At 71.2% G+C, this 56,949-nt stretch carries 51 protein-coding genes (2 of these 51 running past the window's edge); 35 read left to right on the top strand and 16 right to left on the bottom strand.

Annotated features, from left to right (window positions below):
- Positions 1–762: the 5' portion of a hypothetical protein gene (locus K8638_RS00215; protein ID WP_223752325.1), read on the bottom strand. The gene continues 42 nt to the left of window position 1, outside the view; 762 of the gene's 804 nt are visible here — the first part of the coding sequence; the start codon lies at positions 760–762; its stop codon lies beyond the left edge, outside the window.
- Positions 763–821: 59 nt separating this feature from the next.
- Here K8638_RS00215 and K8638_RS00220 point away from each other — a divergent pair, with 59 nt between their 5' ends.
- The 5 genes from K8638_RS00220 (at position 822) to K8638_RS00240 (ending at position 3,716) form a co-directional block, all read left to right on the top strand.
- Complete coding sequence (locus K8638_RS00220) at positions 822–1,433, top strand: RNA polymerase sigma factor (protein WP_370643902.1); 612 nt, start codon at positions 822–824, stop codon at positions 1,431–1,433.
- Entirely contained in the window at positions 1,430–1,906 is a 477-nt protein-coding gene (locus K8638_RS00225; protein WP_223752327.1) for an anti-sigma factor, read from the top strand. Before K8638_RS00220 ends, K8638_RS00225 begins: the two co-directional genes overlap by 4 nt.
- Positions 1,903–2,397 carry a DUF3106 domain-containing protein gene (locus K8638_RS00230; RefSeq protein ID WP_223752328.1) on the top strand — a complete coding sequence of 165 codons (495 nt, stop codon included), beginning with the start codon at positions 1,903–1,905 and terminating at the stop codon, positions 2,395–2,397. The genes K8638_RS00225 and K8638_RS00230 overlap by 4 nt, the downstream gene beginning before the upstream one ends.
- Positions 2,394–2,645 (top strand): hypothetical protein, encoded by a 252-nt coding sequence (locus K8638_RS00235; RefSeq protein ID WP_223752329.1) that lies wholly within the window; start codon positions 2,394–2,396, stop codon positions 2,643–2,645. The genes K8638_RS00230 and K8638_RS00235 overlap by 4 nt, the downstream gene beginning before the upstream one ends.
- 135 nt (positions 2,646–2,780) lie before the next feature.
- A complete protein-coding gene (locus K8638_RS00240; RefSeq protein ID WP_223752330.1) occupies positions 2,781–3,716 on the top strand; it encodes a serine/threonine-protein kinase in 936 nt (311 codons plus the stop codon).
- A gap of 75 nt (positions 3,717–3,791) precedes the next feature.
- Here K8638_RS00240 and glmS read toward each other — a convergent pair whose 3' ends face one another.
- Positions 3,792–5,627, bottom strand: a complete 1,836-nt coding sequence (gene glmS / locus K8638_RS00245) for a glutamine--fructose-6-phosphate transaminase (isomerizing) (RefSeq protein ID WP_223752331.1) — start codon at positions 5,625–5,627, stop codon at positions 3,792–3,794.
- A gap of 107 nt (positions 5,628–5,734) precedes the next feature.
- Positions 5,735–7,150, bottom strand: a complete 1,416-nt coding sequence (gene glmU, locus K8638_RS00250) for a bifunctional UDP-N-acetylglucosamine diphosphorylase/glucosamine-1-phosphate N-acetyltransferase GlmU (RefSeq protein WP_370643903.1) — start codon at positions 7,148–7,150, stop codon at positions 5,735–5,737.
- Positions 7,151–7,654: 504 nt separating this feature from the next.
- Here glmU and ggt point away from each other — a divergent pair.
- The 3 genes from ggt to K8638_RS00265 all read left to right on the top strand — a co-directional run bounded on the left by ggt (position 7,655) and on the right by K8638_RS00265 (position 12,403).
- Positions 7,655–9,409 carry a gamma-glutamyltransferase gene (gene ggt, locus K8638_RS00255; RefSeq protein ID WP_223752922.1) on the top strand — a complete coding sequence of 585 codons (1,755 nt, stop codon included), beginning with the start codon at positions 7,655–7,657 and terminating at the stop codon, positions 9,407–9,409.
- 3 nt (positions 9,410–9,412) lie between these two features.
- Positions 9,413–10,192: a TatD family hydrolase gene (locus K8638_RS00260; protein ID WP_223752333.1), complete on the top strand. Its 780-nt coding sequence runs from the start codon at positions 9,413–9,415 to the stop codon at positions 10,190–10,192.
- Positions 10,193–10,363: 171 nt separating this feature from the next.
- On the top strand, positions 10,364–12,403 hold the full coding sequence (locus tag K8638_RS00265) for a M3 family metallopeptidase (protein ID WP_223752334.1): 2,040 nt from the start codon (positions 10,364–10,366) through the stop codon (positions 12,401–12,403).
- Positions 12,404–12,514: 111 nt separating this feature from the next.
- Here K8638_RS00265 and K8638_RS00270 read toward each other — a convergent pair whose 3' ends face one another.
- Positions 12,515–12,793, bottom strand: coding sequence for a hypothetical protein (locus K8638_RS00270; RefSeq protein ID WP_223752335.1), 279 nt, complete (start codon positions 12,791–12,793; stop codon positions 12,515–12,517).
- A 322-nt stretch (positions 12,794–13,115) separates the two neighbouring features.
- Between K8638_RS00270 and K8638_RS00275 the strand changes: the two genes are divergently transcribed.
- The 5 genes from K8638_RS00275 (at position 13,116) to K8638_RS00295 (ending at position 17,410) form a co-directional block, all read left to right on the top strand.
- Positions 13,116–13,346, top strand: a complete 231-nt coding sequence (locus K8638_RS00275) for a hypothetical protein (RefSeq protein ID WP_223752336.1) — start codon at positions 13,116–13,118, stop codon at positions 13,344–13,346.
- A gap of 14 nt (positions 13,347–13,360) precedes the next feature.
- On the top strand, positions 13,361–14,314 hold the full coding sequence (locus K8638_RS00280; protein WP_223752923.1) for an amidohydrolase family protein: 954 nt from the start codon (positions 13,361–13,363) through the stop codon (positions 14,312–14,314).
- 164 nt (positions 14,315–14,478) lie between these two features.
- Complete coding sequence (locus tag K8638_RS00285; RefSeq protein ID WP_163996180.1) at positions 14,479–14,856, top strand: response regulator; 378 nt, start codon at positions 14,479–14,481, stop codon at positions 14,854–14,856.
- 80 nt (positions 14,857–14,936) lie between these two features.
- Complete coding sequence (locus tag K8638_RS00290; protein ID WP_223752337.1) at positions 14,937–15,758, top strand: ABC transporter ATP-binding protein; 822 nt, start codon at positions 14,937–14,939, stop codon at positions 15,756–15,758.
- Positions 15,755–17,410 (top strand): hypothetical protein, encoded by a 1,656-nt coding sequence (locus K8638_RS00295; RefSeq protein ID WP_223752338.1) that lies wholly within the window; start codon positions 15,755–15,757, stop codon positions 17,408–17,410. The genes K8638_RS00290 and K8638_RS00295 overlap by 4 nt, the downstream gene beginning before the upstream one ends.
- A gap of 242 nt (positions 17,411–17,652) precedes the next feature.
- Here K8638_RS00295 and K8638_RS00300 read toward each other — a convergent pair whose 3' ends face one another.
- Positions 17,653–18,918, bottom strand: coding sequence for a VWA domain-containing protein (locus K8638_RS00300; RefSeq protein WP_223752339.1), 1,266 nt, complete (start codon positions 18,916–18,918; stop codon positions 17,653–17,655).
- 293 nt (positions 18,919–19,211) lie between these two features.
- On the opposite strand from K8638_RS00300, the gene K8638_RS00305 reads away from it, so the two are divergent.
- On the top strand, positions 19,212–19,919 hold the full coding sequence (locus K8638_RS00305; protein WP_223752340.1) for a hypothetical protein: 708 nt from the start codon (positions 19,212–19,214) through the stop codon (positions 19,917–19,919).
- 52 nt (positions 19,920–19,971) lie between these two features.
- On the opposite strand, the gene K8638_RS00310 is transcribed toward K8638_RS00305, so the two are convergent.
- Positions 19,972–20,520: a YceI family protein gene (locus K8638_RS00310; protein ID WP_223752341.1), complete on the bottom strand. Its 549-nt coding sequence runs from the start codon at positions 20,518–20,520 to the stop codon at positions 19,972–19,974.
- A gap of 255 nt (positions 20,521–20,775) precedes the next feature.
- Between K8638_RS00310 and K8638_RS00315 the strand changes: the two genes are divergently transcribed.
- The 8 genes from K8638_RS00315 to K8638_RS00350 all read left to right on the top strand — a co-directional run bounded on the left by K8638_RS00315 (position 20,776) and on the right by K8638_RS00350 (position 29,796).
- Entirely contained in the window at positions 20,776–21,153 is a 378-nt protein-coding gene (locus tag K8638_RS00315; RefSeq protein ID WP_223752342.1) for a peptide chain release factor-like protein, read from the top strand.
- 268 nt (positions 21,154–21,421) lie between these two features.
- Positions 21,422–21,808, top strand: coding sequence for a pilus assembly protein N-terminal domain-containing protein (locus K8638_RS00320; RefSeq protein ID WP_223752343.1), 387 nt, complete (start codon positions 21,422–21,424; stop codon positions 21,806–21,808).
- Positions 21,805–22,512 carry a GspH/FimT family pseudopilin gene (locus tag K8638_RS00325; protein ID WP_223752344.1) on the top strand — a complete coding sequence of 236 codons (708 nt, stop codon included), beginning with the start codon at positions 21,805–21,807 and terminating at the stop codon, positions 22,510–22,512. Before K8638_RS00320 ends, K8638_RS00325 begins: the two co-directional genes overlap by 4 nt.
- The gene (locus K8638_RS00330) at positions 22,512–23,075 is read left to right on the top strand and encodes a type II secretion system protein (RefSeq protein ID WP_223752345.1); all 564 of its coding nucleotides are present in this window, start codon (positions 22,512–22,514) and stop codon (positions 23,073–23,075) included. The genes K8638_RS00325 and K8638_RS00330 overlap by 1 nt, the downstream gene beginning before the upstream one ends.
- Positions 23,072–24,247: a PilW family protein gene (locus K8638_RS45070; protein ID WP_223752346.1), complete on the top strand. Its 1,176-nt coding sequence runs from the start codon at positions 23,072–23,074 to the stop codon at positions 24,245–24,247. Before K8638_RS00330 ends, K8638_RS45070 begins: the two co-directional genes overlap by 4 nt.
- Positions 24,248–24,252: 5 nt before the next feature.
- Positions 24,253–24,753: a hypothetical protein gene (locus tag K8638_RS00340; protein ID WP_223752347.1), complete on the top strand. Its 501-nt coding sequence runs from the start codon at positions 24,253–24,255 to the stop codon at positions 24,751–24,753.
- Positions 24,754–24,785: 32 nt separating this feature from the next.
- Positions 24,786–29,258, top strand: coding sequence for a PilC/PilY family type IV pilus protein (locus tag K8638_RS00345; protein ID WP_223752348.1), 4,473 nt, complete (start codon positions 24,786–24,788; stop codon positions 29,256–29,258).
- A gap of 115 nt (positions 29,259–29,373) precedes the next feature.
- A complete protein-coding gene (locus K8638_RS00350; protein ID WP_223752349.1) occupies positions 29,374–29,796 on the top strand; it encodes an HD domain-containing protein in 423 nt (140 codons plus the stop codon).
- Between the two features lie 68 nt (positions 29,797–29,864).
- Here K8638_RS00350 and acnA read toward each other — a convergent pair whose 3' ends face one another.
- The 5 genes from acnA to K8638_RS00375 all read right to left on the bottom strand — a co-directional run bounded on the left by acnA (position 29,865) and on the right by K8638_RS00375 (position 37,773).
- On the bottom strand, positions 29,865–32,597 hold the full coding sequence (acnA, locus tag K8638_RS00355; RefSeq protein WP_223752350.1) for an aconitate hydratase AcnA: 2,733 nt from the start codon (positions 32,595–32,597) through the stop codon (positions 29,865–29,867).
- 236 nt (positions 32,598–32,833) lie between these two features.
- Entirely contained in the window at positions 32,834–34,093 is a 1,260-nt protein-coding gene (locus K8638_RS00360; RefSeq protein ID WP_223752351.1) for a phosphatidylserine/phosphatidylglycerophosphate/cardiolipin synthase family protein, read from the bottom strand.
- A 135-nt stretch (positions 34,094–34,228) separates the two neighbouring features.
- A complete protein-coding gene (locus tag K8638_RS00365; RefSeq protein WP_223752352.1) occupies positions 34,229–35,818 on the bottom strand; it encodes an FHA domain-containing protein in 1,590 nt (529 codons plus the stop codon).
- Positions 35,819–35,824: 6 nt separating this feature from the next.
- Positions 35,825–36,754 (bottom strand): WYL domain-containing protein, encoded by a 930-nt coding sequence (locus K8638_RS00370; protein ID WP_223752353.1) that lies wholly within the window; start codon positions 36,752–36,754, stop codon positions 35,825–35,827.
- The gene (locus K8638_RS00375) at positions 36,751–37,773 is read right to left on the bottom strand and encodes a YafY family protein (protein WP_223752354.1); all 1,023 of its coding nucleotides are present in this window, start codon (positions 37,771–37,773) and stop codon (positions 36,751–36,753) included. The genes K8638_RS00370 and K8638_RS00375 overlap by 4 nt, the downstream gene beginning before the upstream one ends.
- A 312-nt stretch (positions 37,774–38,085) precedes the next feature.
- On the opposite strand from K8638_RS00375, the gene K8638_RS00380 reads away from it, so the two are divergent.
- A complete protein-coding gene (locus K8638_RS00380; protein ID WP_223752355.1) occupies positions 38,086–38,556 on the top strand; it encodes a hypothetical protein in 471 nt (156 codons plus the stop codon).
- 34 nt (positions 38,557–38,590) lie between these two features.
- On the opposite strand, the gene proB is transcribed toward K8638_RS00380, so the two are convergent.
- Positions 38,591–39,724: a glutamate 5-kinase gene (gene proB / locus K8638_RS00385; RefSeq protein WP_223752356.1), complete on the bottom strand. Its 1,134-nt coding sequence runs from the start codon at positions 39,722–39,724 to the stop codon at positions 38,591–38,593.
- 138 nt (positions 39,725–39,862) lie between these two features.
- Here proB and hflX point away from each other — a divergent pair, with 138 nt between their 5' ends.
- Complete coding sequence (gene hflX / locus K8638_RS00390; RefSeq protein ID WP_223752357.1) at positions 39,863–41,515, top strand: GTPase HflX; 1,653 nt, start codon at positions 39,863–39,865, stop codon at positions 41,513–41,515.
- A 70-nt stretch (positions 41,516–41,585) separates the two neighbouring features.
- Positions 41,586–42,023 carry a hypothetical protein gene (locus K8638_RS00395; protein ID WP_223752924.1) on the top strand — a complete coding sequence of 146 codons (438 nt, stop codon included), beginning with the start codon at positions 41,586–41,588 and terminating at the stop codon, positions 42,021–42,023.
- Between the two features lie 12 nt (positions 42,024–42,035).
- On the opposite strand, the gene K8638_RS00400 is transcribed toward K8638_RS00395, so the two are convergent.
- The 3 genes from K8638_RS00400 to K8638_RS00415 form a co-directional block, all read right to left on the bottom strand.
- Positions 42,036–46,097, bottom strand: coding sequence for a non-ribosomal peptide synthetase (locus tag K8638_RS00400; protein WP_305071132.1), 4,062 nt, complete (start codon positions 46,095–46,097; stop codon positions 42,036–42,038).
- A gap of 80 nt (positions 46,098–46,177) precedes the next feature.
- On the bottom strand, positions 46,178–46,441 hold the full coding sequence (locus tag K8638_RS00410; protein ID WP_223752358.1) for a phosphopantetheine-binding protein: 264 nt from the start codon (positions 46,439–46,441) through the stop codon (positions 46,178–46,180).
- Positions 46,438–48,105 carry an AMP-binding protein gene (locus K8638_RS00415; protein WP_223752359.1) on the bottom strand — a complete coding sequence of 556 codons (1,668 nt, stop codon included), beginning with the start codon at positions 48,103–48,105 and terminating at the stop codon, positions 46,438–46,440. Before K8638_RS00415 ends, K8638_RS00410 begins: the two co-directional genes overlap by 4 nt.
- A gap of 215 nt (positions 48,106–48,320) precedes the next feature.
- Here K8638_RS00415 and K8638_RS00420 point away from each other — a divergent pair, with 215 nt between their 5' ends.
- The 10 genes from K8638_RS00420 to K8638_RS00465 are packed head-to-tail and all read left to right on the top strand — an operon-like array spanning position 48,321 to position 56,797.
- Positions 48,321–49,130, top strand: a complete 810-nt coding sequence (locus K8638_RS00420; protein ID WP_223752360.1) for a transketolase — start codon at positions 48,321–48,323, stop codon at positions 49,128–49,130.
- Positions 49,127–50,164, top strand: a complete 1,038-nt coding sequence (locus K8638_RS00425) for a transketolase C-terminal domain-containing protein (protein WP_223752361.1) — start codon at positions 49,127–49,129, stop codon at positions 50,162–50,164. Before K8638_RS00420 ends, K8638_RS00425 begins: the two co-directional genes overlap by 4 nt.
- Positions 50,165–50,359, top strand: coding sequence for a lysine biosynthesis protein LysW (gene lysW / locus K8638_RS00430; RefSeq protein ID WP_223752362.1), 195 nt, complete (start codon positions 50,165–50,167; stop codon positions 50,357–50,359).
- A gap of 7 nt (positions 50,360–50,366) precedes the next feature.
- On the top strand, positions 50,367–51,209 hold the full coding sequence (locus tag K8638_RS00435) for a RimK family alpha-L-glutamate ligase (RefSeq protein ID WP_223752363.1): 843 nt from the start codon (positions 50,367–50,369) through the stop codon (positions 51,207–51,209).
- Complete coding sequence (gene argC, locus K8638_RS00440) at positions 51,206–52,243, top strand: N-acetyl-gamma-glutamyl-phosphate reductase (protein ID WP_223752364.1); 1,038 nt, start codon at positions 51,206–51,208, stop codon at positions 52,241–52,243. The genes K8638_RS00435 and argC overlap by 4 nt, the downstream gene beginning before the upstream one ends.
- Positions 52,244–52,264: 21 nt before the next feature.
- Complete coding sequence (locus tag K8638_RS00445) at positions 52,265–53,125, top strand: family 3 encapsulin nanocompartment shell protein (RefSeq protein WP_223752365.1); 861 nt, start codon at positions 52,265–52,267, stop codon at positions 53,123–53,125.
- Between the two features lie 2 nt (positions 53,126–53,127).
- Entirely contained in the window at positions 53,128–54,126 is a 999-nt protein-coding gene (locus K8638_RS00450) for a sulfotransferase (protein WP_223752366.1), read from the top strand.
- Entirely contained in the window at positions 54,104–54,874 is a 771-nt protein-coding gene (locus tag K8638_RS00455) for an SDR family oxidoreductase (RefSeq protein ID WP_223752367.1), read from the top strand. Before K8638_RS00450 ends, K8638_RS00455 begins: the two co-directional genes overlap by 23 nt.
- Positions 54,871–55,740 (top strand): [LysW]-aminoadipate kinase, encoded by an 870-nt coding sequence (locus K8638_RS00460; RefSeq protein WP_223752368.1) that lies wholly within the window; start codon positions 54,871–54,873, stop codon positions 55,738–55,740. Before K8638_RS00455 ends, K8638_RS00460 begins: the two co-directional genes overlap by 4 nt.
- A complete protein-coding gene (locus K8638_RS00465) occupies positions 55,727–56,797 on the top strand; it encodes a M20/M25/M40 family metallo-hydrolase (protein WP_223752369.1) in 1,071 nt (356 codons plus the stop codon). Before K8638_RS00460 ends, K8638_RS00465 begins: the two co-directional genes overlap by 14 nt.
- Before the next feature lie 96 nt (positions 56,798–56,893).
- Here K8638_RS00465 and K8638_RS00470 read toward each other — a convergent pair whose 3' ends face one another.
- Positions 56,894–56,949, bottom strand: partial view of an MFS transporter gene (locus tag K8638_RS00470; RefSeq protein WP_223752370.1) — the 3' portion only. It continues 1,183 nt past the right edge of the window; the window shows 56 of its 1,239 coding nt (coding positions 1,184–1,239); its start codon lies off the right edge, out of view — the gene reads right to left on this strand; its stop codon occupies positions 56,894–56,896.

A 56,949-nucleotide genomic window follows, 5' to 3' on the forward strand; every position in this document is an offset into this window, starting at 1 on the left:
GGCCACTCCAGCCCACATCCCCGCCGGGGTGTCCACCACGAGGGGAAGCCCCAGGGCGAGGGCGGAGACGAGGGCCAGCAGCGCGAGGCCCAAGCGGTATACGGGGGAGCGCGGCGGAGCAAGCCACAAGGCCATCAGGGCCAGCACCGCCAGACCTACCTGGGTGGTGACCAGGCTGTCGGGCCCGCCCGGCCTCGTCAGCTCCTGGACGATTTGCGCGCCCAGGCCCGCGAGCAGCACCCCGGAGGGGATGAGGGGGCCCCGGAGCCCCGTGCGCGGCAGGCCCCGGCCGGCGGAGCGCAGGTGCTCCAGGTCCTCCGGCCGCACCTCCAGCGCATAGGGGTAGCCCAGGGACAGCAGCGCCTCCACCGCCACCGCGCGGCAGGAGCGGCCCCGGGCATCCACCAGCCCCTCCAGCTTCCCGGTCTCCAGCAGCCGGTGGAAGGTGTCCGCCACGTGGCGGTCCCCGGCCCCCTCCGCCATCTGCTCCAGGAGGGCATTCAGCCGCGACGCCAGCTCCGGGCGCTCCGCCTCCGGCACGCGCCGGGCCTGCTCCGTCAGCACCAGCACCGGCAGCGGCAGGTCCAGCGGAGGGGTGGGCCTGCCCGTCAGCGGGGGCTGGGGCCGCGTCCGGAGGGCCTCGGCCTCCGGAGGGCTCCAGGGGGCCACGTCCGGGAATCGTGTCTCTCCGGCCTCCTCGTCGAGCCTCGGCGTGGGCGGATGTGGGCGGGTGGAGTCCGGCACGGAGGAAACTGTACCCACGGCCCCCTTCGGGGTTCAAAGCGGCGGTGGCCCGCAACTTCCGGCGGGCAACGGGGTTGATGTCGGACGTGGACGTGGATTCGGACGCGCAGGCGATGCTGAAGGTGGCCGCGGGAGACCGGCAGGCGTTTGCCTGGCTGTTCGACCGCTACCACGGGAGCGTGGCGCGCTTCGCGTTCCGCTTCGTGGGGGACCGGGAGCGGGCGGAGGAGCTGACGCAGGACATCTTCGTGAAGCTCTACCGGAACGCGAAGGCCTACAAGCCGACGGCCCGGTTCAAGACCTTCCTCTTCCGGGTGGCCACCAACCACTGCCTCAACGAGGTGAGGCGGGGCGAGTACCGGGTGTCCCACACGTCCTCGGAGACGCCGGAGGGGGAGGAGACAGGAGCGGTGGAGATGGCCGGACCGGACGGAGACATGCCGGACCAGGCGCTGGCGGGACGGGAGCTGGAGCGGGCGGTGGGCGAGGCGCTGCGGAACATGAGCGACCGCGAGCGCGCGGCCTTCACCATGTGCCGCTTCGAGGGCATGGCATACCGGGACATCGCGGAGGCGCTCGAGGCGAGCGAGGCCGCCGTGAAGAGCCTCATCCACCGCGCCACGCTGGCGGTGGCGCGAAGGATTGAAGAGCTGCAGGCGGGCACCGCGCCCGCGAGGAGCAGGGCATGAGCTGTTTTTTCGAAGAGGACCTGACGGCGTACGTGGACGGGGAGCTCCCCCCGGCCCGGCGCGCGCAGGTGGAGGCCCACCTGGGCACCTGCGCCGGCTGCCGCGCCACGCACGCGCTCCTGAGCAACGCGGTGACGCGGCTGACGGAGCTGCCGGCCTTCGAGCCCTCCCCGGCCACCCGCCGCGCGGTGCTGGCGAAGCTGGACGCGCTGCCGGAGCCCTGGTGGGAGCGGCTGAAGCGGCTGCTGCGCCCGTCGGTGCTGGTGCCGTCGGTGGGCCTGGCCGCGGCGGTGGCCGTGGCGCTGCTGGTGGTGAGCCCCGGCCCCGACGCTCCGCCCGAGCTGGCGGACCCGGCGGTGATGGAGCTGGCCGCCAACCTGGAAGTGGCCGAGGACTACGAGCTGCTGGGGCTCGACAGCGCAGAGGATTTGGAGGTCGTCGCGAACCTCCACGAGCTGGAGGTGGCGCAATGAGACGCGTGGGCCTGATGGCGCTGGCGCTGGGGATGACGCTGCTGGTGGGCGTCCCCGCGCGCGCGGAGACCGGACAGCCCCGCACGGCGGCCGAGCGCTTCGAGCGGATGACGCCGGAGCAGAAGGAGGCGCTGCGCGCGAAGCTGCGCGAGTTCAAGGCGCTGCCCAGGGACGAGCAGGAGCGCATCCGCGCCAACCTGGAGCGCTGGCGCCAGCTCCCGCCCGAGGAGCGCGAGCGCGTCCGCGCCAACCTGCGCGAGCTGAAGCGGCTCACCCCCGCCGAGCGCCAGGCGCTGCGCGAGCGGGCCCGCGAGCTGAGGAAGCTGGACCCCGAGCGGCGCGCGGAGATGCGCCAGCGCATGCGGCAGTACCTGCGTGAGAACCCCGACAAGCGCGAGCAGATTCTGGAGAACATGCGCCGCTGGCGGCAGATGACACCCGAGCAGCGCCAGGAGGTGCGCGAGCGCCTGCGCGAGAGGCGGCGCCGGTGAGCCGCGCCCTGCCCCTGCTCCTGCTCGCCTCGGTGACGCTGGCCGCGCTCCCCGCCGCCGCGCAGGAGCCCCCGGCACCACCGCCCTCCTCCGTCCCGGCGGAACCTCCCCCCGCGCGCGAAGTGCCCCGCGCCCAGCCCTCGCTGTCCGAGGAGGACCTCGAGGTGGTGCAGAACCTGGAGCTGCTGGAGAGCCTGGACGCAACCGAGGACCTGGAGCTCCTCATCGAGCTGAGCCAGGAGGAATGAGCCGCCCACCTTCACCGTCCACGCCAACTGGAAACCTGTAACTGAATTGCGCGCGGTGATGGCCGGCGGCCCCGGCGCGCATTCTGGAGGGGCCCGTGGCGTGTGACGCGGGGGCTCGCGCGGTACACTGCGGCCATGCACGTCGCGGTCCCCCGTCCCGTCGAGGTGCCGTCCCGCCGCTTCGGCCGCTACCTGCTGCGCACGCGCCTCGGCTCGGGAGGCATGGCGGAGGTGTTCCTCGCGGACGCGGTGGACCTGCGAGGCCAGCCCTTCAGCGTGGCGCTCAAGCTGATGCGCAAGGACGTGCCCGCGGAGGTCTTCGCCGACGAGGCGGACCTGATGGGCCTGTTGGAGCACCCCAACCTCGTGCAGCTGCTGGAGGTGGGCGAGGCCTTCGGGCGGCCCTTCATCGCCATGGAGCTGCTGGTGGGCGGGGACCTGGGCGGGCTGATGCGCGCGCTATGCGAGCAGCGCCGGCCCTTCCCGCCCGACATGGCCGTGCACGTCTGCCTCGAGGTCCTTCGTGGACTGGCCTACTTCCACCGGGCGCGCACGCGCAGCGGCCGGCCGCTGGGGCTGGTGCACGGCGACGTCAACCCCGCCAACGTCTTCTTCTCCGGCGGCGGCGAGGTGAAGCTCGGCGACTTCGGCGTGGCCCGGGCGCGCAGCGTGGACATCGGCCCGGCGGATGGCGTGGCCGCGGGCAAGCTGCACTACCTCTCCCCGGAGCAGACGCGCGGCGAGCCCCTCACGCCCGCCTCGGACGTGTTCGCCGTGGGCATCGTGCTCCACGAGCTGCTCCTGGGCCGGCACCCCTTCCGGCGCGAGGAGACGGACCCGGACGTGGTGATGACCGCCATCCGCGGCGCGCGGCTCAGCCTGCCGGACACGCTGGACCGGACGCTGGCCGCCATCCTCCGCAGGGCCCTGGCACCGGACGTGGTCAGCCGCTACCACACCGCGGGCGAGCTGGCCGGCGCGCTCCTCACCTGGTCCCTCGACACCGGAAACAGCCCCACGCGGGAGGACGTGCGGCACTGGCTGGCGGACGTGCTGGGCCTCATCGGCTGAGCTGGAACGAAGAAGCCCGGGCCTCCCATGAAAGGGAACCCGGGCTCCAGGCACTCCGCGCGAAGCGGCCGGCGGCTACTCCACCGTCACGCTCTTGGCGAGGTTGCGCGGCTGGTCCACGTCATTCCCGCGCATCTCCGCCACGTGGTAGGCGAGCAGCTGCAGCGGAATCGTGGCCACCACCGGCGCCAGCAGCGCGCTGGCGGCGGGAATCCGGATGACGTGGTCGGCGAGGCCCGCCACGTGCGCGTCGTCCTCGTCGATGACGGCGATGACCTTGCCGCCGCGCGCGCGGACCTCCTCGATGTTGCCGATGATTTTCTCGTAGGCCACGTGCGGCTGCTTCGGGGCAATCACCACCACCGGCATCTTCTCGTCGATGAGGGCGATGGGGCCGTGCTTCATCTCACCGCCCGCGTAGCCCTCCGCGTGGATGTACGAGATTTCCTTCAGCTTGAGCGCGCCCTCCAGCGCCACCGGGTGCATGGGGCCGCGTCCGAGGAAGAGGAAGTCCTGCGCGCTCATGAACTCACGCGCGACCTTCTTCACCTGCGGCTCGCACTTGAGCACGTCCTCAATCATCTTCGGAATCTGCGCCAGGTGCGTCAGGTGCTCCTGCGCCGCCTGCACCGTGAGGGTGCCGCGCATCCGGCCCAGCTTCACCGCCAGCAGGTACAGGGCGACGAGCTGCGTGGTGAACGCCTTGGTGGACGCCACGCCAATCTCCGGGCCCGCGTTGGTGAGCACGGAGAACTCGGCCTCGCGAGTCATCGCGCTGCCGATGACGTTGCAGATGGCCATGGCCGTGGCGCCGCGCGCCTTGGCCTCCTTGAAGGCCGCCAGCGTGTCCGCCGTCTCACCGGACTGGCTGATGGCGATGGCCAGGTGCGTCCCGTCGACGATGGGGTCGCGGTAGCGGAACTCGCTCGCCAGCTCCACCTCCACCGGCAGGCGCGCCAGCGACTCAATCATGTGCTTGCCGGCGATGCCGGAGTGCCACGACGTGCCGCACGCCAGGATGGTGATTTTCGTCAGCGAGCGCACCTTCTCCGGGGTCAGGTTCCAGCCCTCGAAGTGGACGTCGCCCTCGGACAGGAGCATCCGGCCGCGCAGCGTGTCGCCGACGGCGCGAGGCTGCTCCCATATCTCCTTGTGCATGAAGTGCTTGTGGCCGCCCTTCTCCGCCATCATCGGCGTCCAGTCGATGCGGCGGGTGGGCCGGTTCACCCGCTGGCCCTGGCGGTTGAAGATGTCGACCTTCGAGGCGGTGACGACGGCGAGGTCACCCTCCTCCATGTAGACGATGTCGCGGGTGTGCTCGAGCACCGCCGGCACGTCGCTGGCGATGAAGTTCTGCCCCTGGCCCAGCCCCAGCACCATGGGCGAGGCGTTCTTGGTGCAGACGATGCGGTTCGGGTCGTTGGCCGTCACCACCGCCAGCGCGTAGGTGCCCTGCACCTGGTTGATGGCCGCGCGCACCGCGTCCGGCAGCTCCAGGCCGCGCTCCAGCTCGTCCGAGATGAGGTGCGCGAACACCTCCGTGTCCGTCTCCGAGGAGAAGACGTGCCCGCGCGCGCGCAGCTGCTCCTTGAGCTTCAGGTGGTTCTCGATGATGCCGTTGTGGACCACCGCCACGTTCTTGTACGTGTGCGGGTGGGCGTTCTCGTCCGAGGGACGCCCGTGCGTCGCCCAGCGCGTGTGGCCGATGCCGATGGTGCCCTGCGGCTGGTCCGCCACCACCCGGTTCTCCAGGTTGCGCAGCTTGCCCGTGGCACGCACCACGTTGAGCTGGTTGCGGCTCACCACCGCCACGCCCGCCGAGTCGTAGCCCCGGTACTCGAGCTTCTTCAGCCCGGACACCAGGATGGGGGCAGATTCCTTGTCACCGACATAACCAACGATTCCGCACATATTGCGACCTCTCTCTCACGCCCACGCCCGCCAGAGCAATCCGGGCCATTCCCCTACAGTCAGCGAGGGCAGTCGTCCGACTGCCCCCCAAGCAAGAGCCGCGCCGGCTACCCCGCCTGGGTCTTCCCCGCTCTGCGCGCCTTCTTCGCGGCCACCCAGCCCTCCTTGGTGGTCTGTGGCGTCCGTGACACAGCGAGGCTGCCAGGAGGCACATTTTTCGTCACCGTGGTGCCCGCGCCGACATACGCGCCGTCCCCCACCTTCACAGGCGCCACGAGCTGGGTGTCCGAGCCGATGAAGACGCCATCCCCCAGCTCCGTGACGTGCTTGTTCACCCCGTCATAGTTACAGGTGATGGTGCCCGCCCCCACGTTGCACCCGGCGCCGATGTTCGCGTCGCCCAGGTACGTCAGGTGGTTGGCCTTGGAGCCCTTGCCGATTCTCGCCTTCTTCGTTTCCACGAAGTTGCCCAGATGCACGTCCTCTGCCAGCTCCGTGCCTGGACGCAGGCGGGAGAACGGGCCGATGACGTTCCGCTCGCCCACCTTCGCCTCCTCCAGCACGGAGTAGGGCTTGATGACGGTGCCGTCCGCCACGGTGGAGGCCGTCAGCACGCTGCCCTGGCCGAGGGTGACGCCCCTGCCCACCACGGTGCCCGCGGCCAGCGTCACCATGGGGCCCACCTCGGTGTCCGGGCCGATGACGACGCCTTCCTCGATGTAGGCGGTGGCCGGGTCCTGGATGGACACACCCGCGCGCATGTGCGCCTCGTTGATGCGCTGCTGGAGCACCCGGGCCCGCGCCGCCAGCTCCACCCGGTCATTCACCCCGGCCGTCTCCGTGGCGTCCGCCTCCACCGTGCCCACCGGGCCCAGCTTCGCGGCCATCTCCACCAGGTCCGTGAGGTAGTACTCGCCCTGCGCGTTCTGCGGCTTGATTCCGGCCAGCGCCTTCCAGAGGAAGGCCGCGTCCACCGAGTAGATGCCGGCGTTGCTCTCGCGCACCGCGCGCTGCTCCGGGGTGCAGTCCTTGTGCTCCACGATGCGCGCCACCCTGCCGCCCTCGCGGATGACACGGCCGTAGCCCGTGGGGTCCTCCAGCGTGGTGGACACCAGCGCCAGGGGCCCGCCCGTCCTGTCGTGCTCGGCGAGCAGCGCCTCCAGCGTCTCGCGGCGCAGGAGCGGCACGTCGCCATAGAGGATGAGGACGCGGCCGGAGTACCCCTTCAGGGCCTCCTCCGCCGAGCGCACCGCGTCCGCGGTGCCGCGCTGCTCACGCTGCACGGCGAAGCGCAGCGGGGCGTCCGGGAAGAGGGCGCGCACCGTCTTCTCCACCGCCTCCGCCTGATGCCCCACCACCGGCACCACATGGGAGGCGCCCAGTTCGAGGGCCCGCTTGAGGGGATACGCGCAGAGGGGCCGCCCGAGGATGGGGTGAAGGACCTTGGCCTTCTCCGACTTCATCCGCGTGCCCTTGCCCGCACACAGCACCACCGCCGCCAGAGCTGTCATGCGGCGGAGAATTAGGGACAGGGAATCGACTCGTCAACCGCGCGAGGCGACGAAGGCTCCCGGCTGTCCACCGGTTGTGCGCCCGCGCTGACGGCCACCCCCAGGGTGTTTCTCTGGATGGTGATGCCGAAGCAGGGCTTCAGGAAGACCGTCACCTGGCCCGCGGGCGGCACGGACCCGGGCGGTGTCTTTTTCTCGGGCGTAGCAGGCGTGCTCATACGCTTCCCCGATTCCGACTCAAGATGAGCCAAAGGATGCACGCTCTCCACTAACAATCCAAGAGGAAAAATGCTGCTCTGCTGAAATCCTGGTTATGGGAGGACAGTTCGTGCATACCGGGAGTCCTGTAGTCCGTCAGGCGCTCCGGAGTCCCGACCCTGAAGGGTGGGTGTTCTGTCCCCTGGGTAACACATCACCCGGGACAGAGACCAGGGCAGGGAAACTAATGGGCGCGAGGAGGCTGGACCGGTGAAGGACACGAGCTCCAGGAGTGAAGCGTCGCGCCGGAGCACGCGCATGGGCGCGGCGGCGGTGCGGGGTCTGGCGGTGGTGGCGCTGCTGCTGGCGTGCGTGGCCCACGCGGCGCGCCCCTACCGCGGCGGCGCGGTGGCCACGGCCTACCCGCAGGCGAGCGCCGCGGCGCTGGAGATGCTGGAGAAGGGCGGCAACGCGACGGACGCGGCGGTGGCGGCGGCCTTCGTGGCGGGGGTGGTGGGCCCCTACCACTCGGGCATCGGCGGCGGCGGCTTCGCGCTGGTGCACGACGGCGGGAGCGGCGAGACGAAGGTGCTGGACTTCCGCGAGGTGGCGCCGAAGGCGGCCACTCGGGACATGTACGTGAAGGACGGCAAGGTGGTGCCGGGCCTGTCCACGGACGGCCCGCTGGCGGTGGCGGTGCCGGGCGCGGTGGCGGGCTACCTGCAGCTGCTCAAGGAGCACGGGAAGCTGCCGCCCTCGGTGGTGCTGGCCCCGGCCATCTCCGCGGCGCGCAAGGGCATCTGGGTGACGCCGCGCTACCACACCATGGCCAACGGGCGGCTGGAGTGCCTGCGCCGGGACGAGGAGGCCTCGCGCATCTTCCTGGTGAAGAGCGCGGAGGGCACGCTGGAGCTGCCCCCGGTGGGGCACGTGCTGAAGCAGCCGGACCTGGCGCGCACGCTGGAGGGGCTGGCGAAGGGCGGCGCCCGGGCCTTCTATTCGGGCCGGGTGGCGAAGGCCATCGCCGGCACGGTGCGGGCGGGCGGCGGCGTGCTGACGGTGGAGGACCTGGCCTCGTACAAGACGCGCCCCCGGCAGCCGCTGGAGGGCAGCTACCGCGGCCACCGCATCCTCACCATGCCGCCGCCGAGCGCGGGCGGCGTGGCCGTGCTCCAGGTGCTTGGCACCCTGGAGAAGCTGCGCCCGCAAGGCTTCACCTTCAAGGACCCGGAGGCGCTGCACCTCTACGTGGAGGCGGTGCGCAGGGCGTACGTGGACCGGGCGAAGTACCTGGGTGACCCGGACTTCTCGGACGTGCCCACGGCGCGGCTGGTGTCCTCCGGCCACCTCGCGGACCTGGCCGGCTCCATCGACCCGAAGAAGGCCACCCTCAGCACCTCGCTGCTGCCGCAGGCGGCGGGCGTCCAGGGCTCCACGCTGACGGACAAGCCCGCGGTGCTGACGCCGGAGCCGGAGCGGAAGAACACCACGCACATCTCCGTCATCGACAAGGACGGCAACGCGGTGGCCCTGACGACGACGGTGAACTACGGCTTCGGCTCGTGCGTGGTGGCGAAGGGCACGGGCGTGCTGCTCAACGACGAGATGGACGACTTCGCGGCCCAGCCCGGCGTGCCCAACGCGTACGGCCTCGTCACGGGCGAGCCCAACGCGATTCAGCCCGGCAAGGTGCCCCAGTCCTCCATGTCCCCCACGCTGGTGTTCAGCAGGGAGGACCCGAAGCGCGTCATGCTGGCGGTGGGCAGCCCCGGCGGCTCCACCATCCCCACCACCGTCATCCAGGTCATCAGCCACGTGGTGGACAGCGGCATGGACGTGGCGCGCGCGGTGAACGAGGGCCGCGTGCACCACCAGTACCTGCCGGACGAGCTGTGGGTGGACAGGTGGGGCCTGGAGCCGGCCACGCTGACCGCCCTGGAGGCCAGGGGACACAAGATTCGCCGGGTGGAACAGTGGGGTGACGCGGAGGCGGTGTTCGTCGACCCGAAGACGGGCCTGCGCTACTCCGCGAGCGACCCACGCAACGAGGGCATGGCCCTGGGGCAGGATTGAGCGGTGCCCGAACCCGTTCCCATCTTCGACGCGCACCTGCACCCCGAGGGCCTGAGCGACCAGGACCTGGAGTCCATGCGCTTCTTCGGGGTGGAGCGGGTGCTGGTGGTGGCGCACCACTTCCCGGAGCCCACGCCCAAGGCGCTGCTGCGCCACTTCGATGACCTGGTGGAACGCCAGCTCCCCCGGTTCGAGAAGGTGGGCATCCACGCGTACGCCGCGCTGGGCGTGCACCCGCGCTGCATCCCCCGGCGCGGGCTGTCCGAGGTGCTGTCCGCCCTGCCGGACTACTTCCAGGGCGGCCGCGTGGTGGCCCTGGGCGAGACGGGGCTGCACGCAGGCGGCGAGGAGGAGGAGGAGGCCTTCCTGGAGCAGCTCGCGCTGGCCCGGAGCCTCAAGCTGCGGGTGGTGGTGCACACGCCCACCGTCGACAAGGAGCGCCACACGCGGCGCATCCTCACGCTGCTGCGGCAGTCCGGCGTGCTGCCCTCGCGCGTGCTGGTGGACCACGCCAACGCGCGCACGGTGCGCACCATCCTCGAGGTGGGCCACTGGGCGGGGCTGACGCTGCACCCGGAGGCGCTCAAGGCCGAGCGAGCGGTGGCGCTGGTGCGGCGGCTGGGCAGCGAGCGGCTGGTGCTGAACTCGGACGCGGGTGATGGCGCGGGCGACATCCTCGGGCTGGCACGCATGGCCAACCTCCTGGCCAAGGCCAACCTCTCCGAGCGCATCGTCCGCCGCATCGCCCGGGAGAACGCCGCCCGCTTCTTCCAGGTGGGCTGAAGCCGCGCGGCTCCACCTTCTCACACCCGGAGAGCCGACCCGGGTCCCCGGGTGCCCAACGCACATTCTTGCGACGAAACGGCGCGCTCGCCGTCATCTCAGGAAGGAGCACGCAGCGGAAGGAGGCCGGCCCGCCGCTCGTTGCCCCACACCCCGCTCGAGGGAGGGCACTTGCACCGCACGCTCGCCATCATCGTCACCTGCGCCCTGGCGGGGTGCGCCGGCCCCTCCCCCCTCCCCGCCTCCCCGCCCGGCGGTGCCGCGCGGCTGGAGCCCGACGCGGGGCGCCACCTCGCCACCACGCCCGAGCGCTTCCTGACGGCCTGCCTGGAGGACCTCCAGCGGGCGCGCACGCGGGTGGCGTGGCTGGTGGCCCCGCGCGCACCGGGGGACACCGAGGCGGCCCTCACCCTGTATGACGACGCGATTGCCCTGCTGGACGACGCCGTCGGGCGCGCGGGCATCGCCGCCAACGGACACCCGAGCGTGGCCTTCCGCGCGGCGGCGAGCACGTGCGAGCAGCAGGCGGAGGCGGCGCGCACGGACATCGCCCTGGACCCGCGGGTGTACACGGCGCTGGCCTCGCTGAAGCTGGAGGACCAGGACGCGGCCACCCGGCGCTGGGTGGCGCGGGTGCTGCGCGACTTCCGCCGGGCCGGCGTGGACCGGGACACGGCCACGCGAGAGCGGGTGCGGCACCTGCACGAGCAGCTCACCCGGCTGGGCCAGGAGTTCGGCCGCCACATCCACGAGGACGTGCGCTCCGTGGCGCTGGCGCCGGAGGAGCTGGAGGGCCTGCCGGAGGACTACGTGCGAGCCCATCCGCCCGGGCCGGATGGACGGGTGAGCATCACCACCGAGACGCCGGACTACCTGCCCTTCATGGCCTACGCGCGAAGCGGCCGGGCCCGCGAGGACCTCTGGCGCGCCAACCGGCGGCGGGGCCACCCGGCCAACCTGGACACGCTGGCGCGGCTGCTCCAGGCACGCCATGAGCTGGCCACGCTGCTGGGCTACCCGAGCTGGGCCGCCTACACCGCCGAGGACAAGATGGTCCGCCACCCGCGGACCGCCGCGGACTTCATCGAGCGGCTGGCGGATGCCACCGCCGGCCGTGCGCACGACGACTACGGCGCGCTGCTGGAGCGCAAGCGGCGGGACACGCCGGACGCCACCCGCGTGGACCCGTGGGAGCAGGCCTTCCTGGAGGACCGCGTGCGCGCCGAGCAGTACCGCTTCGACTCGCGCGAGGTGCGGCCCTACTTCGAGTACACCCGCGTGAAGCAGGGGCTCCTCGACATCACCTCGCGCCTCTTCGGACTCACCTACCGCCGCGTCCCGGACGCCCCCGTGTGGCACCCGGAGGTGGAGGCCTGGGACGTGTACGAGGGCGGCACGCGCCTGGGGCGTTTCTACCTGGACATGCACCCGCGCCCGCACAAGCTCACGCACTCCGCGCAGTGGGACCTGGCCACCGGCCGCGCCGGGAAGGTGCTCCCGGAGGGCGTGCTGATGTGCAACTTCCCCCGGCCCGGCGCCCACCGCCCCGCCCTGCTGCTGCACAGCGAGGTGCGCGCCTTCTTCCACGAGTTCGGCCACCTGCTGCACCACATCCTCGGCGGCCGCGTGCGCTGGGCGGGCCTGTCCGGCTCCCGCACCGAGCGCGACTTCGTGGAGGCCCCCGCCCAGGTGATGGAGGAGTGGGCCTGGCGCCCCGAGTCCCTGCGGCTCTTCGCCCGCCACCTGTACACCGGCGAGCCCCTGCCCGAGGACACCATCGCCCGCATGCGGCGCGCGGACGCCTTCAGCAAGGGGCTATGGCTGCGCCAGCAACTCTTCTACGCCGCCGTCAGCCTCCAGCTCCACTCGGGCGACCCGGCGGGCCTGGACACCACGCCCCGGGTGAAGGCGCTCCAGGAGCGGTACCTGCCCTTCCGCGCCGAGGAGGGCAGCTACGTCCACCTCTCCTTCACCCAGCTCGACGGCTACTACTCGTCCTCGTACTACGCGTACCTCTGGTCGCTCGTCATCGCGCGGGATTTGCTCACGCCCTTCCACCAGCACGGCCTCATGGACCCCGCCACCGCGCGGCGCTACCGCGACGCCGTGCTGGCTCCTGGCGGCTCCAAGGACGCGGCCGACCTGGTGAGGGACTTCCTCGGCCGCGACTACGGCCTCGGCGCCTACACCCGCTGGCTCGAGGGCGCCTGACGCTCCACGCCAGGGGCTGTAAAAGCCTGGGGCCCCGCGATGTGAATCGCGAGGCCCCAGATGTTGTGAATCCGTCAATCCCAGCTCACCCCGCGAACGCGGAGTGCGGGACTAGTGCACCGCCGGTGAGGCCACGGGGGACTCGGGCTGCAGGGTGATGCCCTGCGCCTCGGGGTCCAGCCGGACCTGAACGGGCACGCCCCGGAGCCGGTACTGGGCCAGGGAATCCGCCGCCTCGTCGAGCAGCTGCTGGTAGCGCTCCTCCAGCTCCACCGCGATGAGCAGCATCGTCTCGCCCGCGTCCTCGACGCCCGGGCGGTACACCTGGCACCGCTGGAACCGCGCCCAGCGACCGTTCTGCATCTTCACCAGCTCGCCGTCGTAAGCCATGCGCAGCTCCTCTGCCGCAAATCAGACGTTCGCAATGTAGGGCCGGATTAACTCCGTGTCATCCCCCCTCTTGAAAATTCGTCAATCCCTTGGGAATCCCGTTGGTTACAGGACGCATCAGGGGGGAGCCGGGGGGAAGGCCGGCGACGAGTGCTCAAAAGTGTAAATTTTCCGGCCTGTCAATGCGGTCAAGCGGCCTCCCGGGTCGTCCGGTGGATCATTCCCGGGGTGACGGTGGCGGTCGCCGGGGCGTGGAGCGGCGTGGCGGGGGGCGCCCGGAGGCCGGTGGCGTGGGGGCGGCGTGTCCCCTAGATTGGCTGGGATGAAGTTGCCCGGGCTGTTCCGCAGAGAGCGAACCACCATCCAGGGCGCGGATGCCCAGGACCATGCCGAGCGGCTGCTGGCCGAGTCCCTCCGCATGCTGGGCCAGGTGTGCTCGAAGGTCGCGGATGCCATCGAGGCGCAGCGGCTGGCGCGCCAGGGGTACTCGCACAACACATACCTCCGGCGGATGGACGGCGAGGCAGAGGACGGCGGCGGGAAGAAGGAGTAAGCGTCCTTCCCGTGATGCTTCCTCCTTCCGAAGCCCCCGAGGACGTCCCCGCGCCCTGCCTGGCCTCTTCCCGCACGTGGCGCGACGCCGGCATCTCCATGCCCATGCCCGCGCTCGGGGACGAGGAGGGCCTCCGCCTGCCCAGGGGGCTGCCGCCCGTGGTGGACGCGCACGTGCACCTCTTCCCGGACCGCGTCTTCGAGGCGGTGTGGCGCTGGTTCGACCAGTACGGCTGGCCCATCCGCTACAAGCTGCACACGCCCGAGGTGGTGTCCTTCCTCCTCTCACGAGGGGTGAGCCGGGTGGTGGCGCTCCACTACGCCCACCGGCCGGGCATGGCCCGCGCGCTCAACGCCTACGTGGCCGAGGTGGCCCGCGCCGAGCCCCGCGTGCTGGGGCTCGCCACCGTGCTGCCGGGCGAGGAAGGGGCCACCCAGATTCTGGAAGAGGCCTTCGCCCTGGGGCTGCGTGGCGTGAAGCTGCACTGCCATGTGCAGTGCTTCTCGCCGGACGCGCCGCAGCTCCACGAGGTGTACGCCGCCTGCGCGAAGGCGGGACGGCCGCTCGTCATGCATGCCGGCCGGGAGCCCGCGAGCCCGGAGTACCACTGCGACCCGTACGAAATCTGCGGCGCCGAGCGCGTGGAGCGCGTGCTGAAGGACCACCCCACGCTGAAGCTGTGCGTGCCCCACCTGGGGGCGGACGAGTTCGACGCGTACTCGCGCCTGCTCGAGCGCCACGACAACCTCTGGATGGACACCACCATGACGGTGGCCGGCTACTTCCCCGTCCCCCTGCCCCGCAGGGCACTGCAGGTGCGGCCCGAGCGCATCCTCTACGGGACGGACTTCCCCAACATCCCCTACGCGTGGGACCGCGAGCTCAAGACGCTGCTCGGCCTGAAGCTGGGTGACGAGGCGCTGGCGGGCGTGCTGGGTCAGAACGCACTCCGCCTCTATGGAGAATGAGGGGGAGCCGAGGGGCTGTCAGGCCCCGGAGCAAGTCTTCCGCGCGCCAGCCGTTGGCTGGTGAAAAGTGGCGGGGCCCCTTCCGGAATGGAAGAGGAGTTCCCATCTTGCCCCCCATAGAATTTCGCGGACCGAGAAGCCGCCGCACCCCTTGAGGCCCTGCCATGTCCCACATCCTGGTCGTCGATGACGACGCGAGTCACCGCACGCTCATCTGCGATGCCCTCGAGGAGATGGGCTACCGAACAGTCCAGGCGGCCAACGGCCGCGAGGCGCTGGACCTGCTCGAGGGCGACATGCCCTCCGCGGTGCTGCTGGACCTCCGGATGCCCGTCATGAGCGGCTGGGGGCTGCTGGACGCGCTGAAGAAGATGCCGCGCGCGCGCGGCCTGCCCATCATCATCATCTCCGGCTACGGCTTCGAGTGGGAGGCGGAGCTGGTGGGCGCGGCCGGCTACATCTCCAAGCCGGTGGACCTGGACAAGGTGCGGATGACGGTGCAGCAGATCGCCGGCCCGCCGGAGATGGCCTTCGTCCACTGACGGGCTTCGAGGCATCCCCCCATTGTCCGATGGGGGCTGTACCGGGGGGCCGGGCTCGGGTGTGATGGTGGGCACTCTCCATGACGCCCCCTCCTTCCGATGACCTGGCCGTCGACGCTCGCGGGCTGCTCAAGCGCTTTGGCGGCTTCACCGCGCTCAACGGGCTGGACCTCCAGATTCCTCGCGGCGCCTTCTACGCGTACCTGGGGCCCAACGGGGCCGGCAAGTCCACCAGCATCGCGCTGCTGACGGGGGTGTACGGCCCGGACGCGGGCACCATCCGCATGCTGGGCGTGGACGCGGTGGCGAAGCCCATGGAGGTGAAGCGGCGCGTGGGCGTGGTGCCGGAGGAGCTGAGCCTCTTCGAGCGGCTCACCGGCCGGCAGTACCTCACCTTCTGCGCGCGCATGTACGGGCTGGACGGCGACGAGGCCGCGTCCCGGGCCACGGAGCTGCTGGAGCTGACGGAGCTCACGTACAAGGCGGGCTCGCTGGTGGCGGAGTACTCCAAGGGCATGCGGCGGCGGCTGGCCATCGCCGCGGCGCTCATCCACGCGCCGGAGCTGGTGCTGCTGGACGAGCCCTTCGAGGGCATCGACGTGCTGGCGGCGGGCGTCATCCGCGAGCTGTTGCGCGAGCTGAGCCGGCGCGGGGTGACGCTGCTCTTGACGACGCACGTGCTGGAAATCGCGGAGCGGCTGGCCACGCACGCGGGCATCATCCGCGGCGGGCGGATGCTGGACCAGGGCCCGGTGGGGACGCTGCTGGAGCGGTACGACTGCCCCTCGCTGGAGGCGGTGTTCGAGAAGCTCATCGCCGTGCCGGCCTCGCGCAACGCGCGCCTGTCCTTCTACGGGGACGCGCCCGCGCCGGCGGCGGCGCTGCGCCGGGAGTCCGCATGAGCCGCCCCGCCGTGCCCGGCTTCCTGCGGCACCTGTGGCTGCTGTGGGGGCTGCGCTTCGACATCGGACTCAACCGGGGGCCGGGCAGAAGCCGGCTGCTGGCGGTGGGCGCGTTCCTGGCGTCGAGCGCGCCGGGCTTCTTCCTGGGGCTGTTCTTCTTCGCGTTGATGCGGCTGCGCCCCGTCGCGGAGAGCGACGTGTGGCCGTACTTCATCCTCAACCTGCTGTGCTTCGTCACCTTCTCGGTGTGGGTGACGTGGCCGCTGTTGTCGGCGGGCGTGGATGACCACTCGGAGCTGAGCCGGTACGCGGCGTTTCCGATTTCGCCCTGGCGGCTGCTCATCGCCTCCACGGTGGCGAGCCTCTTCGAGCCTCGCGCGCTGGTGTTCTACGCGCCGCTCACGGGGGCGGCGCTGGGGTACGCGTCGGTGTACCGGCTGACGGCGCCATGGCTGGCGGTGGTGCTGTACGTGCTGTTCGCGCTCTTGTGCGCGGCGTGGAGCCGGGTGGCGCTGTACGCGGTCATCAACGTGCTGCGGGAGAAGCGCAGCGCGGAAATCATGGGCGGGGGGCTCGTGGCGTTCCTGGTGGCCGCGTCGTTCATCCCGCCCATCGACACGTCGTGGCTGACGGCGGTGGGCGAGGCGGGGGTGGGCGCGCTGGACATGTCGCTCATCATCAACGCGGCGGTGGCGCTGGGGCGGGTGCCGCCGGGCTTCTTCGGCGACGGGCTGGGGCAGCTCGCATGGGGGCGCCCGAGGGTGGCGCTAGTGGAGGCGGCGGGCCTCTTCTTCTTCGCGGCGGTGGGCATGGCGGTGGCGTACGCGCTGCTCTTGCGCTTCCACCGGCAGGCGGGGCGCGCGGGCTCGCAGGGGAAGGACTCCGGGGACGCCAACCCCTTCGCGCGGACGCGGACGCGGTTCTCCACGCTGGTGACGCGTGAGGCGCTGGACTTGTGGCGAAACCCGCGCGCGCGGCTGCTGGCGTCGGTGCCCTTCATCCTGGCGATTCTCTTGAAGCTGCTGTCCGGGAGGGACCTCTTCGTCTACCTGCTGGGGCACAGCGCGGACGCGTGGCTGATGGGCGGCCTGTGCATCTACGGCGCGGTGGTGATTGCGTCGACGTTCTCCCAGAACACGTTCGGGTACGACGGGCAGGGCTTCGCGGTGTTCCTGGCGGCGCCCATGGACCTGGCGGACGTGCTGCGGGCGAAGAACCGGGTGCAGGCCGGCGGGGCGCTCGGCATGGCGGTGCTGGTGGGGCTCTTCTACCGGGTGTACTTCGGCTTCGGGACGGAGGTGGACCTGCTGTGCGCCATGGCGGCGGTGGTGGCGCTGCTGCCGGTGCTGCTGGCGGCGGGCAACTTCCTGTCGCTGTACTTTCCGGTGAAGTTCCACGCGAGCCTGAAGCGGCGCGACAAGGTGCCGCTGACGGCGTCGATGCTCGGCATCCTCGCGGCCAGCGCCGGGTGCATGCCGTTCGGCTGGGCGCTGAAACTGGCCGGGAAGGAAGGGCCCACGTGGCAGACGGCGGCGATGATTGCCCTGTGCGCCGGGCTCAACGTGGCGCTGTACCGCGGGCTGCTGCCCCTGGCGCTGCGGCTGCTGGAGCAGCGCCGGGAAGTGGTGCTGCAGGCGGTGACGCGAGAGTGACGAAAAACCGCGCCCCCGTGCTCTCGGGACCGCGGCCTCTCGATTCACCCGAATGCGGAACGGACGCTCCACTCCAAACACCGGCGGCCGGGGGCTGACATGGCGGGAAGCGGTGGCCTGGGAAGCGGGGCCAGGGGCTTCGCGGGCCCTCTGGCCCCGGGCAATCCGAACACGCCCGAGCTACCGTTCCTGCTACCGCGTGGTCGAGGTGGCTCCGCGGTAGGACGCATCCCCATCCTTCATCAGTACGTGAGGCCGTACCTGGCGGCCTGGGCCTTCACCCCCTTCATCACGTTGGCGTCGAAGGCGTCCTCCTTCTCCGACACATTCTTCGAGAGCCATGCGTCGCGGTCCGCGGCGAGCTTCGCGGCCTTCACCTCCAGCGCCTTCTTCTCCTCGGCGAGCTGCTTCACCTTCGCGGCCTGCGCCTCCTTGTCGAGGCCCTTCAGCTCCGTCGGCAGCTCCTCGTCCTTCACGCTCGCCAGTGCCGCGGGGGCATCCACGAGGTCCACCGCTCCGCCCACCGCGGCCGGGGCGCTGCTCTCCATGGCGGGCGCGGCGGCCCCCGCGGGCTTCTTCGCCGCGCGCGTCTTCTTCATGAAGCTGATGCGCTCGGCCGCCGCCTCGGGAGCAAGGCTCGCCATGGCGTCTGCCCGGGCCCGGTTCGCCGCCTGCACCTCGGCGCGGCCGGTGTAGAGCGTCTTCGACGCCAGCTCCGCGTTCACCTTCGCCAGCTCCGCGTCGTACGGCGTCGCCACGGCCACCATGCCACCCGACTGGTCGATGGTGTCGAACGTGCCGTCCGTCAGCTTCGCCGCGTAGCGCCAGGCCGTCTCCGTCTCGGGGTCCCCGCCGCAGCGCACCGTGTTCACCACGATGTGCTTGTCCCGTGCCCGCTTCGCCCAGTGCTTGTAGTTCCAGTCGTCCTGCCGCTCCGCCGGGGGCGCGTCGCCCACCAGGAAGATGACCTTCATCACCTCGCGGTTCTGGCTCCAGGAGAGCTTGGACACGGCCTCGCCGAGGCCGCGGCCCACGTGCTCGGGCGTGTCACCGCCACCGCCCGCCTGGAACTTGCGCAGGTTGGCGAAGACGGTGTCCAGGTCGTCGCTCAGGTCGAAGCGCTTCGTCACGTAGTCATCGCCCACGTCGCGGTACGCCACCAGACCGACCTTGAGGTGCGGCGTCGGCCGGCCCTGCGCGATGCGAGAGGCGATGGAGTAGATCTTCCGCTTCGCGCCCTCCAGCAGGCCGCCCATGGAGCCGGTGGTGTCGAGCACGAAGACCACCTCGATTTCCGGCCGCTGGCCCTGGGCCTGGTTCGGCGCCACCTGGGTCTGCTGGGGCGGAGGCGCGGGCTTCGTGGCCTCGGCGGGCTTCGTCGCGGCGGGCTTCGTCGTCGGGGTGGCGGTCGGGGCCGCGACGCGGTCCTCGGCCAGGGCCGGGGAAGCGGACAGGGTGGTGGCGAGCGCGGCCGAGAGGACGGCCCGCGACAGGGACTTGAGGTCCATGGCGTTCTCCAAGGGGGTCGGAAACAGCGGTTTCGGATGGGTCCTGCGCGCGCTTTCGACTCTTCAACGGACGGCCCGTCCGGAAGGTCTACGCCCCTGGTTTCGCGTGCTCTCCGCGCGCGGCCTCACGCCGGAAGGGGGCGGCACACTAGATTCCCTGGAGGTCTGCCCCCACCCATGCGCGCCTTCTACGTAGCCATGGCGGTGTTCCGCTGAGCACGCCCACGAGCGGGACGCCTTGCCCGCACGGCGGGGTGGACCCATGCTGGCCTCTTCTCAGGAGACCCACGACCATGATGTCCACCCTCCGCCAGAGCCTCTTCCTCCTCGGCTGCGTGTTCGCCGCCGCCTGCACCACGGACGCGCCCTACTATCAAATCGCCGTGGACGCCCCTGACACCGTCACCCTCGCGCCCGGCGAGTCCGTGCCCGTGGAAATCACGCTGGCCCGCCTGAGCAACGAGACTCCCGGCGAGGTCCGCCTCAGCCTGCAGAACGCCCCCGCGGGAGTCACCCTCGCGCCCGACGTCGTCCTGCCCGCGGGCGAGGAGAGCGTCACCGCCACCCCCACCCTCGCGGTGGACGCGAACACGACGCAGACGGGCGTCAACTCGACGCTGCTGCTGGCGGAGGATGCCGCCAAGGACTTCGCCTCGGGCGCCAGGTTCTACGTCGTCATCCTCCCGCCGCCCGCGGCCCAGCCGGACTTCTCCATCTCCGTGGAGCCCCGCCAGGTGGACATCTTCGCGGGGCAGAGCACCCAGGTGATGGTGAAGCTGACACGCGCGGAGGGCTTCACCGGCGAGGTGACGCTCACCCTCCAGTCGCCCACCAACCGCATCACCGCGGACTCCATCACCTTCACTTCCGAGCAGACCTCCCGGCTGCTCTTCATCTACTCGGACCGCGCCGCCACGCGCATCCCCGTGACCACCACCCTCGTCGCCACCAGCGCCGACAGCCGGATTGCCACCACCGGCCTCACCGTCAACCTGCAGTAGTCCCTCCCGCGCGCGGCCAGGGCCGTGGACTCGCGGGAGGGCCCACCGTGAATCACGCCGCCTTCTCAGCGGCGGCGGCCACGGCCTGCACGTCGATGGAGATGTCCACGCGCTCACCCACGAGCACGCCGCCCGTCTCCAGCGCCTGGTTCCACACGAGCCCGAAGTCCTTGCGGTCGATGCTCGTGGTGGCCTGGAAGGCGAGGCGCTCGTTGCCCCACGGGTCCTTCATCCGCCCCAGCAGCTCCGCGTCCAGCACCACCTCGCGCGTCACGTCGCGGATGGTCAGGTCGCCCGTCACGAGGTACCGGCCCTTGCCCGACGCCGTCACCTTCCTGCTGCGGAAGATGAGCTTGGGGAACGCCGCCACGTCGAAGAAGTCAGGCGAGCGCAGGTGGTTGTCACGCTGCTCCACGCCCGTGTCGAGGCTCGCCGCTTCCATCTTCACCTCCGCCGAGCCCCGCGTGAGGTCCTCTCCGTCCAGCACCAGCTTCCCCTCGAAGCGGGTGAAGCGGCCGTGCACCTTCGCCACCACCATGTGGCGAACCGTGAAGCCGATGCTGGAGTGGGTCGTGTCGAGCTGCCAGGTCTGGATGGCCATTGTCTTCTCTCCTGTGTCTACCGCGTATGAGCCTTCCCAGAGCAACGACCGGGCCATGACACAACCAACTGAAATCACTCAGGAATCCTACCTGGACACTCCGACATGGAATCAAATTGATAGACTCACCACCTCATTTGGAGAGCCCTGCTCCGGCGCCCGGCTCCCGGGCGGGGTGCCGGGAGGTACGCGTGGAGGACCTCCGCACGAGGGCGCTGCACGGGAGCGCCCGCGAGGGATAGGTTGAGAGATGCCATGAGCACCTCGCCCGCACGTCGACAGGCCGCACTCGCCGCACTCGCGCTGGATGACGAGGCGCTGCTGAACGCCTGCGAGGTGGACTACTTCATCGCCTCCGGTCCGGGCGGCCAGCACCGCAACACCACCGCCAGCGGCGTGCGCCTCACCCACCCGCCCACGGAGCTGTCCGTCACCGCCACCGAGCGCCGCAGCCAGACGCAGAACAAGGGCGTCGCCCTCGAGCGGCTGCGCGAGGGACTCAAGGCCCTCACCTTCGTTCCCAAGGTGCGCAGGGCCACCAAGCCCAGCGCGGGCTCGAAGCGGCGGCGCCTCGAGGGCAAGAAGCGCACGTCCGAGAAGAAGTCCCTGCGCAGCAGCAAGTCCTTCTGGTGACGCGTTGGCGCGCCAATGCCGGGCTGTCCCCGGGGCGCTCTCGCGATTCCAGCCAGCACGTCCAGGGACAGCGCGGCTGCTCGTAAAGTTTGCGAGCTCGCAGAGGTTGCACACCCCACAATCTGCGGGGTATCCGGGCTTCGCGTCGCATCCTCAATGATGACGCGGGGTTGGCTCATCGGAAGCAGAGGCACACGGTGTGCACATGCACCCAGCGTGTCTCAGTCGCCCCACCCCTAGGGCGATGTTTACCGCAGGACATCCCCCCATGCCCTTGCTCGAGAACCCAGCCTCCCCCTCCCCTCCGGCACGCCTCAGGCGCCCGCGCCGATGGCTGTGGGCGCCCCTGCTGCTGGCCCTGGCGGCGCCCGCCACGCTGGCGCAGCCCACCCCGCCGCCCGAGCCGGACTTCGCGAAGGAGGCGGAGCGCGCGGAGTCCTCCGGCCGGGTCCTTCGCGTGGCGCCCGAGCACCAGACGCACCTGACGGTGCGTGGCGCCGAGCGGGTGAGGGTGGACGCCCCCGACGTGGCGCAGGTGTCGCTGGGTGAGCCGGACCAGGTGATGGTGCAGGGCCTGCGGCAGGGCAGCGCGGAGCTGCTGGTGTGGCGCAAGGGCGCGCGGCCCCTGCGCCTGCGCGTGGAGGTGGCGAAGTGAGCCGCCGCGCGCAGCGTGGCCTGACGGTGCTGGAGCTGTCCGTCGTCCTGGCCATCATCGGCGTCCTCGCGGGGCTGTCGTGGGCCGGCTACGAGCAGCTCAGCGCGCGCACCGGCCCCCAGAACGCGGCGGCGGACCTGTCCAGCGCGCTGTCCGAGGCGCGCGCCCGGGCGGTGGACCGCCACGCGGACGTGTGGCTCATCATCTACCCGGACATCAACACCGCGGGCCTGCCCGGACAGGGCTCCGGTGCGTGGTTCCTGGTGGAGGACCGGAAGCTCGACTTCAACGCCCCTGGCGCGGTGCCGCCCGGCCACCTGCGCTACGCCACCTTCGTGCCTCCCGGCCAGGTCGAGCTCGCGCCGGAGCAGGGCTCGCGGTTGGAGTCCGTCTACCTGGACTCCTACTCGAAGCGGAGCGTGCGCTTCGGCACCAGCGGCACGCTCGCGTGGGACGGCGTCTTCACGGGCCTGGCCCCTTCCGCGTGCAGCTTCTGCACCGGCACCCCGCGTCGCGGCGCCATCATCTTCCGCGAGGACGGCTCGGCGCGCTTCGTCGACGGCGCGGGCGCCCCCGTCCTGCCGGCGGGCGCCGGCGCGCTCCAGCGCGCGGTGACGCTGGGGCTGCTGTCCTCCGACAACCAGAGCGAGTTCCTGTTCGCCGTTTCCGGCCCGGTTGGGTTCGTCGACTCGAGGTCCCGCTGATGAAGCCCACGAATGCAGCCTCCTTCCGCCGCGCGGCCCAGCGCGGCGCCACCCTCATCGAAGGCATGGCCGCCGCGGCCGTGCTCGCGCTCGGCATCAGCGGCGCCTTCGGCGGGCTCATCCTGGCCAGCCAGCAGAACGCGGACGCCCGCCGCCTGTCCCACGCGAGCGCCATCGCGACGCAGGTGCGCGCCGGCATCCAGGCCCAGGGCCGTGCCCGCCTCCTCGCGGCGACGGGGCCGCTGAGCGCCACGTCCTGCACCCGGACCGACGCGAACGTGCTCGCGCTGGCCGGCGGCCTGGAGACCTTCGTCGGCCCCAGCACCTGCGTGGTGGACCTGGACGCCTTCGAGGACGCCGCGGGCCCCGAGCTCGACCTCGTCCCGGGCTACTCCCCGGAGGACCGGGACAGCTTCCGCCGCGCCCTGGTCTGGCAGCACGAGGACACCATCGACACGGTGGCGGTGGTGGTGTCCTTCAGCAGCGCGGGCCAGCGCCGCTTCATCAAGCAGCACGTCGCCCTCTATGACCCGAGCAAGAACGGCGCGGGGGTGGAGCTGTGAGGGCGCTCGCGCGACAGCGGCGGGAAGGCTTCACGCTGCTCGAAGTGCTGATTGGCACCACCATCTCCTCGGTGGTGCTGCTGGCGGTGGCCGCCACCATCATCGGCGTCAACAACGTCTTCCAGGCCAACACCCTCTCCAAGCAGACGGTGGAGGGCAGCCGGGTGGGCCTGGACTACGTGAGGCGCACGGTGCGGCTGGCGGGCTACGGGCTGGACCCGGCTCTGGCCTTCGACTTCAGGACCGCCGGGCTGCCGGCGAACACGAAGGACAACCACTCCGTGGACCTGACGACGTGGGGCACCTTCGTCACCGACGACCTGGCCTTCCGCTACCGGGACCCCATGTACGTGCGCCGCGGCCAGCTCGGCAGCGGAGGCCCGCCGTACACGCTCAACCTGGCGGGCGGCACCACCTTCGGGCAGCCGCTGCGCCAGGGGCAGACGCTGCTGGTGGCCTGCCCGGGCGGCCTGGACTTCTTCATGGGCCAGCTCGCCGCCGGCGCGCTCGCCACCGCGGGCACCACCACCCTCAATGCCGACCCGCTGCTCCCCGCGGGCGCCATTCCGGAGTGCCTGCGTGACGCCAACCGTCCTCCCTTCGTCATGCTCGTGCAGGAGAAGCGGCTGCGCGTGGAGGCGTTCGGCGGCCGGCCGTACCTGGTGGTGCGGCACGGCTGGCACGCGGACGCGGACTTCGACCCGCTCGTCGCGGACGTCGAGTCCTTCCAGGTCGCCTACCAGATGAACCGCCCGCCGGCGGACTCCGGGTGCTGCGCGGCGCAGGTGGCCCCGGACGGGACGGCCAGCACCGGCGCGAGCTGGCTGCTCGGCGACGAGTCCCCCCTGGTGCATCCGACAACCGGCTCGACGCCTCCGAAGTACGAGACGCCGTACGACGCGGCCGAGCGCTACAACGGGCACCCGGCCAACATCCGCGCCGTGCACGTGGGGCTCACCGTGCGCTCGACGCGGCAGCAGCCCTCGGAGTCCCTCGACGCGCCTCGCCGGCTCTTCAACGCGCCCCCGCCGCCGGCCGCGGAGGACGCCTTCCTCCGCACCACGGTGGAGACCTCCATCCGCGTGCCCAACATGACCTCCCGCAGCTTCTTCACCCCCGAGTACCGAGACCCGGCCATCGCGCGGGACCTCCGCAACGTCGGAGGAGGATGAAATCCATGAACCGCTTCCCATCCCCCCGGGGCAGCGCCCTGGTCATCACCCTCATCGCCCTGGCCGTCCTGCTGCTGATGGTGGTGGGCACCATCACCTTCACCGGCCGCAACCGGACCGCCGCCGTGGCCAACATCCGCAACGAGCGCGTCGAGGCCTGCGCCGAGACGGCCCGGCGCTACCTGCTGTCCCGCATGCAGGTCTACGGCGCCTTCGCCGCCCCCATCCAGGACCTCAAGCTGGAGCAGGTGCTGATGGACGACGCGGAGCCGGCGGACCGCTCCACCATGCGCACCGGCCACTTCGGCGCCAACCCCGCGGACGCCGGAACGACGGCCGTCCTGTCCTCCTCCAGCTTCGGCAGCGCCAAGGAGCAGGTGAGCGACGCGGCCAACACCCTGCGCGAGGGCATGGGCGGTGGTGGCTACTACCGCGTCGTCGTCATGTGTGACGAGCCGAGCGGCCGTCAGGCCGAGACCGAGTTCGTCTTCCGCTTCGGTATCTGATTCCCCCGACCCAGCCCCTCCCGGAGTCCCCCATGAAGGTCCTCCTCACATCCCTGCCGGTGCTGGTGGTGCTGCTGGCCGCGCCGCGCGCCCACGCGCTGGACGCCGCCGCCTGCACCCTGCAGTCCACCTCGCGCCTGGACGCCATGCTCAACCCCGCGCGGGGCAGCGACGAGCGCTTCTTCACCAACCCCAGCGGCCCGCCCAACATCCTCATCATCCTGGACACGTCGGGCTCCATGGCGTGGTGGCCCATGGCGTGGAGCAACAACGACTCCCACAGCTATGACGAGGACGCCTCGGGCGCCGACCCGGGCTGCCGCCAGGGCAACATCAACGCGCTCAACTACGACCCGAACGTCACCTACCCGCGCCTGTGGCTGTCGCTGACGAACCAGAACTCCCCCTGGTTCGACCCGGCGAAGTTCTACCGCTTCGACGGCTACGGCTCCGGCACCCAGGTGAGCTTCGGCATGAACAACAACCCCGTGCGCTTCGACCTGGACCCGCCCGGCACCATCATCACCACCTCCGAGAGCGCCGCGTGCACCAACCTCGTCGGCACCAATGCGAGCGACGCCGCCGCCCGGGCCGCCTGCCAGAGCTGCCTGCAGCGCAAGGGCTACTTCCAGTGGAAGGCCGACCGCCGCGTGGCGGCGGGCAACTTCCTCAACTTCTACTCCCCACGCGGCCACTCCGCCGTCAACGTCATCACCCAGGTCATCCGCGATTCGGCGAAGACGCGCTTCGGCATCATGACGTTCTCCGCGGGCAGCGGGGCGACGGGCACGGTGAAGTGGGACGGCGAGGACGTGGTGCGCTTCGCGCCCTTCGGGCCCGCGTGCTCCGACGCCAACGACGCGGCCGCGCGCAACACCCACCGCGACAACCTGCTGGTGAAGATGAAGAGCGGCCTGCGGTTCAACACCGGCACGCCGCTGACGCAGGTGCTGTGGGGCTCCAGCTACTACTTCCGGGCCAGCACCGCCGCGGACGACCCGTTTCCCGGCTGGTTCGGCGCCAGCTACCTGTCCGACCCGGACTTCAACGACGAGGCCTCTCCGGGCCGGGCCTCCGCGTGCTTCACGTGCAGCTTCAACTCGATGATTCTCCTGACGGACGGCGAGCCCAACGAGCCGGGCGACAGCGACTCCCAGATTCCCCAGGCCGTCCGGGACTTGAACGTCCCGTGTGACAACTGCGCCGCGGCCGGCCAGGGCGAGGAGAGCGGCGGCGACGAGAGCCACATCCACCGCATCGCCAAATGGATGTGGACCCACGACATGCGGCCGGAGCTGACCGGCACGCAGGGGGTGGCCACCTATACCGTGGGCTTCGCGCTGACGAACACGCCGGCCCTCAACCTGCTGCGCACCACCGCGGAGGTGGGCGGCGGCCGCTTCTTCGCGGCCACCAACTCCAGCCAGCTCAAGACGGCGCTGCAGTCCATCGTCGACGACGTGCAGAGCCGCAACATCGCCTTCGCCGCGGCGGCCATCTCCTCGTTCCAGACGGGCAGCTCCACGCTCAGCGCGCTGATGCCGCGCCTGTCGCCCGCGGCCACCGGCAGCGCCTGGCGCGGAGACCTGTGGCGCTTCAACCAGTTCAACGAGTTCGTCCAGAACAGCGACAAGAACGGCGACGGCGACGTGGCCGACATCTTCGTGGTGGACCAGGACAACGACATCGTCGTCGAGGACTCGACCGGCAACTTCGTGAAGGACGGCACGGCCACCCCGGCACGGCAGTTCTGGGAGGCGCGCCGGGCCCTGCTGACGCGCGCCCTGAACACGCGCAAAATCTACACGGTGACGGACTCCAGCGCGGACGGCCGGCTGGGCGCCGCGGACGACGTCATCGAGTTCACCGTCGCCAACCGCCACCTCCTGAAGGACTACCTGGGCGTGGTCGGCACCCCGGCCTGCCCGAAGCTGGAGTCGCTCGCGCCGCTGGCCGTGGACCCGGGCAGCCTCTTGACGGGCCTGAAGCTGACGCCGCTCCAGGCGGCCACTGCCATGGGCATGCCGGCCCCGGCCTGGGTGGACCTGGTGACGGGCCAGCAGTGGCTGGACGACCTGTGCCTGCGCACGCTCATCCAGTACGTGCGCGGCCAGGACCTGGCGGACGAGGACGGCAACGGCAACCGCACGGAGGTCCGCCGCTCCGTGCTGGGCGACATCTTCCACTCCTCGCCGGTGCTGGTGGACCCGCCCATGGACAAGTTCCTGTGCAACCTGGGCATGAGCACCCAGTGCGCCCGCACGCTCTACAGCGACACGCTGGGCGTGACGCCCACGCCGCTGGCGCGGGAGGACATCGTCCGCTGCGGCCACAACGTCAACGTGGACGCGTACGAGGCGTACCTGCACCGCTTCCGCAAGCGCGACAAGCTGGTGCTGGTGGGCGCCAACGACGGCATGGTGCACGCCTTCCGCGACAGCACCGCCACGGAGACGTGCACCGGCGGGCTGCCCTTCATCACCTACACCCCCAGCACGGGCGAGGAGGAGTGGGCCTTCATCCCTCCGGACCTGCTGTCGCGGCTGCACGAGCTGGCGTCCGGCCACCAGTACTTCGTGGACGGCGACATCATGGTGCGCGACATCTGGGCGGACGGCTCGGGCGGCACCGCGGCGGACGAGAAGAAGCAGTCCACGGAGTACAAGACGCTGGCGGTGGTGTCCGAGGGCCGCGGCGGCGTGCACTACCTGGCGCTGGAGCTGGAGGCCGACGAGACGAGCGGCCGCTTCCTGCCGCCGAAGCTGCGGTGGATGTTCCCCCAGCCGGACTCCGAGGAGGCCGCCCTCTTCGGCAAGACGCTGTTCTCGCTCAGCCCCAAGGCGCCCCCCATCGGCCCGCTGCTGGTCAAGGCCCCGCCGGCCGCGACGGACCCGGTGTCGCGCTACGGCGTGGACACGCAGGAGCGGTGGATGGTGGCCCTGTCCGGCGGCTGGTCCCCCGGCATGGAGAAGGGCCGCGGCGTGTACCTGGTGGACGCGTGGAACCCCGAGGTGAACGGCCGCGGTGACAACCTGTGGTGGAAGTTCGAATACAACCCGAACGCCACCGAGGAGAACGACCGGCCGGCCCGGCACCTCACGCACAGCGTGGCAGCGCCGGTGGCGCTGGTGGACTACAGCGTCGCCGGGGCGGTGAAGCAGGACGGCTTCTTCGACACGGCCGTCTTCGGCGACATGCGCGGCCAGCTCTGGGTGGCGCGGATGTCCGTGCCGGGCGAGGTGGACTCCACCACGAAGCTCATCAAGAACTGGGGTGCGGCGCGCGCCTTCCAGATGGACCGGGACGCCAGCAGCTCGGCCGGCGTCGGCCAGGCCGTGAGCCGCACGTGGCCCTTCTATTACGTGCCCTCCATCGGCATCCAGCCGAACTCGGGCGCGCTGCGGGCCCTCATCGGCACGGGAGACCGGTACGCGCTGCTGGACGACAAGGCCGGCATCTGCCGCTTCGACAACCCGCAGGCCTGCGCGAAGTACGGCTGCGGCGAGGTGGAGGTGGACTACCGGGTGGACCGCGTGGGCCGCAACGTCACCCTGGCGCGGCAGTACTGGAAGCCGGGGGAAATCTTCCAGACGCAGCTGACGACGACCCCCTCCACGCAGACGGCGTGCGGCAACCCGGGCGACACGGTGGTGACGGCGGAGTTCGAACGGTACGACGTGAAGTCCTGCCCCGGCGCCCCCCAGGACTACACCAAGCTGAGCGCGGCGCGCGTGGAGTGCGGCCAGGACGCCGCCGGCAACTTCCGCTGCCTCAACGTCAGCACCACGGCCTCCAACTTCGCGGACCTGGAGCTCACCCGCGACGAGAGCACGCTGGGGAAGAACCGCTTCTTCGGCATCCGCGTGTATGGCGGCCCCGGACAGACGTTCGAGGAGGGGCGCGCCACGCCCGCGCCGGGCGTGAAGACGGCCCGGGAGTTCGACGACGAGCGCCTGACGGACCGGACCGCCACCCACCCTGACAGCGGAGACCTGGTGGATGTGACGAACATCACCTGCACCGCGCCCGGCAACTGCACCGCGCCGGGGGCGCCGGCGAACGGGGCGGGCTGGCTGGTGGAGTACTCGGGCATGGACCACAAGACGGCCGGTGGCGCGTCCACTGTGGCGAGCTGCGCGCTGTGGAACGTGCTCTACCCGGCGACGAGCGGCACGGCGTGTGACAGCACCTCCGCCAAGGCCCGCTTCTTCCAGGGGCACTACCTCACCGGCCTGCCCACCTGCGCCGAGTCGCTGGAGAACCAGCGCTTCCAGGAGCGCGCGGTGCTGGCGCCACCGCCGGAGCCGGCCACCGCCGTCATGGTCTCCTCCACCGGCAAGGTGAAGTACAGCACCGTGCTGCAGGAGCCCGGGAAGCGGCAGGCCACCTCGGTGGACGTCGCGGAGCTGAGCGACGTGCTGCAGAACGTGTACGAGCTGCCCCTGAGCAACGAGCAACACCAGTGCCGGCACGTGGACCCGGCCCGCTGCGTGGCCTCGCCCTGAGCCGTGCGCCCACGCCCTCCCCCACTCGCGCGGGGAGGGCGTGTCCGGCTACAAGGTGGCGATGGCGGCCCCACGCGCCGTCGAGAACCCGGGCCGCCTTCTCCCGGAGGCCCTCATGTCCACGCTCGAAGACGCCATCTCCCTCGCGGTGGAGGCGCACCGCGGCCAGCGCGACAAGGCCGGCCGGCCCTACATCCTCCACCCGCTGCGGGTGATGATGCGGCTGGAGACGGACGAGGAGCGCACCGTGGCCATCCTCCATGACGTGGTGGAGGACACGCCCTGGACGCTGGAGCGGCTGCGCGAGCGGGGCTACCCGGCCCCGGTGCTGTCCGCGCTGGACGCCCTCACCAAACGCGAGGGTGAGACGTACGAGGCCTTCGTCGAGCGGCTGAGGCCGGACGCGCTCGCCCGGCGGGTGAAGCTGGCGGACCTGGAGGACAACATGGACGTGCGCCGGCTGGAGGCGGTGACGCCGAAGGACGCCGAGCGGCTGGCCCGCTACCGCGCCGCCTGGGCCCGCCTGCGCGAGCCCTGAAACACCACGGCCCGGCAGGCGCCACGAGGGCACCTGACGGGCCGAGGTGAGACTCAGCGGCCGAGGCCTCAGGCCTTGGCGAGCTGACGCAGCACGAACTGCAGGATGCCGCCGTGGCGGTAGTAGTCGAGTTCGTTCGGCGTGTCGATGCGGCACAGCACGGTGAATTCCTTGGTGCCGCCCTCACCCGTGGCCTTCACGGTGAGCTTCTTCTGCGGCGCCAGGTTCTCCGCGATGCCCGTAATCTCGAACTTCTCGTGGCCGGTGAGGCCCAGCGACTGCGCGTCCTGGCCCGCCTCGAACTGGAGCGGGAGCACGCCCATGCCCACGAGGTTGGAGCGGTGGATGCGCTCGAAGCTCTTGGCGATGACGGCCTTCACGCCGAGCAGCTGCGTGCCCTTGGCGGCCCAGTCACGGCTGGAGCCGGTGCCGTACTCCGCGCCGGCCAGCACCACCAGCGGCGTGCCCTCCGCCTGGTACTTCATGGAGGCGTCGTAGATGCTCATCCGCTCGCGGGTGGGGATGTGGACGGTGACGCCACCCTCCACGCCGGGAACCAGCAGGTTCTTCAGGCGGATGTTGGCGAAGGTGCCGCGCACCATCACCTCGTGGTTGCCGCGCCGGGCGCCGTAGGAGTTGAAGTCCTTCGGCTCCACGCCCTCGGCCATGAGGTACTTCGCCGCGGGGCTCGTCTTGGCGATGTTGCCCGCCGGGGAGATGTGGTCCGTGGTGACGGAGTCACCCAGCAGCGCCAGCACGTGCGCGCCCTTGATGTCCTGCGTCGGCTTCGGCTCCTTGGGCAGGTTCTCGAAGAAGGGCGGCTTGCGCACGTAGGTGGACTTCGGGTCCCACTGGAAGGTGGAGCCCTTGCTCACCTGGAGCTGCTGCCAGAGCGCGTCGCCCTCCATGGCGTTGGCGTACTGGCTGCGGAACTGCTCCGGCTTCACGGAGGCGCGGATGGTGGCCTGGATTTCCTCGGCCGTGGGCCAGATGTCCTTGAGGAACACCGGGCGGCCGTTGGGGTCGATGCCCAGCGGCTCCTTGTCCAAATCCAACCCCACCTCACCGGCCAGCGCATAGGCCACCACCAGCGGCGGGCTGGCCAGGTAGTTCATGCGCACGTGCGGGTTGATGCGGCCCTCGAAGTTGCGGTTGCCGGACAGCACCGCGGCCACCACCAGGTCGCCCTCGGTGACGGCGTTGGCCACCGGGTCCGGCAGCGGGCCGGAGTTGCCGATGCAGGTGGTGCAGCCGTAGCCCACCACGTGGAAGCCCACGGCCTCCAGGTAGGGCAGCAGGCCCGCCTCGCGCAGGTACTCGGTGACGACGCGGCTGCCCGGAGCCAGGCTCGTCTTCACCCACGGCTTCGGGTTGAGGCCGCGCTCCACCGCCTTCTTGGCGAGGATGCCCGCGCCCACCAGCACCGCCGGGTTGGAGGTGTTGGTGCAGGACGTAATCGACGCAATCACCACCGCGCCGTGGCCGAGCTGGTAGCTGGAGCGGCCGGACTTCACGGTGACAGCCTGGGCCAGGCGCTCGGCGGACACCTCGGCCGCGGGGGCCTTGCCCTTGGCGCCGCCCTCTTCGTCCTCGCCCTTGCTCTTGCCGGCGGCGAGCATCTCCACCAGCGACTTCTCGTAGGAGGGCTTCATGTCCTTGAGGGGGACACGGTCCTGCGGGCGCTTGGGGCCGGCGAGGCTGGGCACCACGGTGGCCAGGTCCAGCTCCAGCGTGTCGCTGAAGACGGGGTCCTCGGCGCCGTCCTTGCGCCACAGGCCCTGCTCCTTCGCGTACGCCTCGGTGAGGGCCACGGCGTCATCCGGGCGGCCGGTGAAGCGCAGGTAGTTGAGGCTCTCCTCGTCCACCGGGAAGAAGCCGATGGTGGCACCGTACTCGGGCGCCATGTTGGCGATGGTGGCGCGGTCCGGCAGGGTCAGGTTCTTCAGGCCGCTGCCGAAGAACTCCACGAACTTGCCCACCACGCCCTTCTTGCGAAGCATCTGCGTGACGGTGAGCACCAGGTCCGTGGCGGTGGCGCCCGCGGGGAGCTGCCCCGTGAGCTTGAAGCCCACCACCTGGGGAATGAGCATGGTAATCGGCTGGCCGAGCAGCGCGGCCTCGGCCTCGATGCCGCCCACGCCCCAGCCCACCACGCCCAGGCCGTTGATCATCGTGGTGTGGCTGTCGGTGCCCACCAGCGTGTCCGGGTAGACGGTGGTGCCCTCGCGGAACGTCACGCGGGCGAGGAACTCCAGGTTCACCTGGTGGCAGATGCCGATGTCCGGCGGGACGACGCCAAAGCCCTTGAAGGCGCCCTGGCCCCAGCGCAGGAAGGCGTAGCGCTCGCGGTTGCGCTCGAACTCCAGCTCCGCGTTCTCCGCCATGGCCGCGGTGGTGGCGAAGGCGTCAATCTGGACCGAGTGGTCGATGACGAGGTCGGCGGGGTTGCGCGGGTTGATTTTCGCCGGGTCACCGCCCATGGCGGCGAGCGCCTCGCGCATGGCGGCCATGTCCACCACGGCGGGCACGCCGGTGAAGTCCTGGAGGAGCACGCGGGCGGGGTGGAAGGAGATTTCCACGTCCGGGGTGGCCTTGGGGTCCCAGGCAATCATCTTCTCCACGTGCTCGCGCTTGACGACGCGGCCGTCCTCGTTGCGGAGCAGGTTCTCCAGCAACACCTTGAGGGAGACGGGGAGGCGGTTCACCTGGGGGTGCGCCTTGGCCAGCTTGCTCAGGCTGAAATAGTCGTAGGTGGCGGAGCCCACCTTGAGCTGGGACTTCGTCCCAAAACTGTCGGTCATGTGCGTTGCCGTCCTTCCGTGCGCGGGATGCGCCGACTTGTAGGCCCCCCTTTGACGCGTTGCAAAGGGTTCCTGCGCGGTCATCCAGGGGCGGACGGTTCCGTCGGCAGGGTCCAGTCCCGCTCATCGGAGCCATGCGTCCGGCTGGGGGTTCGGGGAGCTACATCCGCGTAGTAACGGCCCCACCCCCGGCGGGCTACGGGAGGGACCCGCCCGGCGGCCCGCCCGCGGGCGCGTCAGAGAACCTTGCGGCAGGCGTACAGCACCCGCTCCAGCCCCTTCTGCCAGAGGGGCCGGCGGCGGAACCCGGCCAGCGTCACCTCGCGGCAGTGGCCGCAGTCGGCGCGGAACGAGTCCTCGAGCTGCCGGCCCAGCCGGGGGTCGGCGAAGACGGCGTTCACCTCGTGGTTGAAGGCCAGACTGAGCCGCTCCAGGTTGAACGAGCCGATGGTGCCCCACACCCCGTCCACCACCGCCGTCTTGGCGTGCAGCACGCCTCGCTGCCACTCGAAGATGCGGATGCCCGCCCCCAGCAGCTTCTCGTAGAAGGCCCGGGTGGCGAACTCCAGGAGGGGGTGGTCGCTGCGGGCGTTGAGCAAGAGGTGCACCTCCACCCCGCGCCTCGCCGCCTCGCGCAGCGCCGCCACCATGCGTCGGTCCGGAATGAAATACGCCGCGGCGATGAGCACGCTGCTGCGCGCCCGCTGAATCGCGTGCAGGTACGCCCGGTGGATGCTCCGCCGGCTGGACAGCACCGCCAGCCCCACCTGCCCCCGCCGGGGCGCCCGGCGCTTCCAGTGGCGCAGCCCCGTGGCCAGCCGGTGGAATCGGTCCTGGAACATCATCCGCCACGTGGCCAGGAAGCGCCGCTCCAGCTCGTGCACCGCCGGCCCTTCGATTCGCAGCACGTCGTCGCGCCACGGCGCCCCCCGCCCCTCCGGCGCCCAGTGCGCGGCGATGTTCACCCCGCCCGTGAAGGCCACCTCACCGTCCACCACCAGAATCTTCCGGTGGTCCCGGCGCAGCAGGTGGCGCAGCCCGCGGGACAGGCTGAAGGGCTTGAAGGCCCGGATGTCCACCCCGCGGCGGCGCAGCGACTCGAAGAAGCCGCGGCGGCTCGTCCACGAGCCCACCGCGTCGTAGAGCACCTTCACGTGCACGCCGCGCTCGGCCGCCTCCGCCAGCGCCTCGCCGAACAACTCACCGACGGCGTCGGTGATGAACATGTACGTCTCCAGCCGGATGTAGCGGCGCGCCCGGCGGATGGCCTCCAGCATCGCCGGGTAGGCCTCCACGCCGTCGCGGAGCAACTGGCACGCGTTGCCCTGCACCACCGCGTGCCCCCGGGGCAGGTAGAAGCGCGACAGCAGCAGCCCGGAGACCTGGGGGCTCCACACGGGCCCGTGCTCCGGCACGGCCCCCGAGGCTCGCGCGAGTCCGCGCTCCCTGTCGCCCACGACACCTGACTGCTCGCTCACCACCTCCGGGTCACGCATGGCCTCCGTACGGTGAGGACGCCCCCGCGACCCGGCAACCCGAGGCCCCTACGCCCGCATGCCCCGCGGGCGACAACGTCCGGTGCCGGACGGAGCAAGCCCCCGTCCCAACGGACCATGACGGCGGGCCCGGGCCTAGAGGCCGTACTCCGCGCGCTTGTTCTCCGCGCGCGTGGCGCACGGCTGGTCGTACTCGGGGAAGTACTGCTTCACGTGGTCCAGCGTGGCGGCGGCGCTCTTGTAGTTGCCCTGGTTGTAGTAGCCCTCGACCTCCAGCAGCAGCTTGGCGCAGGTGCGGTCCAGCGCCTGCTGCGCCACCTTCATGCGCTCCTGCGCGTCGAAGTAGAGGTCCGGCCGGGGCTCCGGGTGGGCCTCCAGCATCAGCCACGCCTCGCGGAAGGACTTCCACGCCTCGTAGCCGTTGCGCGCGCCGACGGCCGCCATCTCGAAGCTCTTCTGGCCGCGCTTGAAGGACTCGCGAGCCTGCCGCTCCAGCTCCTCCGGCGGAAGGTCCGGCAGGAGCGCCCGCTCCACCCACACGTTCCAGATGCGCCAGGGCTCCTCGCCGGGCGGGTTCTTCACGTTGTCGAAGATGATGCGGTTGGGCTCGCCCTTCTTGAGGTTCGCGGCCGGAATCATCAACTCCACCGCGCGGTCCTGGCTGGCCAGCGTGTCCGCGGGCACCTTGCCCACGTCCACGCCGTTGACGCTCACCACCACCTCGTCCTTGGAGATGCCCTGCGCCTGGTAGTGGAGGATGACCACCGCTCGTGTGGCGGCGGTGTACTCCCACTGGAAGATCTTCATGTCCGGGCGCTCCCACGTCACGTCCGGCCCCAGGCCGAACGAGTCCCGGATGGGCTGGGAGCTCAGCATGGCGGGCTCCTCGCCCGTGGGCCCCGTCTCGCCCTGGCTCAGCACCAGCCAGTACAGGAGCGCGAAGAAGCCGAGCACCAGCGCCACGCCTCCGCCAATGACGCCGCTGCGCACGGCCGGGGTCGCATCCGCCCAGAAGAGCTTCGCGCTGGCGACCAGCCCGGGGGACTCGCGCCGGATGCGGGCGCGCTCGGCCGCGGACAGGCCGCCCCCCGCCGCCTGGGAGCCTGTCGCCCGCGGGCGGGCCGGCACCGACGACGCGGGCGGAGGACGCCGCGTGGGAGGCGACGTCGGGGCCGCGCGCTCAATCGCCGCCTTCGACCCGGACGGGCGCGAACCGCCCTGCGACGGCGCCACGGGCCGCAGCGACCGGAGGTTGTGCCGGGTGGCGCCCTGGCGCAGCTCCTCCAGCTCCTCCTCGTCCGCCCCTTCCGGAGCCAGTGCCATGCCCTTGTTGCGCTGCCGCTGCTGCTTCAGGGCGTCCAGGGAGACGATGCGGGTGCTGTTCGCCGCCTCCTGCTGCGCACCCTCGGGAATCTCCTCCTCGCCCGTGGAGGCCTCCATGATGGCGAAGACGAACGTCACCGGGCCCAGCGTCAGCTTGTCGCCGTCCTCCAGCGCCTGCGTGGACACGGGCGTGCCGTTGACGAGCGTACCGTTGGCGCTGCCCTGGTCCTCGACGGCGTACACCTCGCCGTCGAGGAAGATGCGGCAGTGCTTGCGGGAGACGCCCGGGTCGAACAGGGCGACATCGCAGTCCGTCGACCGGCCGATGAGAACGGAGTCCTGGTCGAAGACGAACTCCTTGCCGGCTTCTCTACCCTCGGAGATCGTCAGCTGGAAAGGCATGGGGGGCTACAATCCTACAGAGGCCCGCGCCGCCCGGGCAACGGCGGCTCGCGCGCTTTCGGGTTCCACCACCTGCGCCTCGCCGCCGAAGGACAGCACCCACTGTGTCAGCCAGCGCTCGCTGTCGCCGGCCACCAGCACCTCGACGCCCCCGTCCGCGAGCGGGCGGGCATCCCGGCCGAAGCGCTCCTTCACGTACGGAGCGGCCACCGGGGAGAAGCGCACGCGGACGGACACCTCCGTGCGGCTGCGGGCCGGGTTGGGCACGTCCGCCCGCGCGTCCGGCGGCGGGAGGAAGGGCGTGTCCGTGACGGTGATGTCCTCCATCCGGTCCAGCCGGAACAGGCGCGCGTCCTGGCGCATGTGGTCGAAGCCCTGGAGGTACCACTGGCCGCGGTGGCTGAGCAGCTCGTACGGGCGCACGCGGCGGGGCTCGGGCGGGCCACCCGGCCGGGCGTAATTGAAGGTCACCTCCAGCCGCTCGATGATGGAGCGGGTGAGGGGCGCCAGCGCCTGCGGGGCCTCCGTGGAGGCGTCGATCTTCCGGTACATCTCCCGGTAGCGCTCGCGGGTGGAGGGCGGGAGGATGCGCTCCAGCTTCTGGAGGGCGCTCTGCAAGGCGTCCCCCGCGGCCGGGCGCAACAGCTCCGCCGAGGCGGCCAGGGCCGCGGCCTCACCCGCCGTCAGCCGGGGCGGGGCGAACAGGCGCTGATCCAGGTCCACGTAGACGCGGTCATTGTCCACGTAGATGTCGATGTAGTCGTCCGGGTTGAAGGGCGGCCGGCCCACGCACGTGAGCAGGTCCAGCTCCTCCAGCAGGTCCTCGTGGCTGATGTTGAGGGCGCGCGCGAGCGCCTCCACCGTGACGCCGGGGTGCTTGGACACGTAGGGGACGAGGAACAGCAGGCGGCGGAGCCGCTCGTGGACGTTGCTCATGCGCTCACCTTCTCGTGCGGATCCGCGTGGCGCTCCAGGATGCGGGTCGCCATCTCCTTCAGCCGCGCCTGGGCGCTCTGTGGCCCTTCCACCCGGCAGTCCGGCCCGAGCTGCAGGCAGAAGCGCACCAGGCCGTCCAGGAACGACACCCTCATGCGGGCGCGCACGACGCCCTCCTCCACCGGCTCCAGCGTGGCGCCGGGCAGGAGGCTCGCGGCGCGCGAGGCCAGCGCGCCCGACAGGCGCAGCACCACCTCCACCGGCTCGTGGAAGCGGTGCTGCCACGGGAAGTACGCCACGTGGGCATCCAGCTCGAAGCCGGCCGGCACCTGGAAGTCCGGCGTGCGCGGGCGGGCGGTGTTCACCTTCAGCTCGCGGATGCGGTGCACGTGGAAGGTGCGCAGGCCGCCGCGCAGGTGGCAGTGGCCCACCAGCGTCCACGCGCCACGGCGCAGCGCCAGGCCGTACGGGTCCACCCTGCGCTGCGTGGTGCCGGGGTGCTTGGGGCTGGCGTAGGTCAGCTCCACCCACTTGCGCGCGGCGCACGCGTCCCAGAGCTGCTCCAGGCGGGCGGAGACCTCCTTCTCCTCGCCCTCCTGCACGGAGCCCAGCTCCATGCGCACGCGGGGCGTGGGCAGCGACTCGCCGGCGAAGAAGCCAATCTTGCGCAGCGCGTGCGCCAGGTCGTCCCGCCCCGGGAAGGCGCCGGAGGCCAGCGCGGCGGAGCCGGCGGCGTACAGCACGGCCAGCTCCTCCTTGGAGAGGTCCGCCTCCGGCAGGTAGTACGCGTCGCGGTCGACGATGTAGCCGTCACGGCGCTCGTCGTCGCCCTGCACGTACGTCAGCGGAAAGCCCAGCTCCACCAGCTCCGCCTTGTCGCGCTCGAACTTGCGCTCGGCGGCGTCGTCGGAACCACCGTAGTCGGCGGGGAAATGCTCGCGCAGCTCGGCCCAGGAGATGGGCTCGCGCGCGTCGAGCAGGAGGGCCACGAGGTCGAGGATGCGTTCGGTGCGTTCCATTCGGGAAGTCGGCGACGATGCCGGGCGGACCCCGGGGGGTCAAGGCGGTGGGACGTGACGATGGGAAACAGGCGGCGCGCCCGCCCACGTCCGATCCGATATCCGGACTGGACTGAACAGACAAGCAGGTAATCGCCTGTGCGCACGTATCTCTACAGGTTGGTAGCAAACAACCCACCCACGGGGCTCGCACTCGGCGCGCGACTGGGATATTCCTAGAACGTCTAGATGAGTGTGAAGCGCCGGTGGCGGGCCGTGCCCGGCCGGACGCTGAGCGGCCGGCTCAGCGAGGGTGCTTCGAAGGGACTCACCATGAGCCGCACCTCCCTCGTCCGAAACATGGTTGCCGGGCTGGCGCTGCTCGTGGGGCTGTCCTCCGCCGTGACGCCCGCCGCCGCCAGGGCGGAGCCGCTCTACTTCGCGGTGGAGGTCCGCCGTGAGGGACGCATCGTGGCCCAGCCCAAGCTGCTGGGCGAGACGGGCCGCACCCTGAGGGCCGAGCGCCGCCGTCCGGGCGCTCCCCATGCCGACTACCGGCTGATCCTCACCCCGAAGGCCACCGGCGACTCCTTCCTCCTCCAGCTCGACTTGCTGCTCCCCGAGGCAAAGGGGCACTCCGAGCTGGCGCTGCTCCACGGGCAGCAGCGCAAGCTGCAGCTCGGCCGGGTGCCGGGGGAGCTGGAGGTGTCTCTGCTCCTGATGAAGGTGGACTCGCCGGAGTTCCGCGCGCTGATGCAGCTCAGCGAGGACAAGGGCCAGGGCTCCTCCACCTCCTCCATCTAGGAGCGTGGAGGTCCCTCCCCTGCCCCACGGGCCCCTACAGCACCGCCAGGTCGTCGCGGTGCACCGCCTCGTCCAGGTAGCGGTAGCCCAGCACCGCCTCGATGTCCGCCGTGCGCCTGCCGGCGATGCGCCGCAACTCCGTGGCGTCATAGGCGGCGAGCCCCCGGGCGAACACGGCGCCGGACTCGTCCGCCAGGTCCACCGGGTCTCCGCGTCCGAAGTCGCCCTCCACGCCGCGCACGCCGCTGGGCAGCAGGCTGCGCTTGCCGGTGACGATGGCCTCGCGCGCCCCCGCGTCCACGGTGAGCTTCCCGCGCGGGCGCAGGGCGTGGGCAATCCACGCGGCCCGGGCGCTGCGGCGGCTGCCGGTAGGCTCGAAGAGGGTGCCCACGGGCTCGCCCTCCAGCACGGCCCGCAGGCGGCCGGGCACGGCGCCGGAGGTAATCACGCAGCGGATGCCCAGCTCCGTGGCCCGCGCGGCGGCGCGCACCTTGGTGGCCATGCCGCCGGTGCCCACGCCGCTGGAGGTGCCGCCGGCCAGGGCCAGCACCTCCGGCGTCACCCGCTCCACGGCCAGCATCAATTCCGCGTCCGCGTCCCGGCGCGGGTCGCCCGTGTAGAGGCCCTCCACGTCCGAGAGGAGGACGAGCGCCTCGGCCTCCACCACGCCCGCCACCAGCCCGGCCAGCGTGTCGTTGTCGCCGAACTTCAGCTCATCCACGGAGACGGTGTCGTTCTCGTTGATGACGGGCACCACGCCCGCGGCCAGCAGCCGCTCCAGGGCGTGCTTCACGTTGAGGTAGCGCCGCCGGTCCTGCACGTCCTCGTGGGTGAGGAGCACCTGCGCCACCGCCCGGCCCGCGCTGCTGAAGGCCTCCTCATAGGCCTGCATCAGCCGGCTCTGGCCCACCGCCGCGCAGGCCTGCTTGCCGGGAATATCCTTGGGGCGCCCCGGCAGGCCGAGCCGCTCCACGCCCAGGGCGATGGCGCCGCTGGACACCACCACCAGCTCGCGGCCCTGGGCGGCCCACAACAAATCCCGGCCCAGCGCATCGAAATGGTCGCGGTTGAAACGCCCGGTGGCGTTCGTCAGCGCGTTGGTGCCGATCTTCACCACCACGCGGCGGGCGGCGCGCAGTGCGGTGCGGCCAGCGGAAATCGTGCTCACGGGCATCAGCGTAGGTCAGAAACGGAAAGAGGGCGCGTCAACCGTGTGTTCAACCCTGTCACGGCCTCCGGAACGGGCCGCGACATGAAACCCACCCCGCCGGTGGCCATATAGAGTTGCTAGGGACGGAGAGACAGATTGAAGGAAATCTACGGCAACACCCTGGGCCTGAAGTCGAGCGAGCAGCACCGGCTGCGGAACACCTACCGGCGGCGCGTGTCGCCGCACGAAATCGTTTCGCCCGAGCTCGCCCGCCACCTCACCGAGCTGTCGCGTGAGACGAACCGGCAGGTGGGTGTGCTCATCAACCGCAAGGGCGACATCGAGCACGTGGTGGTGGGCAACGCCCACAAGCTGGAGCTGCCGGACATCGGCCGCGCCCGCGCGGGCCAGGTGCGTCTGCGCGGCCTGAGGCTGGTCCACACCCACCTCAAGAGCGAGCCGCTGACGAAGGACGACCTGACGGACCTCGCGCTGCTGCGGCTGGACTGCGTGGCCGCCATCGGCGTGGGCAACGAGGGCCTTCCCGGCGTGCTCCACTACGCGTACCTCGTGCCGGAGAACGGCACCGGGGAGTTCTGGCACGTCAGCACGCTGCCCTCCGTCCACGGGGAGCAGCCGGACCTGATGGACACGCTGGACGCGCTGGAAGAGGAGTTCAGCCGCAAGGCGGCCGCCCGCACCGTCGGGGGCCGGGAGAAGGCCATCCTCGTCGCGGTGTGCCTCAACGGCGACCGCGGACAGGCGGAGGCCAGCCTCGCGGAGCTGAAGGAGCTGGCGCGCACCGCGGGCGTGGAGGTCATCGACAGCGTGCTCCAGGTGCGCCGCGAGGCGGACCCGCGCTACCTCATCGGCCGCGGCAAGCTGGAGGACCTCAACCTGCGCTCCATGCAGTCCATGGTGGACCTGCTCATCTTCGACAAGGACCTCACCCCGTCTCAGGGGCGCCACATCGGCGAGGCCACCAGCCTCAAGGTGCTGGACCGCTCGCAGCTCATCCTCGACATCTTCGCGCAGCGCGCGCAGAGCGCCGAGGGCAAGCTCCAGGTGGAGCTGGCCCAGCTCAAGTACCGGCTGCCCCGGCTGGTGCAGAGCGATGACTCGCTCAGCCGGCTCGCGGGTGGCATCGGCGGACGAGGCCCTGGCGAGACGAAGCTGGAAATCGACCGTCGCCGGGTGCGTGAGCGGATTACCCACCTGGAGAAGCGCATCGACGCCATCAGCCGCGAGCGCAGCGTGCGGCGGGCGCAACGCAACCGGCGCGAGCTGCCGGTCATCTCCATCGTCGGCTACACCAACGCGGGCAAGTCCACGCTGCTCAACGCGATTACCAACGCGGACGTGCTGGCGGAGAACAAGCTGTTCGCCACGCTGGACCCCACCAGCCGGCGGCTGCGCTTCCCGCAGGAGCGGGAGGTCATCATCACCGACACGGTGGGCTTCATCCGGGATTTGCCCAAGGACCTGGTCGCGGCCTTCCGCGCCACGCTGGAGGAGCTGTACGACGCCAGCCTGCTCCTGCACGTCGTGGACGCGGCGGACCCCGCGCGCGACGAGCAGGTGGAGGCGGTGGAGAACATCCTCGAGTCGCTGGGGCTGATGGAGAAGCCGCGCCTCATGGTGTGGAACAAGGCGGACCGGATGGCGCCCGAGGACATCGAGGCGCTGCTGCGCAGCCGGGGCGGCGTGGCCATCAGCGCCACGACGCGCGAGGGACTCGCCTCGCTGCTGGCCAAGGCGGACACCACGCTGTTCGCCGAGGGCGCCACGGAGGCCATCGGCGCGGTGTAGTCAGGGCCACACGCCTTGTCCGCCCGGTTGCGGGCAAGGCGTGGCTTTTCCTAGAGTCCGGGCCGTGGCAATGACTTCCCCCCAGATGCTCCTGATGAATGGACTGCTGGCGCAGGCCGCGCCGGACTACGCGAAGCCCGTCTCCTCCCTGTCACCCGGCTACTTCGAGGTGCTGGAGCAGAACAGCCACATCGTCTATCCGGCGCTGGCGGTGCTGACGCTCGTCATCATCGCCGCGGGCATCCTCCAGGCCTGGAGGACGCAGGACCTGGATGGCCTCCAGAAGAACGAGTTCAAGCGGGCCATCGTCAACGAGCTGCGCCGCAACATCAGCGGCATGCCCGGTGACATGCTGGCCAAGGCCGTGGGGCTGGACCGGCTCAAGACGAACCGCCTGCTGGAGCAGATGCAGCAGGAGGGCATGGTGGTGAGCCACACCAACTCCCAGCGGCTCACCGTGTGGCGAGTCCGAGGCGCGCTGCCCGACCCGAACGTGCGGCGGTACTGAGAGCGCCCGGCGCTAACCCGCACGTTCCAGACAGTTCCTCAAGAGTGACGCCAGCCGCTCCACGTGTGGAGCGCGCAGGATGGAGTAGTGGTCGCCGTCGAGCTCGTGGACCTCGAGCGCGCCGGTGGCCACCGCTTCCCAGCCATGCACGCGGGTGGTGCCCTTCGCCTGGAGGGAAACCACGGGCCCGGAGTACGGCGGGGGCACATAGCGCCACGCCGCCAGGAGGTTGAGCTCGAAGACCCCGCGCAGGGCTCGCAGCGGCTGGGTGCCGGTCGCGAGCGACTGGCCGGCCTCCTCCAGGGTGCGCAGCAGCGCCTCCGGGGCCATCCGTGAGAGCGCCTCATCCTCCAGCGGCAGGGCATGTCCCGCCGCTCGCAGCAGGTCCTTGTAGAACAGCGCGCCCAGCCGCGCGGCCTCGTCGTGGCCGGGTGGCGATCCGTCCCCGTCGAAGGGACGCACGAAGCCGTCGATGAGCGCGAGCACCTCCACGCGCTCTTCCCGCGTCTGGAGCTGACAGGCCATCTCCCATGCGATGCTGGCCCCCATGGACCAGCCCCCCAGCAGGTACGGCCCACGCGGCTGCACGGACTGGAGCGCGGCGACGTAGAGGGCGGCCATCTCGGGGAGGGTCTCGCATGGCGGCGCATCCCCTTCGAGGCCCCGAGCCTGCAAACCGTAGAAGGGCTGCTCCGGCCCGAGCAGGCGCGCGAGCTCCGTGTAGCTCAGGACGGTGCCGCCCACGGGGTGGACACAGAAGAAGGGCCTCCGGCCCCGGCCTTCCTTCAGCCGCACCAGGGGAGACCACGGCTCGGCGTCCTCGCGCAGCAGGGCCGCCAGGTGGGCCACCGTCGCCTGCTGGAACAGCGCCGACACGGGAAGGGCACGGCCCAGGCTGCTCCGGATGCGCGCCAGCAGGCGGATGGCCAGCAGCGAGTGGCCGCCCAGCGAGAAGAAGTCATCCCTCACGCCAACGGGGCGTACGCCCAGCACCTCCTCCCAGACGCCCACCAACTGGCGCTCCAGCTCATCACGAGGCGCCTCGTAGGTGCTCGCGAGCTCCTGTCGCTGGGTGTCCGGCGCCGGCAGCGCCTTGCGGTCCACCTTGCCGCTGGGCGTCAGCGGCAGCGCCTCCAGCCGCACCAGCACCGAGGGCACCATGTACTCGGGCACCCGGCGCCCGAGCTGTCTCTTCAGCGCCTCCGCGTCCCACGCCTCCTCCGCGCCCCGCACCACGTAGCCCACCAGCCGCTTCACTCCGCCGTCTTCCCGGACCACCGCCGCCGCATCCTTCACACCGGACAGCCCCCGCAGCGCCACCTCCACCTCGCCCAGTTCCACCCGGAAGCCGCGTACCTTCACCTGTCCGTCCAGCCGGCCCAGGAACTCCAGGTTGCCATCCGCCAGCCAGCGGGCCTTGTCGCCCGTCCGGTACAGCCGGCCTCCGGGTTGCCCGCTCAGCGCGTCCGGCAGGAAGCGCTCCGCCGTCAGCTCCGGCCTGCCGTGGTACCCGTGCGCGACGCTCGCGCCACCGACGTACACCTCTCCGGCGACGCCGACAGGGCACGGCGCTCCCCGCTCGTCCAGCACGTACACCTGCACGTTGTGGATGGGCGCTCCCACCGGAGGGAGCGCGGGCCACCGGGACGGCGCGCCCCGAGCCCGCCACGCCGTCACCACGTGCGCCTCCGAGGGTCCGTACTGGTTCTCCAGCACGCACCCCGGTAGCCGCTCGAAGAAGGCCACCAGCGCCGGAGTCACCTGAAGCTGCTCCCCTGCCGTCACCACTTCGTTCAGCGGTGGGAGTCGCGGCTCCAGCTGCGCCACCTCGCACAGCGCCTGCAACGCCACGAAGGGCAGATAGAGCCGTCCCACTTCGTGCTCCACCATCAGCCGGAGAAGCCGCACCGGGTCCCTGCGCTGCACCTCGCTCACGAGCAGCACCTTGCCACCCAGGCACCAGGTGCCGAACAGCTCCTGGAACGACACGTCGAAGTTCAGCGATGCGAACTGAAGCGTCGTCGCGGCCGGGTCCACCGTGCGTTCCAGCAACCAGCGCAGCATGTTGCCCACCGCCCGATGCGACATGACGATGCCCTTCGGCCGGCCCGTGCTCCCCGACGTGTAGACGAAGTAACAGGGAGTCTCCGATGACAGTGGCACCGCGGGCGCGAAGGTGGGCCTCGCGTCAATCGCTTCCGCCTCCTGCTCCAGCCGCACCAGCCGTGCTTCGAGCCCTCTCGGCAGCGCCTCTTCCAGACGGCCCTGGACCAGCACCACCGGCGCACCCGTGTCCTCCAGCATCTGCGCCAGCCGCTCGACCGGATAGCTCGGGTCCAACGGGAGGAAGGCCGCTCCCGCCTTGAGCGTCGCCAGCACCGCCACCGGCATCCGCGGGCTGCCGCGCTCCACGCACAGCCCCACCGTCCCGCCCGGCTTCACGCCCAGCGCCACGAGGTGGTGCGCGAGCTGATTGGCCTGTGCCTCCAGCCGCGCGTACGTCAGCTCCTCCCGGCCGTCCGTTACCGCGACCGCATCGGGCGTGCGCGCCACCTGCGCTTCCACCCACTCGTGCATCAGCTCCGGCGCGTACTCGGCGTCCACGCGCCCGCTCCACTCCTCCACCAGGCGTCGGCGTTCCTCCTCGCCCAGCAACGGCAGCTCACCGACGAGGGCTTCCGGGTCCGCCACCGCCGCCTCGAGCAACCGCACGTAGGAGTCCGCCAACCGCCGCACCGTCGCTTCGTCGAAGAGCGTCGTGCTGTACTCCCAGACGCACAGCCATCCCTCCGCCGTCTCCCGCATGAACAGCGTCAGGTCGAACTTCGCCATGCCGGCGTCGAAGGCGACCTCACTCGCGTCCAGCCCGGGCAGTGACGGCAGTGGGCGGACACCTTGCAGCACGAACATCACCTGGAACAGCGGCGAGCGGCTCAGGTCGCGCACCGGCTGCAGCGCGTCCACCAGCATCTCGAAGGGCACGTCCTGGTGCGCGTACGCCCCCAGGCACGCCTCACGGACGCGGCGCAACAGGCCCCGGAAGCGCTCCTCTCCGTCCACGTCCATGCGCAGGGCCAGCGTGTTGACGAAGAAGCCGATGAGCCCCTCCACCTCGCGCCGGTTGCGTCCGGAAATCGGCGTGCCCACCACCACGTCCCGCTGGCCGCTATAGCGCGACAGCAGTGCCTGGTAGCCCGCCAGCAGCAGCATGAAGGGCGTCACACCCTCGCGCCGCCCCAGCTCCTTCACCGCGGAGGACAGGGACGGCGACAGGGGCACCGTCAGGCTGGTGCCGATGAAGGACTGCACTGGCGGCCTCGGCCGGTCCAGGGGCAGCTCCAGCGCGGGAGATGCCCCCGCGAGGTGGGCCTTCCACCATGCGAGCTGCTCCTCCAGCACCTCGTCCTTCAGCCATGCCCGCTGCCATAGCGTGTAGTCCGCGTACTGCACCGGCAGCGCAGGCAGCGCCGGAGCCGCGCCCGTACTGAAGGCCGCGTAGAGCACGCGCAGCTCCCGCTCCAGCAGCTCCAGCGACCACCCGTCACACGCGATGTGGTGCAGCATCAGGAGGAGCACGTGCTCCTCGGGCGCCAACCGCAGCAGCCTGGCTCGCAGCAGCGGGCCCTTCTCCAGGTCGAACGGCCGCCGCGCTTCCTCCTCCGCGCGCCGCACCACCTCCCGCTCCAGCTCCTCCAGCGTCTCCACCGGCAGCGGCGCCTCCGCTTCCGCGGGCCGCATCTCATCTCGCGTCCGTGCTTCCCACGACTCGGCCGGCAGCGGCACCTCCGCTTCCGCGCGCCGCACCACCACTTCCCATGCCCGTGCCTCCAGCGTCTCCACCGGCAGCGGCACCACGGCCTCCGGTGCAATCCGCTGCACCGGCTGCCCTCCTTCCTCTCCGAACGTGGTGCGCAGCGCTTCATGCCGGAGCACCAACTCCGTCAGCGCACGCTCCAGCGCCGCCACGTCCAGCGGCCCTCTCAGCCGCGAGAAGAAGGGCACGTTGTAGGAGAAGCCCCCCGCGTCCACCTGCGCCAGGAACCACAGCCGCTGCTGGGCGAAGGACAGCGGCAAGGCCCCTTCCCTCGGCACGGGCGCCAACGGTGGCGGCCTGCGGCTCCGGGAGCCCCCTGGCTTCGGCGCGTGCGCGTCCATCACGCCACCGGTAGCGGGCGGCCCTGCTCGCGGAGCTGTTCCTCGCAGGCCGCGACGACGTGCTCCAGCGTGTTGAACAGGTCCACCATGGAGAGCTGGACACCCAGCTCCTCCTCGATGCGGTTGGCGAGCATCGTCGCCATCAGCGAGTTGCCCCCCACTTCCAGGAAGTGGTCCTCCGGCCGGAGTGCGTCCACTCCGAGCAGCTCGCGCCAGTAGCCGGACAGCCGCTGCATCAGGGTGCTGGTGTCGTCGGTGCTCACTTCAGGCGCTCCCGCAGCAGGTACTTCCGAATCTTCCCCGAGGGCGTCTTCGGCATCTCCTCGACGACCTCCAGGCGGTCCGGCCAGTACTGGTTGGACATGCCCTGTGCCTTCAAATGGGCCCGCAGCTCGTCCAGCGTGGGGACCTCGTCGCGAGCCACCACCACCGCGCACACCCGCTCGCCGCCGATGCGGTCGTCCGAGTGGCCGACGACGGCGACCTCCTTCACCTTCGGATGCGAGTAGAGCGCCGACTCCACCTCGACGACGGGGACCTTCTGGCCGTACCGGAAGATGACGTCCTTCAGCCGCCCGACGATGCGGATGCCGCCCCGCCCGTCATCCCGCGCGAGGTCTCCCGTGTCGAACCAGCCCTCCGCGTCCACACAGGCCGCGTACAGGTCCTCCCGCTTGAAGTAGCCCAGGCACTGGCTGGCGCCACGCACCAGCAGCCGCCCCGTCCCCTCCGGGTAGGGCGTCCCGTCCTCGGCCAGCGCGGGGACGATTCTCACCTCCATCCACTCCACGGGCCGCCCGTCGCTGCTCGCGGGCCACTCCGGCGGGTCCTCGCGGCGCGTCATCGTCACCGCGCCGTTCTCCGTCATCCCCCAGAGTGTATGTAATTGAACACCGAAGACCTCTCGCACCGAGGCGATGAGGTGCGGCGGAACGGGAATGGAGCCCGTGGCCAGCCGCCGGAGCGACGACGTATCGCGCCCGTGCTTCCGCTTCGCCGCAATCACATTCATGAGGTACGTGGGAATCCCGTACATGAACGTGACGCGGTGCTCCTCGATGAGCCGCAGCGTCAGCTCCGGGTCCCCCACGTCCATGTAGACGGCGGTGGCCCCCAGGAGGACGGGCATCAAATAGAGGTAGGTGAACCCGCTGGACGCCGTGAGCAGCGACGGCAGCGACACCACATCATCCGCGCCCAGCCCCATCGTGTCGCTGAGCGCCCGGGTGATGCCGTAGTTGGTGTTGTGGGAGTGGACGACGCCCTTGGGCTCTCCCGTCGTCCCCGACGTGTAGAGGATGTTGCAGACGTCGTCCGCGCGCGCCGACAGCTCGTCGAGGACGCTCGCCGGGCGCTCGTCCTCCCAGCGCCGCTCGACGAAGTGCGCGTCGAAGTCCAGCTCGCCGTCCTCCCGCGCCGCCTGCGCCCCCAGGCCCACGAGCACCCGGTGCTTCAGCGACGGCAACACCCGCGCCAGTTCCCGGGCCATGTCCCGGTGAGAGTGTCCGCTCCAGCTCGCCGGCCCGACGTAGACGGAGGCCTCCGTCCTCCCGAGGATGAACTCCACCTCGCGGCGCCGGTAGTCCGGGGGAATGGGGGCAATGACGGCGCCGATGCGCGCGCACGCCAGCGCCAACGCGGTGAACTGCCACCAGTTGGGGAGCTGCACCGCCACCGGCACTCCCCGGCGTACGCCCAACTCCAGCAACGCCACCGCGAACCGGTCCGTGTATCGGCCCAGCTCCGCATATGTCAGCTTGATGACATCCTTCGCGAAGTAGCGGGCCGCGACGATGGCTGTTTTATTCGGATGGGCCTGGATGGCGCGGCGCAGGTCGTCGAGCACCGTCTCGTCCCGCCACCAGCCCCGGCTCCGGTACAGCGCGGCCTTCTCCTGCTCCAGCCCCCTGCCGAAACCTCCCGCCATTCGCGCACGCTCCTGGAAAGGGTGACCACTCTCGGCCGCGCGCGACCATAACTTTCACATGAATTGCGCTCAAGACGGTGATTTCGGACATCTCCGGCCTTGTGCCTCAATGGCATACATTGACTTGCGCGCACCAGATTACCTAGCTTCAGCAGCAAAGCCCGGAATCTGCGACAAAGACGATGACGTCCGAATTTTCCGGACGGATGACCCCCATGGCCCTGGTACCCCTCGAGGAACGCGCCAGACGCATCCGCCGGACCATCGTCCGGCTCGCCGCGTCGCCCACCGGCTGTCACCTCGGCGGCTCACTCTCCGTGGTGGAGGTCCTCGTCGCACTGCTCGGGCGGGTGATGAAGGTGGACCCGAAGGAGCCTCGCGCCGAGGTGAGAGACCACCTCATCCTCTCCAAGGGCCACGCGGCGGCCGGGCTCTACGCGGCGCTGGCGGAGTTCGGCTTCATCGACGCTGAAGAATTGGTCCGGCGATACAACGCGAAGGGCAGCGACTTCACCGGCCACGTGAGCGCGAAGGTGCCGGGTGTCGACTTCCCGACAGGCAGCCTCGGACATGGCGTGGGATTGGGCGTGGGGCTCTCGCTGGGACACCGGCTGCGCCAGCGCCCCAACCGCGTCTACGTCGTCTGTGGCGACGGGGAGATGGGCGAGGGCTCCAACTGGGAGGCGCTCCAGGTCGCGGCCCACCACCGGCTGGCGAACCTCACCGTCATCGTCGACCGCAACGGCGGGCAGAACGACGGGCCCACCGAGTCCATCCTCTCGCAGAAGGCCCTGGGGGAGCGGCTGCGCGCCTTCGGGCTCCAGACGGCGGAGGTGGACGGCCACGACCTGGACGCGCTGTGCGCCGCGCTGGAGTCCCCCTCCGAGGCGCCGCGCGCCATCGTCGCGAACACGCAGAAGGGCGCGGGCGTGCCCATGCTGCGAGGCAAGGGCCCGCACTACGCCGTCTTCAGCGCGGACCACCTGCGGCGCGCGCTCGCTTCCCTGGGGGAGGTGGCGCCGTGACGGCCCCCGTGCAGGGCGGCGCGGACCTGGCCGTGGCACCGGAGGCGTGGCTGGGGGAGAACCCCACCCTGTCCAACCGGCAGGTGTTCCGGCACGCGCTCGCGCGCTTCGCGGACGAGGACCCGCGCGTGGTGCTGCTGGAGGCGGACCTGGCCGGCGGCGGGGACCCCTTCGAGGCGCGCCACCCCGGCCGCTTCATCAACCTGGGCATCTGCGAGGCGACGATGCTCGACGTGGCGTGCGGCATGGCCGCCACCGGGCAGGTCGTCTTCGCCCACACCTTCGCCGCCTTCGGGGCGATGCGCGCGTGCGAGCAGGTGCGGCTCGGCATGGCCTACGGGCGCGCCAACGTGAAGCTCGTCTGTGACTACGGCGGGCTGTCGGGCGCGTTCTTCGGCCCCACGCACCATGCCATCGAGGACCTGGCCATCCTCCGCGCCATGCCGGGGATGACGGTGGTGTCCCCCGCGGATGCCCTGGAGACGGTGCAGGCCCTCCGCGCGCTCATCGACCTGGACGGCCCGGTGTACCTGCGGCTCGGCCGCAACCGCGTGAGCCGGCGTGAGACCTCCTGGCCCGCGTTCGAGCTCGGCCGCGCCATGTGCCTGCGCGAGGGGGACGACGTCGGCCTCATCGCCCACGGCGACGTCGGCGTGGCCGTCGCGCTGGAAGCGGCCGGGCGGCTCGAGGCGCAGGGCGTCTCCGCGCGCGTGATGAACATGCACACGCTCAAGCCGCTCGACGAGGCGGCCCTCCAGGAGACGGCGGAGCGCACGAAGCTGCTCGTCACCGTGGAGGAACACTCCGTGCTGGGAGGGCTCGGCGGCGCGGTATGCGAGAGCGTCTGCTCGCTCGGGCTGGGCGTGCGAGTGGTCCGCACCGGCATCCAGGACCGCTACGACGCCACGGCCGGCTCGCACGAGGAGTTGCTCCAGCGCCACGGGCTCGACGGCGCCGCCCTGGCCGAAAGGATTCTGCACGCCCTGCCGCGCCCGCGCCGGGCGGCGCTCGTACCTGCCCTGAGGAGGGGATGAATGCACCCGCAGAAGCAGCTCGACACCGTCGGAGTCAACGAGTGCCCCACCTGCGCCGCGCCCATGGATGGGACGAACCTCATGGAGGGAGAAGTCGTCACGTGCAAGGGCTGCTCGGCGGAGCTGGAGGTCGTCAGCCTGACCCCCCTGCGCTTCGAGGAGGCGCCGGAGGTCGAAGAGGACTGGGGCGAGTGAGCCCGGGATGAAGAAGGTCGACCTCGTCTATACCCGCCTGCGCACCGAGGAGCGGATGATCGCCGACGCGCTGCGCGGGCGGGGCTGCGCCGTGGAGCTGCACGCGGACTCGGGCCTCGTCCTCTCCCTGGACCGGGAGCGCTGGAGGGACGGCGCGCCCGTGCTGATGCGGAGCATGTCCTTCACACGCGCGCGCTACCTGGCCTCCATCCTGGAGGTGAAGGGCTCGCGCGTGCTCAACAGCGCGCACGCCATCTCCACCTGCGGGGACAAGGCGCTCACCACGCTCGCGCTCGCCGCCCGGGACATCCCCATGCCCTGGGCCTTCCTGGGCTTCGAGGAGGAGTCCTGCGTGGCGGAAATCGACCGCCGGGGCTACCCCTCCGTGACGAAGCCCGTGCTCGGCTCGTGGGGCCGCATGGTGGCGCGCATGGACGGACGCAGCGCCGCCGAGGGCCTCATGTCGATGCGCTTCGAGATGGGCGGCGCGCAGGACCACGTCGCGCTCGTGCAGCAATACATCGACAAGCCGGGCTACGACCTGCGGGTGTACGTCATGGGCAGGGCCGTGGGCGGCATCCGCCGGCGGTCCGAGCACTGGATTACCAACACGGCCCGCGGCGCCATCCCCGAGCGATACGAGGTGCCCGCCTCCCACGCGAGGCTCGCCGAGCGCGCGGCGGAGGCCGTGGGCGGGGACATCCTCGCGGTGGACCTGCTCGAGACGCGGGACGGCCGGGTGCTGGTCAACGAAATCAACCACTGCGTGGAGTTCGCGCGGAGCATCGAGGTCTCCGGCATTCCCCTGCCGGAGCTGATGGCGGACTACGTCCTCGGGGTGCTGCCATGACTCGCGTCGCGGTGCTGGGAGCCAGCGGCTACACGGGTGGAGAGGTGCTGCGGCTCCTGCTGGCCCATCCGGCGGTGGAGGTGACCCAGGCCACCTCCGACCAGTACGCCGGCAAGCGGCTGGACTTCCCCCACCCCCACCTCCGGGGCCTCGGCACCCCGCGCTTCGTCCCCCATGAGGCGCTGGGCCCCTGCGACGTGCTGCTGAGCTGCCTGCCGCAGGGCGGGCTGCTCCAGCGCTGGGCCCGCGTGACGGAGCTGGCGGGCCGCATCATCGACCTCAGCGCGGACTTCCGGCTGGAGCCCGCCGAGCACGAGCGCTGGTACCGCAAGCACCCGCGCCCCGCCTCCACGCCGGAGTTCGTCTACGGGTTGCCGGAGTGGGCCGCCGAGCGGCTACCGGACGCGCGCTTCGTCGCGGTGCCCGGCTGCATGGCGCACGCGGCGCTGCTGGCGCTGCTCCCGCTGGTGCGCGCGAGGCTGGTGAAGCCGGACGTCATCGTCGACGCGAAGACGGGCTCCTCCGGCGGCGGCGCCACGCCGGACCGCGCCTCCCACCACCCGGAGCGCGCCTCCGCGCTGCGCTGCTACAAGCCGGTGGGCCACCGGCACACGGGCGAAATCGAGGGCGTCACGGAGCGCCTCACGGGCCAGCGCCCCACCGTGCACTTCAGCGCCACGGCCGTGCCCGCTGTGCGCGGCGTGCTGGCCACGGTGCACACCTTCGCCGCGCGCCCCTTCGACGAGGCCGAGCCCCTGCGCGCCCTGGCCAGCACCTACCGGGACAAGCCCTTCGTCCACGTGGTGCGGCCCAACGCGAGCGCGTCCCCCTTCCCCGAGCCGGGGCCGCTCTCTGGCACCAACCACTGCGACCTGGCCGTGGACGTGGACCCGGAGCGCGGCCGCATCGTCGTCAACGCGGCGCTGGACAACCTGGTGAAGGGCGCCGCCGGCACCGCGGTGCATGTCCTCAACCTGATGCTTGGCAGACCCGAGACGGAAGGCCTCGGCTTCCGCGGCCTCCACCCCCTCTGACGCGAGAGCGAAAGGCAGACCATGAGCACGCAATCCCCCGCGGAGCCCGCCCCCCAGTCTCCCGGAGCCGTCTTCGCCGCCGCCGTGGCGGCCCAGGGCACGAAGGCGCGCGTCCAGTTCTCCACCACCATCACCGAGGACTTCCCGGGCTTCAAGCGCCGTCCCCGCGTGGCCGTGCGCGCCCTCTTCAAGGTGAAGACGTCCGACAAGCCCCAGGCCCGCTACTGGTACGAGACGCACCCCACCACCGCGCCCGGCGCCCACGTCCAGGACGTGTCGCTGCGCCCGGAAGCGGCGTTCGAGTTCCACTTCGACCAGCAGCCTCTGCGGCCCACGACGGGCTGGGTGCAGCTTCCCCCCAACCTGCTGGACGACCCGGAGGCGCTCGCGCAGTTCATCGACTTCCGCCTGCTCGTCCGGCTGTGCACGGCGGAAAACCAGGCGCTCACGATTGGGAAGGGCGGAGAGCGCGTGCGCGGCCTGCTGGAGACGCCGGGCGTCACCCGGCTGCCCGCGCGCAAGGACCCCGTCACCTCGCTGCTCGCCGCGTGCGCCGAGGTGGAACAGATGGGCGGCTCGGCGGACGGCATCCTCATCAACTCGGTGGACTACTACCAGCACCTCCTCGGGCAGCACGGACTGCTGGGGGAGCTGGCGAGCATGGGCATCCGCATCTGCCGCACGCGCATGGTGACCCAGGGCACCGTCGTCGTCGGTGACTTCACCGCGGGCGCCACCCTCTTCGACTCCGGCCGCTCGGAAATCCGCTTCGCGGAGCCGCCCCCCGGCATCTTCCCGCGCGAGGGGCTGGCCATCCGCGGCGAGATTCACGAGGCGCTCGCCATCCACCTGCCCACGCACTTCTTCGTCGCGAAGCTCTGACCATGAGCCCGCTCACCGTCCTCTACGTCACCGGCTGGTGCCGCAGCGGCAGCACCATCATCGGCAACGTCCTCAACGAGGTGGAGGGGTGCTTCCACACCGGGGAGCTGAGCTTCCTGTGGAAGAACGCCTACGGGAATGGCTCCAACACGCTGTGCGGCTGCGGCGCGCAGCTGGTGGACTGCACGCTCTGGTCCAGGGTGCTCCAGCAGGGCGTGGCCCCGGGGGAGTCGCCCCAGGCCCATGCCGCGAGGGTGGTGCTGAGGCAGCAGGCCACCGTCCGGACGCGGCACACGCCGCGCGTGCTGTGGCGCGGATTGTCCGCGCTGCCCCTGCGCGAGCACGCCGGCCTGCTGGCGAGGACGTACCGCACCATCGCGGACGTCACCGGCTCGCGCATCATCGTGGACAGCGGCAAGTTCCCCTCCGAGGCGGCGCTGCTGCCGCACGTGAAGGGCGTCACTCCCTGTTACCTGCACCTGGTGAGGGACCCGCGCGCCGTCGCGCACTCGTGGACGAAGACGAAGCAGTACGTCGTCCCCATGTCCGCGGCGCGCAGCACCGCCTACTGGCTGGGGTTCAACGCCGGCTCCGAGCTGGTCACCCGGCGCTACCCGGAGCGCTCGCTCTTCCTGCGCTACGAGGACTTCATCGCCGAGCCCGCCGCCACGGTGGACAGGCTGCTCCGGCTCATCGGGGTGGACCGCTCGGCGAACCCGGTGCACCGGCGCACCGTCCACCTCGGAGGCAACCACACCGTCACCGGCAACCCGGACCGCTTCCTCAGCGGCCCCACGCTGCTGCGGGCCGGAGACGACTCGTGGCGCAAGGAGCTGTCCACGCGGGCGAAGGCCGTGGCGTCCGCGCTGGCGTGGCCGCTGATGGGGCGCTACCGCTATGGCCGCGCGCCGCCCTCATCCCTGCACGTCGTACGCCCCGAGCCGTCAGTGGACGCCGGAGACTCCAGGAGGGACACCTTTGGAACTGGGACTGGCCAATAAAGTCGCACTCATCGCCGGCGGCTCCAGCGGACTGGGGCTGGCCGTGGCGGAGGAGCTGGTGAAGGAAGGGGCGCACGTCGCCATCGGCGCGCGGGACGCGGAGAAGCTCGCCCGGGCCGAGAAGGAGCTGAGGGCGCTCTCGCGCGGCGGGAAGGTGCTCGCCACCGCCGTGGACCTGAGAGACCACGGCGCCGCGAAGGCGTGGGTCGAGGACGTCGCCGGGAAGCTGGGCGGCCCCCACATCGTCGTGACGAACAGCGCCGGGCCGCCGCCGGGGCCGGCGACGCACTTCGGCATCGAGGCCTACCAGGAGGCCCTGAATGGGGTGCTCCTGCCGGCCATCAACCTCGCGCTGGCGGCGCTGCCGTACATGAAGGCGGCGCACTGGGGACGCCTGCTCCTCATCACCTCCGAGACGGTGGTGCGCCCCGTCGCCCGCTTCGCCCTGTCCGGGACGGCGCGTCTGGGACTCGTGGGCTTCGCCTCCGCGCTGGTGCAGGAGTTGGGGGACTGCGGCGTCACCGTCAACGTGCTGGCGCCGGGCTACACCCGCACGCCTCCCGTGGAGCGCGCCGCCGGAGCCGACGTGGAGGCCGGTCTGCGTGCCATGGCCGCGCACATTCCCCTGCGCCGCGTGGGCCGCGCGGAGGAGTTCGCGGCCGCCGCGGCCTTCCTCGCCAGCGAGCGCGCCTCGTTCATCACCGGCACGGTGCAGCTCGTGGACGGCGGCGCGAGTGTCATCGGATGAGCGCCGCCACCTCACAGGACCGGGGCGCCCGCCCGCCGCTGGTGGTGAAGATTGGCGGGGCCGCGGGCGTGGACCTCGACAACGTCTGCTTGGACGTCGCGGAGCTGACGCGGCGTGGCGAGCACGTCGTGGTGGTGAACGGAGGCTCGGACGCGGGCGACGGGCTGCTCAAGGCCCTGTCCATGGAGCGCACCGAGGCGATGACGGCTTCCGGCAACGTCGTGCGCCTCACGAACGCGGCCACGCTGCGCGTGCTGACCATGGCGTGGGTGGGTGACGTGAACAAGCGCGTCGTCATCTCGCTGCTGGCCCAGAACGTGTCCGGCCTCGGGCTCTGCGGCGCGGACGGGCGCCTGCTGCTGGCGCGGCGGCGCCCCCCGCTGAAGGTCCAGGAGGCCGGACGCACGCGCATCGAGCGGGAGCACGTGGCCGGCGAAATCACCGAGGTGAACACCCGGCTGCTGGGCCTGCTGCTGGAGCAGGGCCACGTCCCCGTCGTCTGCCCGCCGGCCGTGACGGTGGATGGTGTCCTGGTGAATGTCGACGCGGACCAGGCCGCCGCGGCCATCGCCACCGCGCTCGGGGCCCGGGCGCTGGTGATGCTCTCCAACGTGCCGGGGTTGCTGGAGGACCCGAAGAACCCGGCGACGCTCGTGCGCTGGAGCGACGACCTCCCGCGCGCCATGGAGCTGGCCACCGGGCGCATGCGCTACAAGCTGGAGGCGGCACGGCGCGCGCTCACGGGTGGTGTCCCGGTGGTGCACGTGAGCGGAGCGGGTGTCCCCCGGCCGGTGCTCTCCGCGCTGACGTGCGAGGCCGGCACGAAGCTCACCCTTTCGCGGACGGTGGTTGATGCGGACGCGTGAGCAGAGCCCGGAGCTGCTCCGGTGGATGGTGGAGCAGTACAGCCCCAGCCACCACGAGCAGGCCTTCTCCCGCGCGCTGGCGGAGCGCCTGGAGCAGCGCGGCTGGCATGCCCACGTGGACGAGGTGGGCAACACCGTGGCCAGCCTCGGCGACGGGGACACCTGCGTCGCGCTGCTCGGCCACATCGACACCGTGCCCGGCGAGGTGCCCGTGCGGCTGGAGGGCTCGCGCCTCTTCGGCCGCGGCGCCGTGGACGCGAAGGGGGCGCTCGCCGCCTTCATCGAGGCCGTGGAGCTGCTGGAGGACGCGGAGCGCGCCGGCAAGCGCTTCCTCCTGCTGGGCTGCGTGGAGGAGGAGGTAGCCATCACCCGCGGAGCGCTCCACGTGCGCGAGCGCTACCGGCCGGACTTCGTCGTCAACGGCGAGCCCAGCGGCGCCCACGCCGTCACGGTGGGCTACAAGGGCCTCGTGCGCCTGGAGCTGGAGTACCGCGCGAGCCGGCGCCACACGGCGAGCCGCGACTACCGGGCCCCCGCCGAGCACGTCATCGAGGCGTGGAACGCGCTGCGCCGCCACTGCGACGGGTGGAACGAGGGGCGTACGCTCTTCGAGCAGGACCTGCCCTCGCTGACCGACTTCCACACGGGCGCGGAGGAAGCGGAGGAGTGGGCCCGGGCCAACGTGAGCATCCGCACCGGGCCGTCGAGCGAGACGGACGCGCTCCTCGCGAGCCTGGGCGGGGTTCCGGGCGTGAGCATGAAGACCGTGTCCCGCAAGGATGCCGTCAGCGCGGGAGGAAACGATGCCCTCACCCGCGCCTTCAAGCAGGCCCTGCGCGAGCGCGGCGTGCGCCCCACCCTGCGCCTGAAGACGGGGACGTCCGACTGGAACACGGTGGCGTCCGCCTGGGCCGTCCCCACCGTCGCCTACGGCCCCGGGGACTCCTCGCTGGACCACACCCCGCACGAGCACATCGACCTGGCGGAGTACGAGGAGGGTGTCTCCGTGCTCGCGCGCGTGCTCGCCCTGCTGCCGGCGAAGTCCGGGACGGGCTGAGGCCGCGACCTGGAGGCTCAGGCCTCCGGGACACCGGGCCCTGCTACCAGCGAGTGTCCGGGCGGGCGAGCCGGACTGAATCAGCGTCCCGGAGGCTCACGTCTCCGGGAGAGCCACCTCGCGCGGCCGCCGCGTGCGCAACCCCACCGCGA

Origin of the sequence: Myxococcus sp. RHSTA-1-4 (assembly GCF_020037125.1) — a bacterium.
GTDB lineage: Bacteria > Myxococcota > Myxococcia > Myxococcales > Myxococcaceae > Myxococcus.

Excerpts from the sequence above, each read along its gene's own strand:
- K8638_RS00220 (WP_370643902.1), top strand. The coding sequence starts at position 822 with ATGTCGGACGTGGACGTGGATTCGGACGCGCAGGCGATGCTGAAGGTG.
- K8638_RS00225 (WP_223752327.1), top strand. The coding sequence starts at position 1,430 with ATGAGCTGTTTTTTCGAAGAGGACCTGACGGCGTACGTGGACGGGGAG.
- K8638_RS00230 (WP_223752328.1), top strand. The coding sequence starts at position 1,903 with ATGAGACGCGTGGGCCTGATGGCGCTGGCGCTGGGGATGACGCTGCTG.
- K8638_RS00240 (WP_223752330.1), top strand. The coding sequence starts at position 2,781 with ATGCACGTCGCGGTCCCCCGTCCCGTCGAGGTGCCGTCCCGCCGCTTC.
- glmS (WP_223752331.1), bottom strand. The coding sequence starts at position 5,627 with ATGTGCGGAATCGTTGGTTATGTCGGTGACAAGGAATCTGCCCCCATC.
- ggt (WP_223752922.1), top strand. The coding sequence starts at position 7,655 with ATGGGCGCGGCGGCGGTGCGGGGTCTGGCGGTGGTGGCGCTGCTGCTG.
- K8638_RS00270 (WP_223752335.1), bottom strand. The coding sequence starts at position 12,793 with ATGGCTTACGACGGCGAGCTGGTGAAGATGCAGAACGGTCGCTGGGCG.
- K8638_RS00275 (WP_223752336.1), top strand. The coding sequence starts at position 13,116 with ATGAAGTTGCCCGGGCTGTTCCGCAGAGAGCGAACCACCATCCAGGGC.
- K8638_RS00280 (WP_223752923.1), top strand. The coding sequence starts at position 13,361 with ATGCTTCCTCCTTCCGAAGCCCCCGAGGACGTCCCCGCGCCCTGCCTG.
- K8638_RS00285 (WP_163996180.1), top strand. The coding sequence starts at position 14,479 with ATGTCCCACATCCTGGTCGTCGATGACGACGCGAGTCACCGCACGCTC.
- K8638_RS00290 (WP_223752337.1), top strand. The coding sequence starts at position 14,937 with ATGACGCCCCCTCCTTCCGATGACCTGGCCGTCGACGCTCGCGGGCTG.
- K8638_RS00295 (WP_223752338.1), top strand. The coding sequence starts at position 15,755 with ATGAGCCGCCCCGCCGTGCCCGGCTTCCTGCGGCACCTGTGGCTGCTG.
- K8638_RS00300 (WP_223752339.1), bottom strand. The coding sequence starts at position 18,918 with ATGGACCTCAAGTCCCTGTCGCGGGCCGTCCTCTCGGCCGCGCTCGCC.
- K8638_RS00305 (WP_223752340.1), top strand. The coding sequence starts at position 19,212 with ATGATGTCCACCCTCCGCCAGAGCCTCTTCCTCCTCGGCTGCGTGTTC.
- K8638_RS00310 (WP_223752341.1), bottom strand. The coding sequence starts at position 20,520 with ATGGCCATCCAGACCTGGCAGCTCGACACGACCCACTCCAGCATCGGC.
- K8638_RS00315 (WP_223752342.1), top strand. The coding sequence starts at position 20,776 with ATGAGCACCTCGCCCGCACGTCGACAGGCCGCACTCGCCGCACTCGCG.
- K8638_RS00320 (WP_223752343.1), top strand. The coding sequence starts at position 21,422 with ATGCCCTTGCTCGAGAACCCAGCCTCCCCCTCCCCTCCGGCACGCCTC.
- K8638_RS00330 (WP_223752345.1), top strand. The coding sequence starts at position 22,512 with ATGAAGCCCACGAATGCAGCCTCCTTCCGCCGCGCGGCCCAGCGCGGC.
- K8638_RS00340 (WP_223752347.1), top strand. The coding sequence starts at position 24,253 with ATGAACCGCTTCCCATCCCCCCGGGGCAGCGCCCTGGTCATCACCCTC.
- K8638_RS00345 (WP_223752348.1), top strand. The coding sequence starts at position 24,786 with ATGAAGGTCCTCCTCACATCCCTGCCGGTGCTGGTGGTGCTGCTGGCC.
- K8638_RS00350 (WP_223752349.1), top strand. The coding sequence starts at position 29,374 with ATGTCCACGCTCGAAGACGCCATCTCCCTCGCGGTGGAGGCGCACCGC.
- acnA (WP_223752350.1), bottom strand. The coding sequence starts at position 32,597 with ATGACCGACAGTTTTGGGACGAAGTCCCAGCTCAAGGTGGGCTCCGCC.
- K8638_RS00360 (WP_223752351.1), bottom strand. The coding sequence starts at position 34,093 with ATGCGTGACCCGGAGGTGGTGAGCGAGCAGTCAGGTGTCGTGGGCGAC.
- K8638_RS00365 (WP_223752352.1), bottom strand. The coding sequence starts at position 35,818 with ATGCCTTTCCAGCTGACGATCTCCGAGGGTAGAGAAGCCGGCAAGGAG.
- K8638_RS00370 (WP_223752353.1), bottom strand. The coding sequence starts at position 36,754 with ATGAGCAACGTCCACGAGCGGCTCCGCCGCCTGCTGTTCCTCGTCCCC.
- K8638_RS00375 (WP_223752354.1), bottom strand. The coding sequence starts at position 37,773 with ATGGAACGCACCGAACGCATCCTCGACCTCGTGGCCCTCCTGCTCGAC.
- K8638_RS00380 (WP_223752355.1), top strand. The coding sequence starts at position 38,086 with ATGAGCCGCACCTCCCTCGTCCGAAACATGGTTGCCGGGCTGGCGCTG.
- K8638_RS00395 (WP_223752924.1), top strand. The coding sequence starts at position 41,586 with ATGACTTCCCCCCAGATGCTCCTGATGAATGGACTGCTGGCGCAGGCC.
- K8638_RS00415 (WP_223752359.1), bottom strand. The coding sequence starts at position 48,105 with ATGGCGGGAGGTTTCGGCAGGGGGCTGGAGCAGGAGAAGGCCGCGCTG.
- K8638_RS00420 (WP_223752360.1), top strand. The coding sequence starts at position 48,321 with ATGGCCCTGGTACCCCTCGAGGAACGCGCCAGACGCATCCGCCGGACC.
- lysW (WP_223752362.1), top strand. The coding sequence starts at position 50,165 with ATGCACCCGCAGAAGCAGCTCGACACCGTCGGAGTCAACGAGTGCCCC.
- K8638_RS00435 (WP_223752363.1), top strand. The coding sequence starts at position 50,367 with ATGAAGAAGGTCGACCTCGTCTATACCCGCCTGCGCACCGAGGAGCGG.
- argC (WP_223752364.1), top strand. The coding sequence starts at position 51,206 with ATGACTCGCGTCGCGGTGCTGGGAGCCAGCGGCTACACGGGTGGAGAG.
- K8638_RS00445 (WP_223752365.1), top strand. The coding sequence starts at position 52,265 with ATGAGCACGCAATCCCCCGCGGAGCCCGCCCCCCAGTCTCCCGGAGCC.
- K8638_RS00450 (WP_223752366.1), top strand. The coding sequence starts at position 53,128 with ATGAGCCCGCTCACCGTCCTCTACGTCACCGGCTGGTGCCGCAGCGGC.
- K8638_RS00460 (WP_223752368.1), top strand. The coding sequence starts at position 54,871 with ATGAGCGCCGCCACCTCACAGGACCGGGGCGCCCGCCCGCCGCTGGTG.
- K8638_RS00465 (WP_223752369.1), top strand. The coding sequence starts at position 55,727 with ATGCGGACGCGTGAGCAGAGCCCGGAGCTGCTCCGGTGGATGGTGGAG.